57 protein-coding genes and 1 other RNA gene (2 of these 58 running past the window's edge) are annotated in these 57,671 nt (G+C 37.8%); 12 read left to right on the forward strand and 46 right to left on the reverse strand.

Going from position 1 to position 57,671, the window contains the following annotated elements; translation table 11 throughout:
* Positions 1-1,519, reverse strand: partial view of an NADP-dependent isocitrate dehydrogenase gene (locus G6W45_RS03780; RefSeq protein ID WP_194167565.1) — the 5' portion only. 656 nt of this gene lie to the left of the window's left edge; only the first 1,519 of its 2,175 coding nucleotides appear in the window; the start codon lies at positions 1,517-1,519; its stop codon lies off the left edge, out of view.
* Between the two features lie 83 nt (positions 1,520-1,602).
* Positions 1,603-2,547, reverse strand: a complete 945-nt coding sequence (gene mltG, locus G6W45_RS03785) for an endolytic transglycosylase MltG (RefSeq protein WP_194167566.1) — start codon at positions 2,545-2,547, stop codon at positions 1,603-1,605.
* A gap of 73 nt (positions 2,548-2,620) precedes the next feature.
* Between mltG and G6W45_RS03790 the strand changes: the two genes are divergently transcribed.
* On the forward strand, positions 2,621-5,086 hold the full coding sequence (locus G6W45_RS03790) for a YhdP family protein (RefSeq protein WP_242039040.1): 2,466 nt from the start codon (positions 2,621-2,623) through the stop codon (positions 5,084-5,086).
* A gap of 242 nt (positions 5,087-5,328) precedes the next feature.
* Here G6W45_RS03790 and hypA read toward each other — a convergent pair whose 3' ends face one another.
* The 15 genes from hypA to flgH all read right to left on the reverse strand — a co-directional run bounded on the left by hypA (position 5,329) and on the right by flgH (position 20,536).
* A complete protein-coding gene (gene hypA, locus G6W45_RS03795; RefSeq protein WP_194167567.1) occupies positions 5,329-5,670 on the reverse strand; it encodes a hydrogenase maturation nickel metallochaperone HypA in 342 nt (113 codons plus the stop codon).
* The gene (gene hypE / locus G6W45_RS03800; protein ID WP_194167568.1) at positions 5,670-6,662 is read right to left on the reverse strand and encodes a hydrogenase expression/formation protein HypE; all 993 of its coding nucleotides are present in this window, start codon (positions 6,660-6,662) and stop codon (positions 5,670-5,672) included. Before hypE ends, hypA begins: the two co-directional genes overlap by 1 nt.
* Positions 6,663-6,670: 8 nt before the next feature.
* Positions 6,671-7,759: a hydrogenase formation protein HypD gene (gene hypD, locus G6W45_RS03805; RefSeq protein ID WP_194167569.1), complete on the reverse strand. Its 1,089-nt coding sequence runs from the start codon at positions 7,757-7,759 to the stop codon at positions 6,671-6,673.
* Positions 7,759-7,998, reverse strand: a complete 240-nt coding sequence (locus G6W45_RS03810; protein WP_107792962.1) for a HypC/HybG/HupF family hydrogenase formation chaperone — start codon at positions 7,996-7,998, stop codon at positions 7,759-7,761. Before G6W45_RS03810 ends, hypD begins: the two co-directional genes overlap by 1 nt.
* Entirely contained in the window at positions 7,998-8,810 is an 813-nt protein-coding gene (gene hypB, locus G6W45_RS03815) for a hydrogenase nickel incorporation protein HypB (protein ID WP_103582833.1), read from the reverse strand. Before hypB ends, G6W45_RS03810 begins: the two co-directional genes overlap by 1 nt.
* 168 nt (positions 8,811-8,978) lie before the next feature.
* Positions 8,979-9,584, reverse strand: coding sequence for a GDYXXLXY domain-containing protein (locus G6W45_RS03820; RefSeq protein ID WP_194167570.1), 606 nt, complete (start codon positions 9,582-9,584; stop codon positions 8,979-8,981).
* Positions 9,581-10,840, reverse strand: coding sequence for a DUF2157 domain-containing protein (locus tag G6W45_RS03825; RefSeq protein ID WP_194167571.1), 1,260 nt, complete (start codon positions 10,838-10,840; stop codon positions 9,581-9,583). The genes G6W45_RS03820 and G6W45_RS03825 overlap by 4 nt, the downstream gene beginning before the upstream one ends.
* A 399-nt stretch (positions 10,841-11,239) precedes the next feature.
* Entirely contained in the window at positions 11,240-11,653 is a 414-nt protein-coding gene (gene nikR / locus G6W45_RS03830; protein WP_103577425.1) for a nickel-responsive transcriptional regulator NikR, read from the reverse strand.
* A 45-nt stretch (positions 11,654-11,698) separates the two neighbouring features.
* Positions 11,699-13,924, reverse strand: coding sequence for a carbamoyltransferase HypF (gene hypF, locus G6W45_RS03835; protein ID WP_194167572.1), 2,226 nt, complete (start codon positions 13,922-13,924; stop codon positions 11,699-11,701).
* Entirely contained in the window at positions 13,908-15,380 is a 1,473-nt protein-coding gene (locus tag G6W45_RS03840; RefSeq protein ID WP_194167573.1) for a hypothetical protein, read from the reverse strand. The genes hypF and G6W45_RS03840 overlap by 17 nt, the downstream gene beginning before the upstream one ends.
* On the reverse strand, positions 15,377-15,919 hold the full coding sequence (locus tag G6W45_RS03845) for a hydrogenase maturation protease (protein ID WP_194167574.1): 543 nt from the start codon (positions 15,917-15,919) through the stop codon (positions 15,377-15,379). Before G6W45_RS03845 ends, G6W45_RS03840 begins: the two co-directional genes overlap by 4 nt.
* On the reverse strand, positions 15,919-16,599 hold the full coding sequence (gene cybH / locus G6W45_RS03850) for a Ni/Fe-hydrogenase, b-type cytochrome subunit (protein ID WP_194167575.1): 681 nt from the start codon (positions 16,597-16,599) through the stop codon (positions 15,919-15,921). Before cybH ends, G6W45_RS03845 begins: the two co-directional genes overlap by 1 nt.
* A 9-nt stretch (positions 16,600-16,608) precedes the next feature.
* Positions 16,609-18,327, reverse strand: a complete 1,719-nt coding sequence (locus G6W45_RS03855) for a nickel-dependent hydrogenase large subunit (protein WP_194167576.1) — start codon at positions 18,325-18,327, stop codon at positions 16,609-16,611.
* Between the two features lie 9 nt (positions 18,328-18,336).
* Positions 18,337-19,482: a hydrogenase small subunit gene (locus tag G6W45_RS03860; RefSeq protein ID WP_021091342.1), complete on the reverse strand. Its 1,146-nt coding sequence runs from the start codon at positions 19,480-19,482 to the stop codon at positions 18,337-18,339.
* A 346-nt stretch (positions 19,483-19,828) separates the two neighbouring features.
* The gene (gene flgH, locus G6W45_RS03865) at positions 19,829-20,536 is read right to left on the reverse strand and encodes a flagellar basal body L-ring protein FlgH (protein ID WP_072594280.1); all 708 of its coding nucleotides are present in this window, start codon (positions 20,534-20,536) and stop codon (positions 19,829-19,831) included.
* A 68-nt stretch (positions 20,537-20,604) separates the two neighbouring features.
* Here flgH and pta point away from each other — a divergent pair, with 68 nt between their 5' ends.
* Both pta and G6W45_RS03875 read left to right on the forward strand, forming a co-directional pair.
* Positions 20,605-21,972 (forward strand): phosphate acetyltransferase, encoded by a 1,368-nt coding sequence (gene pta / locus G6W45_RS03870; RefSeq protein ID WP_194167577.1) that lies wholly within the window; start codon positions 20,605-20,607, stop codon positions 21,970-21,972.
* A gap of 1 nt (position 21,973) precedes the next feature.
* Complete coding sequence (locus G6W45_RS03875) at positions 21,974-23,170, forward strand: acetate kinase (protein ID WP_194167578.1); 1,197 nt, start codon at positions 21,974-21,976, stop codon at positions 23,168-23,170.
* Between the two features lie 146 nt (positions 23,171-23,316).
* Here G6W45_RS03875 and lpxD read toward each other — a convergent pair whose 3' ends face one another.
* The 12 genes from lpxD to G6W45_RS03935 form a co-directional block, all read right to left on the reverse strand.
* Positions 23,317-24,270: a UDP-3-O-(3-hydroxymyristoyl)glucosamine N-acyltransferase gene (lpxD, locus tag G6W45_RS03880; RefSeq protein WP_194167579.1), complete on the reverse strand. Its 954-nt coding sequence runs from the start codon at positions 24,268-24,270 to the stop codon at positions 23,317-23,319.
* Positions 24,270-24,731 (reverse strand): acetolactate synthase small subunit, encoded by a 462-nt coding sequence (gene ilvN / locus G6W45_RS03885; RefSeq protein WP_346265357.1) that lies wholly within the window; start codon positions 24,729-24,731, stop codon positions 24,270-24,272. The genes lpxD and ilvN overlap by 1 nt, the downstream gene beginning before the upstream one ends.
* Before the next feature lie 2 nt (positions 24,732-24,733).
* Positions 24,734-26,428, reverse strand: coding sequence for an acetolactate synthase large subunit (locus G6W45_RS03890; RefSeq protein WP_346265358.1), 1,695 nt, complete (start codon positions 26,426-26,428; stop codon positions 24,734-24,736).
* A 270-nt stretch (positions 26,429-26,698) separates the two neighbouring features.
* Positions 26,699-27,706 (reverse strand): tRNA 2-selenouridine(34) synthase MnmH, encoded by a 1,008-nt coding sequence (gene mnmH / locus G6W45_RS03895; protein ID WP_194167582.1) that lies wholly within the window; start codon positions 27,704-27,706, stop codon positions 26,699-26,701.
* Positions 27,693-28,175 (reverse strand): HIT family protein, encoded by a 483-nt coding sequence (locus G6W45_RS03900; RefSeq protein ID WP_021091390.1) that lies wholly within the window; start codon positions 28,173-28,175, stop codon positions 27,693-27,695. The genes mnmH and G6W45_RS03900 overlap by 14 nt, the downstream gene beginning before the upstream one ends.
* Positions 28,175-28,960, reverse strand: a complete 786-nt coding sequence (gene trpC / locus G6W45_RS03905) for an indole-3-glycerol phosphate synthase TrpC (RefSeq protein WP_194167583.1) — start codon at positions 28,958-28,960, stop codon at positions 28,175-28,177. The genes G6W45_RS03900 and trpC overlap by 1 nt, the downstream gene beginning before the upstream one ends.
* On the reverse strand, positions 28,957-30,222 hold the full coding sequence (locus G6W45_RS03910) for a tetratricopeptide repeat protein (protein WP_194167584.1): 1,266 nt from the start codon (positions 30,220-30,222) through the stop codon (positions 28,957-28,959). The genes trpC and G6W45_RS03910 overlap by 4 nt, the downstream gene beginning before the upstream one ends.
* The gene (locus G6W45_RS03915; protein ID WP_084107877.1) at positions 30,201-30,566 is read right to left on the reverse strand and encodes a YkgJ family cysteine cluster protein; all 366 of its coding nucleotides are present in this window, start codon (positions 30,564-30,566) and stop codon (positions 30,201-30,203) included. The genes G6W45_RS03910 and G6W45_RS03915 overlap by 22 nt, the downstream gene beginning before the upstream one ends.
* Complete coding sequence (locus G6W45_RS03920) at positions 30,563-31,270, reverse strand: tRNA1(Val) (adenine(37)-N6)-methyltransferase (protein WP_194167585.1); 708 nt, start codon at positions 31,268-31,270, stop codon at positions 30,563-30,565. Before G6W45_RS03920 ends, G6W45_RS03915 begins: the two co-directional genes overlap by 4 nt.
* Positions 31,267-33,519: a coiled-coil domain-containing protein gene (locus tag G6W45_RS03925; RefSeq protein WP_194167586.1), complete on the reverse strand. Its 2,253-nt coding sequence runs from the start codon at positions 33,517-33,519 to the stop codon at positions 31,267-31,269. The genes G6W45_RS03920 and G6W45_RS03925 overlap by 4 nt, the downstream gene beginning before the upstream one ends.
* Positions 33,516-34,478, reverse strand: coding sequence for an NAD(P)/FAD-dependent oxidoreductase (locus G6W45_RS03930; protein WP_194167587.1), 963 nt, complete (start codon positions 34,476-34,478; stop codon positions 33,516-33,518). Before G6W45_RS03930 ends, G6W45_RS03925 begins: the two co-directional genes overlap by 4 nt.
* A 24-nt stretch (positions 34,479-34,502) precedes the next feature.
* On the reverse strand, positions 34,503-35,843 hold the full coding sequence (locus G6W45_RS03935; RefSeq protein WP_194167588.1) for a class II 3-deoxy-7-phosphoheptulonate synthase: 1,341 nt from the start codon (positions 35,841-35,843) through the stop codon (positions 34,503-34,505).
* A 144-nt stretch (positions 35,844-35,987) separates the two neighbouring features.
* On the opposite strand from G6W45_RS03935, the gene rarD (G6W45_RS03940) reads away from it, so the two are divergent.
* From rarD (G6W45_RS03940) to G6W45_RS03960, 5 genes are read left to right on the forward strand one after another with little or no spacing between them, the layout of a single operon-like run.
* Positions 35,988-36,875 carry an EamA family transporter RarD gene (rarD, locus tag G6W45_RS03940; protein ID WP_194167589.1) on the forward strand — a complete coding sequence of 296 codons (888 nt, stop codon included), beginning with the start codon at positions 35,988-35,990 and terminating at the stop codon, positions 36,873-36,875.
* Between the two features lie 16 nt (positions 36,876-36,891).
* Complete coding sequence (gene rarD / locus G6W45_RS03945; protein WP_257639855.1) at positions 36,892-37,746, forward strand: EamA family transporter RarD; 855 nt, start codon at positions 36,892-36,894, stop codon at positions 37,744-37,746.
* On the forward strand, positions 37,739-38,191 hold the full coding sequence (locus G6W45_RS03950; RefSeq protein ID WP_194167590.1) for a hypothetical protein: 453 nt from the start codon (positions 37,739-37,741) through the stop codon (positions 38,189-38,191). Before rarD (G6W45_RS03945) ends, G6W45_RS03950 begins: the two co-directional genes overlap by 8 nt.
* Positions 38,192-38,245: 54 nt before the next feature.
* Positions 38,246-39,892, forward strand: coding sequence for an McrB family protein (locus G6W45_RS03955; protein ID WP_194167591.1), 1,647 nt, complete (start codon positions 38,246-38,248; stop codon positions 39,890-39,892).
* Positions 39,893-39,908: 16 nt separating this feature from the next.
* Positions 39,909-41,114 carry an McrC family protein gene (locus G6W45_RS03960; protein WP_194167592.1) on the forward strand — a complete coding sequence of 402 codons (1,206 nt, stop codon included), beginning with the start codon at positions 39,909-39,911 and terminating at the stop codon, positions 41,112-41,114.
* An 80-nt stretch (positions 41,115-41,194) separates the two neighbouring features.
* On the opposite strand, the gene G6W45_RS03965 is transcribed toward G6W45_RS03960, so the two are convergent.
* From G6W45_RS03965 to G6W45_RS04030, 14 genes are all read right to left on the reverse strand, one after another.
* Complete coding sequence (locus tag G6W45_RS03965; protein WP_194167593.1) at positions 41,195-42,250, reverse strand: glycoside hydrolase family 3 N-terminal domain-containing protein; 1,056 nt, start codon at positions 42,248-42,250, stop codon at positions 41,195-41,197.
* Positions 42,247-43,137, reverse strand: coding sequence for an NAD(P)H-dependent glycerol-3-phosphate dehydrogenase (locus tag G6W45_RS03970; protein ID WP_194167594.1), 891 nt, complete (start codon positions 43,135-43,137; stop codon positions 42,247-42,249). Before G6W45_RS03970 ends, G6W45_RS03965 begins: the two co-directional genes overlap by 4 nt.
* 12 nt (positions 43,138-43,149) lie before the next feature.
* Positions 43,150-44,571 carry an Asp-tRNA(Asn)/Glu-tRNA(Gln) amidotransferase subunit GatB gene (gene gatB, locus G6W45_RS03975; protein ID WP_194167595.1) on the reverse strand — a complete coding sequence of 474 codons (1,422 nt, stop codon included), beginning with the start codon at positions 44,569-44,571 and terminating at the stop codon, positions 43,150-43,152.
* Between the two features lie 164 nt (positions 44,572-44,735).
* On the reverse strand, positions 44,736-45,419 hold the full coding sequence (locus G6W45_RS03980; protein WP_194167596.1) for a F0F1 ATP synthase subunit A: 684 nt from the start codon (positions 45,417-45,419) through the stop codon (positions 44,736-44,738).
* Between the two features lie 65 nt (positions 45,420-45,484).
* On the reverse strand, positions 45,485-46,246 hold the full coding sequence (locus G6W45_RS03985; protein ID WP_194167597.1) for a TSUP family transporter: 762 nt from the start codon (positions 46,244-46,246) through the stop codon (positions 45,485-45,487).
* A gap of 155 nt (positions 46,247-46,401) precedes the next feature.
* The gene (locus tag G6W45_RS03990; protein ID WP_103582861.1) at positions 46,402-46,938 is read right to left on the reverse strand and encodes a superoxide dismutase family protein; all 537 of its coding nucleotides are present in this window, start codon (positions 46,936-46,938) and stop codon (positions 46,402-46,404) included.
* Positions 46,939-47,004: 66 nt separating this feature from the next.
* Positions 47,005-47,772, reverse strand: a complete 768-nt coding sequence (locus tag G6W45_RS03995; RefSeq protein ID WP_194167598.1) for a TIGR02757 family protein — start codon at positions 47,770-47,772, stop codon at positions 47,005-47,007.
* Positions 47,769-49,640, reverse strand: a complete 1,872-nt coding sequence (gene flgK, locus G6W45_RS04000; protein ID WP_087580149.1) for a flagellar hook-associated protein FlgK — start codon at positions 49,638-49,640, stop codon at positions 47,769-47,771. Before flgK ends, G6W45_RS03995 begins: the two co-directional genes overlap by 4 nt.
* 3 nt (positions 49,641-49,643) lie before the next feature.
* A complete protein-coding gene (flgN, locus tag G6W45_RS04005) occupies positions 49,644-50,075 on the reverse strand; it encodes a flagellar export chaperone FlgN (RefSeq protein WP_194167599.1) in 432 nt (143 codons plus the stop codon).
* A gap of 13 nt (positions 50,076-50,088) precedes the next feature.
* Positions 50,089-50,292: a flagellar biosynthesis anti-sigma factor FlgM gene (locus tag G6W45_RS04010; protein WP_187424106.1), complete on the reverse strand. Its 204-nt coding sequence runs from the start codon at positions 50,290-50,292 to the stop codon at positions 50,089-50,091.
* Positions 50,293-50,350: 58 nt separating this feature from the next.
* Positions 50,351-50,650 (reverse strand): rod-binding protein, encoded by a 300-nt coding sequence (locus G6W45_RS04015; protein ID WP_054196705.1) that lies wholly within the window; start codon positions 50,648-50,650, stop codon positions 50,351-50,353.
* Positions 50,650-51,702, reverse strand: a complete 1,053-nt coding sequence (locus G6W45_RS04020) for a flagellar basal body P-ring protein FlgI (RefSeq protein WP_194167600.1) — start codon at positions 51,700-51,702, stop codon at positions 50,650-50,652. Before G6W45_RS04020 ends, G6W45_RS04015 begins: the two co-directional genes overlap by 1 nt.
* Before the next feature lie 64 nt (positions 51,703-51,766).
* Positions 51,767-52,333, reverse strand: coding sequence for a 16S rRNA (guanine(966)-N(2))-methyltransferase RsmD (gene rsmD, locus G6W45_RS04025; protein ID WP_194167601.1), 567 nt, complete (start codon positions 52,331-52,333; stop codon positions 51,767-51,769).
* Complete coding sequence (locus tag G6W45_RS04030) at positions 52,330-52,674, reverse strand: ornithine carbamoyltransferase (protein ID WP_194167602.1); 345 nt, start codon at positions 52,672-52,674, stop codon at positions 52,330-52,332. The genes rsmD and G6W45_RS04030 overlap by 4 nt, the downstream gene beginning before the upstream one ends.
* Before the next feature lie 120 nt (positions 52,675-52,794).
* Here G6W45_RS04030 and flaG point away from each other — a divergent pair, with 120 nt between their 5' ends.
* Genes flaG through G6W45_RS04050 form a run of 4 tightly spaced genes read left to right on the forward strand, consistent with a single transcriptional unit; the run spans position 52,795 to position 55,554 of the window.
* Entirely contained in the window at positions 52,795-53,190 is a 396-nt protein-coding gene (gene flaG / locus G6W45_RS04035) for a flagella length regulator FlaG (protein WP_194167603.1), read from the forward strand.
* A 2-nt stretch (positions 53,191-53,192) separates the two neighbouring features.
* Positions 53,193-54,953, forward strand: a complete 1,761-nt coding sequence (gene fliD, locus G6W45_RS04040; RefSeq protein WP_085657268.1) for a flagellar filament capping protein FliD — start codon at positions 53,193-53,195, stop codon at positions 54,951-54,953.
* A 9-nt stretch (positions 54,954-54,962) separates the two neighbouring features.
* Positions 54,963-55,334, forward strand: a complete 372-nt coding sequence (gene fliS / locus G6W45_RS04045) for a flagellar export chaperone FliS (protein ID WP_072594313.1) — start codon at positions 54,963-54,965, stop codon at positions 55,332-55,334.
* A complete protein-coding gene (locus G6W45_RS04050) occupies positions 55,327-55,554 on the forward strand; it encodes a hypothetical protein (RefSeq protein WP_087585975.1) in 228 nt (75 codons plus the stop codon). The genes fliS and G6W45_RS04050 overlap by 8 nt, the downstream gene beginning before the upstream one ends.
* Positions 55,555-55,568: 14 nt before the next feature.
* Here the strand turns inward: G6W45_RS04050 and rnpB are convergent.
* The 3 genes from rnpB to truD form a co-directional block, all read right to left on the reverse strand.
* An RNA gene (gene rnpB / locus G6W45_RS04055) (RNase P RNA component class A) lies at positions 55,569-55,895 on the reverse strand.
* Between the two features lie 146 nt (positions 55,896-56,041).
* On the reverse strand, positions 56,042-56,659 hold the full coding sequence (locus tag G6W45_RS04060) for a Type 1 glutamine amidotransferase-like domain-containing protein (protein WP_194167604.1): 618 nt from the start codon (positions 56,657-56,659) through the stop codon (positions 56,042-56,044).
* A 457-nt stretch (positions 56,660-57,116) separates the two neighbouring features.
* Positions 57,117-57,671 carry the 3' end of a tRNA pseudouridine(13) synthase TruD gene (gene truD / locus G6W45_RS04065; RefSeq protein ID WP_194167605.1) on the reverse strand. 570 nt of this gene lie beyond the right edge of the window, so 555 of the gene's 1,125 nt are visible here — the last part of the coding sequence; the start codon falls outside the window, past its right edge; its stop codon occupies positions 57,117-57,119.

Raw genomic sequence — 57,671 nt, forward strand, 5'->3', positions numbered from 1 at the left:
ATTTTACGCCAGCGTTAGCAAATTTCTCTTTAAATCTTTCAAATTTAGCTATCAAATTTCTATCATGTGCACGGCTGCTATCTAGCCAAAATATAAGCTCATCTTTTGAGATTTCGCCTCTTTTTAAAGCAAGCTCAAACCACGCATTTATCGCATCGTCTTTTGCCTGCGTCATCCTAAAAATATCGCCACTTTTGACGCTAAATTTAAAGACATTCTCGCCAGCCTCATCAAAAACTACAAATTCTCCATCCTCTTTTGCAATAAAGGTCTTATCGTGGCTGCCGTACTCCTCGGCCTTTTTAGCCATTAGTCCCACGTTTGCTACGCTGCCGATCTTGCTCACATCAAGCGCGCCATGCTCCTTAAAGTCCGCCACGCAGGCCTCATAAGCCCTAGCATAGGTCCTATCTGGGATCATGCAAAGCGAGAAATTTAGCTCGCCGCTTCTATCTTTTACTTTCCCTGAGTTTCTAATAAGCGCTGGCACAGAGGCATCGATGATGACGTCATTTGGCACGTCGAAGTTGCTAGCATTTTCATTTAGTGCCCAAATTTTTGCCTTTTTGCTCAAAATTTCATCAAATTTAGCCAAAATTTCATCTTTATTTTTAAGCTGTGAAATTTTAGAAAACATATCTTTTAAGCCATTTTTTGCCTCAACGCCGTGAGTTTTAAACTCATTGCCAAACAGCTCAAAAACATCTTTAAAATAGCTCTTTATCGCATGAGCAAAGATGACTGGATCGCTAACCTTCATCATCGTGCATTTTAGGTGCAGGCTCAAGGTCAAATTCTCTTTTTTTGCCTCTTCAAAACAGCTTTCATAAAATTTATCTAGCTCATCTACGCTTAAATATGTTGCATCTACAATCTCACCGCTTTGAACGGTAAGCTCTTTTAAAAGCTCTTTTTTACCCTCTTTACTTATGAAATTTACATAAAATTTCTCATCTTTGCTAGCGATTATTGAGCGCTCATTCTCATAAAAATCACCCTTTTGCATGTAGCAAATTTTTGTCTTATTTGCCTTGTCCCAGTCACCGTTGCTATGCGGATGTTTTTTGGCAAATTCTTTAACAGGTGATAAGACTCTTCTATCTGAGTTTCCTTGTCTTAGCACTGGATTTACTGCACTTCCTAGCACTTTTTGGTATTTTTTAGCAACCTCTTCGTCGTAGTCTGTGATGATTTCATCTGGATAAAAAGGCACATTTATGCCCTTACTTCTTAGCTCCTCTATCGCTGCTTTTAGCTGAACGAGCGTAGCTGAGATGTTTGGCAGTTTTATGATATTTGCTTCTTTATGACTGGTAAGCTCGCCTAAAAGTTCTAGCTCATCGGCCTTATTTAGTCCAAGCTCTTTGCTAAAAAGAGATAAAATTCTCCCAGCTAGGCTAATATCGGCCCTAGTTATGCTAATGTCAGCACGTGACAAAAAGCTCTTTACGATAGGAAAGAGAGAGTAGCTTGCAAAAAGCGGTGCCTCGTCAGTTTTTGTCCAGATAATGTCACTCATTTTAGCCCTTTTAATTTTTTAAAATTTATCACTTTCTTTATTAAATCTCGTTGTATTTTAGGCATTTGCCGCAAATTCTAGCTCTATTTTCCTATATTTTGGTTGTGCTCGCTTAAGGTTTTTGAAAAAATGTGTTTTTTCGCCTTTTTGTCAAGCACAAAGTATAAATAATCGCTCTTTGCAGGGTTTATCGCCGCCTTGATCGCACTTATCGAGACCGAGCAGACTGGACTTGGCGGAATACCGTCGTTTAGATAGGTATTAAACTCGCTCATATCACTTCTTATGCGCTCAGCCGTGATCACATCGTGTGAATAAATTCCATAGTTTAATGTGCCGTCCATTTGCAGCCTCATGCCTTTATTTAGGCGGTTATATATAACTGAAGCAACTAGTGGCATCTCAGCTTCATTTGCCGCTTCTTTTTGGATGATCGAAGCGATCGTTAAAATTTTAAACCATTTTTTCTCGTTGTATTCGCCAAAAATTTTATTGCTGATCTCGCTTTGAGCCTTTTTTGATGAATTTACAAGATAAAAAGCAAGGTGCCTTTCGCTGATGCCTATTGGAATTTTATATGTATTTGGCATCAAAAAGCCATCACTCACTGGAGCAAGAGCGTTATATTCGCTATTTAGCTTAATGGGATCAAGTCCTAGCTGGGCGGCGATCTGGTTTAAAAAAACGATAGTCGTTTCGCCTGGTATTAGCGTTATCTCAGTTAAAGCTGCTTTTGATTTTGCAAGTTTTTTTAAAAAATCAACCCTTGAAATTTTATCTTGGCCAATCTCTATCCAGCCAGATTGTGGAGAGCCGATAAAAAGTATGGCGTATTTGTCTATCACGCTTAAGTTAAAGTTGCGATTAGCTAAATAAGATATAATCTCGCCCACACTTCCCTTTGGTATAAAAACGACCTTGCTTGTGTTTATAGGGCGTGCCAAATAGACAAAAATACTTAGGAAAATGATGGCTACGATATCAAAAAAAATGTCTAAATATGGCTTTTTCATAAAATTTTTTATCATCTTGATTCTTTCATTTATCTTACTTTTAAAATACGGCATAAAAATTAACGATTTCGAGTTTTACGGCGTAAAATTGGAGCAATTATATATAAAATTAGATAAAAAAATAATTGCAAGAGCAAAGCAGATAAGGCTCCCAAATTTTAAGAAAGAAAGCAAGCAAAAAAGCAGCGATGAGCGCCTTTTAAATCTCAGTAAAAGCGTAGATTTTATAGATACGATTTTTCAAGAAATTTCACTTGAAAATGTGCAAATAGGCGATGATTTTAAACTAAAAATTCTATTTTTAGATGATATATTTTTTGTTGATAGCCCTTATTTAAATGTGGATATTAAATTCCAAAACGAACAGCAAGATGGAATAGATCTTTTTAGTGTTAGAAATTTAAGCTTTAAGGATTTTAACGTCAGCATTAGCGGCGAAGGAAGTGCAGATTTTGATAAAAATGACTATAAATTTGAGGGAAATTTCACCTCTCATGAGCTGCATGGTAAGCTAAATTTTGCCCTAAAAGATACATTTTTAACCTACAAAGCTTACGATGTCGAGGCTGGAAGCATTAAAAACTTCATTGATGAGCTTGATAGACGCATAGAGCTAAATAGTGAAGTTAAAAACTGGATATATGGATACATCGTTGCTGATGATTACGAGCTAAAAGAGATAAATGGCAAGGCTGATCTAGCTAAAAATGACTTTTATCTAAATGATCTAAATGCCACCGCAAATACTAAAAATTTGCTCGTTAAATTTGAAAAAGGCTTGCCAGCCGTAAATGTAGGCGAGGCAAATATCACGCTTAAAAACTCAAAGCTTAAATTTGATCTTTTCTCGCCTATTTACAAGGGTAAAAAACTTGATGGCTCAAGCGTTGTGATAAATAATATCTTTGATGAAAAAAGCGCAAATTTAGAGCTTTTTATAAAGACAAAATCGATCTATGATGAAGCTATAAATGAGATATTAAAAGCCTATAAGATCATCGTGCCAGTAAGGCAGCTTAGCGGAAAAATGGATGCTAGCTTAAAAATTTTGATAAAGCTTGATGAGAAAAGCTTAGAAAATTTTGACGAAAAAAGCGTCATTGCAAATGGAGAATTTAAGCTAAGTGATGCGGTTTTAGAGATCGCTGGAAGTAAATTTAACGCTAAAGGCGCCCTTGTAAAGCTCATAAATACGACAAATTTAAGCATCGATGCTACTGGCTTTGGGCTTGAGTTTTTTAAAGCAAATGCTAAGGCTGATATAAATTTACAAAAAAGTACTGGCGAGATAAAAGGCATGATAGAAAGCTTTGATCTAAAAGAAAAAAATGATGAAATTTTAGCCTTTAAAAATGAGCCATTTAGCGCATTTTTGGACTTTGGCAAGGCTGATGAAACTTTGCTTAAGATAGAGCCATTTGGAATTGATATGAGCTTTGGCGGTGAAAGTAAAATATCAACAAAAAATAGTAAATTTTTCATAGAGAGCTCGCCTGTTTTAAAGCAAAACGGCGTGCATGGTTTTGATGAACTTAGTATAAAAAGTAAGGATTTTACTGATCTTGAAATTTTTGCCAAAGAGGCAAACTTTGACTTGCCGTTTTTAGATAAAAATGGCTCAAAATATGAAAACGATGATCTTAAAATTTTAGTCTCAAAAGCTGGTGTGAAGGTAGATAGCGCAAGCAAAAAGCTAAGCCTAGACATAAAAGAAAAAGCCATAAACGTAAAAACCAAAGATCTAAATTTGCTAGTGCTTGATGATAACAAAACCAGCGAGCAAAGCACGCCGCTTGAGCTTTTAGCAAAAAATGGCGATATCGTTTTAAGGGATCTAAACAAGACCTTGCCATTTGCTAGCTTTAGTGCCGAGAAAAAGGGCAAAAGCACCTCGCTAAATGGGCTGGCGCAGCAAGGAAGAGTTGGCTATTTTAACGATGAAAAGAGTATAAATTTAGACGCAACCGACATAAGCGGAGAATTTATCAACGACCTTTTTGGCATCAAGAGCTTTGAGGGTGGTAAATTTCGCCTGAAACTACTTGGAGAAAACTCTAAGAATTTCAAGGCAGAGGTGAGATTTTTTGATACTTTTTTAAAGGATTATATCTTTTATCAAAGGCTACTTAGCTTTTTAAACTCCGTTCCATCGCTTCTTAGCTTTAAAACGCCTGACTTTAATGACAAAGGCTTTACTGTTAAAAATGGTAAAATTTTACTCACTAGAAATGGCGATATGATTGAGTTTTTGGCGATTGAAATGATAGGCACAAGCGCTGATATCGGCGGACGTGGTACGATCGATCTAAAGAGTAAAAAGATAAACATCGACCTTGAGCTAAAGCTACTAAAAGATGCCAGCAGTATCATCGATAAAATTCCACTGGTAAATCAAATAATCCTTGGCAAGGACCGCTCGCTCTCAACCGTCATCGCCATACGTGGCACTACCGATAAGCCTGAGTACTCGACGAAGATCCTGCAAGACGCCCTGCTCTCACCACTAAAGATAATAAGAAACGTGATTCAGGCTCCGTTTTTGATATTTGAGTAGTTTAAATCTGCAACGCACAGAAATTATAGAAAAATTATTGACTACTTCTAAAACTAAAAGTGGGCACTCATTTTTGATTATATATATTATCCTCGGCTCATAAAGTGCGTAATGCTTAAATTTTACTAGTCAAAAGATATCAAAAGCTAAAGATCAAGGTTTTGATAGCTATTTTTTGATACTAGTGCTATTAAAATATTTAAATAAAAACATAAAATTTTACATATAAAAATATGTAAAATTTACTTCATCTCAAGGCGCATCAGATACATATCCTCGCCGTCAGTCACCTTTAAATTTTGGCTTTTGCACTTTGGGCAAGTAAAGTCATTTTCATTAAGCTCTCCGCCAAATCCGCAATCCAAACACTCAATAACAATGCCTTGTAAATTTATGACAAGCTCAGCGTTTTCACAGATCGTGCCAGTCTTATAAACGTCAAAAGCGCTCTGTAAATAATGAGGCTCCACTCCGCTTAAACGGCCAACCTTTATCTTGATCTTGTTTATCTCTTTGGCGTTTTCTTTGGCGGCGTTTTTCTCGCAAAGGCTAACTAAATTTTGAACGATACTAAGCTCGTGCATTAGCAAATCCTTGGTAGTAGTTCGCCCTTTGGCGGCTCGAGAAATCTTCTTGATTTATAGGCATTTTCGATGATGACACGCTCGTTTTTAGCTTCCAAGACCTCGCCTATTATCATCGCGTTTTTGTCAAATTCTCTTAAAATTTTAAGTGCGTCCTCAGCCTGGCTCTCATCGACAGCCATCACAAAAGTGCCCTCATTTGCAAGCTCATAAGGCTCAAATCCAAAAAGCTCACAAATGCCCATCACTTCGTCTGCGACCTTGATATTTTCTTCAAAAACCAAGATGTCAAATTTAGCAAATTTAGTCCATTCATTTAGCACTGCACTTAGTCCGCCTCTTGTCGCATCACGCATGCATTGCGGTTTTATGCCAGCCTCAAATAGCCTCAAAGCAACCTCTTTTAAGCTCTTGCAGTCACTTTTTAGATCAAGCCCAAGCTCAAATTCTTCTCTTGCTGCTAGCACCACGCCTCCGTGTCTGCCAACATCTCCAGAGATGAGAATTTTTGCCCCTGCTTTTAAATTTTTAAGCTCCACACCCTCGCAAACTATCTCGCCAATGCCTGCTGTGTTTATGAAAATTTTATCGCATTTGCCCTTTGGCACGACCTTTGTATCGCCACAAACTACACTCACTCCACTCTCTTTACAAGTTTTTGCAAGCGAGCCAAGCACACGCTCAAGCTCCTCTATGCTAAGTCCCTCTTCGATGATTAGCGAGCAGCTTAGGTATTTTGCGCTTGCTCCAACCATCGCTAGGTCGTTTATCGTGCCGCAAGCTGCGATCTTACCGATGTCGCCACCATTAAAAAAAATGGGAGTTACCACAAAGCTATCAGAGCTAAATGCGATCTTGCCGTTTAAATTTAGTATCGCTGAGTCGTTGCTCTGCCTTAAAATTTCGTTATCAAAAATTTTAAATATCGTCTCGTTTATAAGCGAGTTCATCTCCTCGCCGCCACCGCCGTGGCTTAGCATTATCTTTTTCATTAAATTCCTTAACCAACTCTTGCATATTTAAAATATGCCGCACAAGCGCCCTCGCTTGAGACCATGCACGATCCTATCGGATTTTGCGGGTTGCAAACCTTGCCAAAGACTTTGCACTCTGTTGGCTTTGCTAACCCTCTTAAAATTTGCCCACAAATGCAAGCCTTGCTCTCGCCGGCACTCTCTACACTGCAGTCAAACTGCACTCTGGCGTCAAGATAGGCAAACTCATCTTTTAGTTTCATGCCACTTTGCGCTATCTCGCCAAGGCCTCTCCAGACAAAGTCGCACGGCTCAAAGTACTTAGCGATGAGCTCTTTTGCCTTGACGTTGCCCTCTTCTTTAACCGCCCTTGCATACTCGTTATAGACTTCATAAGTGCCTGCGTTTTGCTGACGGACTAAATTTAGCACACTTGCCATGATGTCAAGTGGCTCAAAACCGCTAATGGCGATCGGTCTTTTAAACTCGCTCGCTAGCTCTTTGTAAATTTTACTTCCAGTGATAACGCTCACGTGGCTTGGGCCTAGAAATGCATCTATCCTCACGTTTTCATCACTCATTATAGCTCTAACTGGAGCTGGAACGGTTACATGATTTATGTGAAAGTATAAATTTTTAATGTCCTCTTGCACCACTTTTTCAACCAAATTTGCGCTCATTGGCGTTGTCGTCTCAAAGCCTATGGCAAAAAATATGACCTTTTTATCTGGGTTTTGCTTAGCTATATTTAGCGCATCAAGTGGCGTGTAAAGTGCCCTTATATCATGCCCCTCGCCACGAAGCTTTTGCAAGCTTGTCTTTGAGCCAAGCACTCTTAGCATGTCAGCTAGCGTGCAAAAGATCACATTATCCATGCTAGCTAGCTTACAGGCCTCATCTATGCGGCTCTTTGGCATCACGCAGACCGGACAGCCTGGGCCGTGGATGAAATTTATATGCTCTCCAGCTAAGCTTGGCAGTGCAAATTTCATAATGCTATGCGTATGACCGCCACAAATTTCCATGATATTTAGGGGCTTTGTGCTCTCTTTTTGGATGAGCTTTGAAAGGGCTAGGATTAAATTTTTATCGCGAAAGTCATTGATAAGATCCATCAAATTTTCCCCGCGTTCATATCATCAGCGATCTTTTGATAGACCTCTAAGCTCTCAAGCGCAAACTGCGTATCGATCTTTTGCATAGCGTATCCAACGTGGATTAGCACGTATTCGCCAACTTTTACCTCGTCAGAGATAAGATCCAAGCTTACCTTTCTAGTAACGCCCAAGGTCTCAACGGTAGCAACGTTATTTTCATCTATTTCTATTACTTTTGAAGGGATCGAGAGGCACATTATCTTAGCTCTTTTTTAAATTCCAAATAACTTATCCATTTGTCGATTCCTTCGCCTGTTTTGCTATCTATCACAAAGATATCGACCTTTGGATTTAGCTTTCTAGCGTCGTTTTTCACTCGCTCGATATCAAAGTCAAAGTGCGGTGCAAGCGAAGCTTTTGTGATAAGAAGCACATCAGCAGCCCTAAACATCACTGGATATTTGCTCACCTTATCATCGCCCTCTGGTACTGAAAGAAGCACAGCGTTAAAATGTGAGCCAACGTCGTAGCTTGCAGGGCAGACTAAATTTCCAACATTTTCTATAAAGACTAGATCAAGCTCGTTTAGTGGCAGATGATGAAGCCCTTCATGTACCATAAACGCGTCTAAGTGACAGGTCTGACCTGTGCTTATCTGATGAGCCTTTGCGCCAGCTTTTACTATGCGATCAGCATCTTGATTTGTCTCAAGATCGCCCTCAACAACGCCTATTTTAAACTTACCAGCCTTTATCGTAGCTTCTAAAAGCGTCGTCTTACCAGCACCTGGGCTACTCATTAAATTTACGCAAAGTATCTTTTTCTCATCAAGATGGGCTCTGTTGTGAGCGGCCTCTTTGTCGTTTTCGGAGAGAATTTTCTCTATCACGTCTATAGTTTTGCTCTCGTTTAGCACAGGGTGTGCGTGAGCCTCGTGGCTATGTTCGTGCGCGTCATGAGCGTGATCTGTATGTCCATCATGAGTGTGTGGGTGCGAGTGAGTGGTGCCATCAGCGTGAGTGTGGGCGTGGGCGTGATTACCCATTGAACAACCGCAATCTTTACACATTTTTTCATCCTTTTTTATTAATTTATGGAGATTTTAACTCTTAAATTTAAAAATAAAATTAAAATTTAGGAGTTTTTGCAAATAGATCAAAATTAATTAATTTATTTAAATTTCTATTTAAATTTAAAAATATAAATGAAATTTTCAAGCATTTTGACTAAATTTACTTTACTCTTTTTGCCTAATCTCATCCAACTTATCAAAAATTTCATCACCAAATAATTTTTTACTATTCTTTCCAGCACTCTTTTGAATTATTAGATCCTTTAATCTAGCCTTGCCATTATCCATCACCATCAAAATCGCATACGCATGAACATCCTCTTCTCTCATTTCATCTTCGGTATTAGCTGCACTATCAGGCGACATATAAAAGTGCTCTATGCCGTATTTTACGAGCGAGTAGCCATCATATCTACCAGCTAAAAACACTCCATTCTCTGGTTTGCTTATACTAAATTTAGCAAAGCTGTAGGTGCCATTAACATCTGGTTTTAAAACAGCATAAACTCTAGCTCCATCTCTTACTCTCTCATCGTATTTATCGATATAGCGGTCATCTTTATCATTTTCGTCAAAATTTCTTGAATGAAAATTTGAAAAATCATAGTTCAAATCAACATAATTTCCGCGAAAAAGATCCCTTGGATCATAAAGATTGACCCTTACTCTTACCTCTTGCCCAAAATAAAGTGGCATAAGTGCGTAGCCAAGCATAATGCCAATAAGCGAAATTTGAAAAACTACAGCTACTATTAATACTTTTATCTTCATTTTTTACGTCCTTTTCTAGCGACAACTAGCACTATGAAAGCAAACACCATAAATAGCGCCGTAGCACCAATATAATCACCTATGAGTTGGAAATACCTCACGGCTGCAACCAAAAATATCATACAAAGACCGAGTTTTAACTCACCCTTTTTGATAAGAACCGCAGCCGTTATGATATTTGCGAGCGAAAAAAATATATTTGCGTAGCCAGGACCGTAGCTAAAGACAAATGGCAACGACACGAGCAGTGCCCCAAGCAGCAAACCGCTCTTGTTTTTTTCTTTAAAAAACAGTGCAAAATAAGCAACACTAAATATTATAAAGACAAAGCCAAAATTGCTTTTAAAAAACGACTTCACAAACCAAAGCTTTTCATCGTAAAGCTCAAATAAATTTCTTTCTTCAAATAAAAATAGACAAAATAACAACACAAAAACGCCAAAATTTTTACCAAATTCTTTCGTAAATACGCCAAGCCCTACTCTAAATTTATCTAGTAGCGGCGAAATACTAATAAGTAAAAGTGCATAAGATAGAGATACGATCGCAACCATCGGAAGTCCAAACAAAAATCCATAATCAAATATCGCCCTAAAACCACTAATGTAGCCGCAAAATGAAATGATGTATATAAAAATATCTATAAAAAGCACAAAAGCAAGCCATTTTGAGTCGTCTTTGTAAAGCGTATATGCGCCAAGCACTATAAAAATGATAAAGCCAAAGCTAAAGTCGCCCTGATAAGCTATCATAAAAAACCAAACTGTCGCAAAGATAAGGCTTTGGGCTACCAATACACCTTTCTTACTAGCAAAAGAAACCGCAAACGCTCCGATACTCCAAAGCAAGATACCGCCGCTTGGCTCATCACTAATGTTATAAATTTGCGCAATAAGAGCAATCGCCGCACCAAAGCAGAAATTTCCAAGAAAAAACATCGCCGTTGATAGATTTTCCTTTCCCTTTGTGAGATAGTAAATTCCACCAAAATTTACAAGTCCGAGTACAAATAACACAAGTGCTAAACGTCCTAATCTTGGTATCTCTTCCCAGTTTGCACCAACGAGCGTAAAAAAGGCTAGTGCAAAAAATAGATATGCTACGAGCTTTAGGACAAAACTTATCTTGTCGCTATGAGCATCAGGGTCGATGTCGTATAAATTTGCTATTTTTATAGCAGTCTCTTTATCAACTATGCCGTCACTTTGCCACCGATCCAGCTCTTTTGTTAGAAAAATTCTATTTAAAAAGTTCAACAACAACTCCTTTGCAAGCTCATTAAAACATAAGAAGCCTATTAACCAGCGTAAAAATGTGGCAATAAGGATCAAATTTTTGTTGTTATTATATAAAAATATAGCGTAAATGCTAAGAATAGATATTTGGATGAGTTTAAAAAATTTTTAGAAATTTCAATTTTAGTCAAAGCCAAATAAAAAGAGTAAATGACCATCAAATTATCATTGATCGAAAAGATATAGAGTTTGCACGAGCAAATCGGCAAAAACTCCATATCAATTTAAAAAACTACAAAAACCACTTAAAAACTATTTTAAAAGACAAATGTGATAAGCACCGCTGTTATAATAGATCAGCTACTTGCTATACTTGTTAAAAACTCCTAAATTTCCTACCACCGCAAAGACTTTAGAACGCTAAAATTTAGGAACAGCAGCCTTTGTAAGTTTAGAAAATTTAACACCTTTTAAACCAGCGATCCTTTCAGCAAAGCGTTCAATTTTGCCCGCCTCGCCTCTTATTGAAATCGTTTCTAAGCAGTTATGGTGATCGACATGAACATGGTTTGTGCAGATGATTTTCACATCAGAGCTATGCTCTATATCCATCTTTTTATTCACCAAATCGTTGTGATGATGCATATAAATGAGCGTCAAAACCCCGATCAACTCCTCACTAGCGTCCTTCCAGCTATCGCTTACGATCTTTTCGCGTATCAAATCCCTCGTAAATTCGCTCCTAGAAGCATAGCCTTGTTCGCTAACCTTTTTATCTAGTTCGTCTAGTAACTGACTAGGTAAAGAAACACTAAAACGTATAACACTATCCATTTTCTGCTCCTTTCTCGTTTGATTACCGTTTATAATCATTATACATCACTTATTAGAAAATGTGGATAAATAATAATAAATTTGCCCTAAATTTACGTTAGAATCGTTGCTACAGAATTTTTTATTGATATAAAATTTTAAATTTACTTTAGTAAATTTTTTGTAAATAAGTTCGAGTAAAGTCTTATTTTGAAAAACTCCGCCGCTTAGTAAAATTTCCATTTTTTCTTTTTTTGAAATTTCAAAAATAATATCAGCTAAGCCATTTATAAATGCTGTTGCAGCCACTCTTGGCTCATCTTTTAAAGCACTTTTAAAAGCTTCTTTAAAGCCAATCACTCCATTATCTTGGCTAAATTTATAACACACATCTAAATTTTTATCATAAAGTGCTTCAAGCCTCATACCACTCTCGCCCTCAAAACTCGAGTGAAAAAGCCCACAAATAATCGCCCCAAATGCGTCAAATATCCTACCAACCGAGCTAGTCTTTACTAAGTTTAATCCTTTTTGCTCCATTTTTTTAAAATTTGCAAACATTTTTTCATCAAAATTTACTAAAAATTTACTAGCTTCGTCCTCAAGAGAGTATTTTAAAATAATAGAATATGCGATTAGATAAATATTTTTGATGCTGTTTTCGCCCCCAAATAGGCTAAATTCATCAAAGTGATAAACTCTATTGTAACTTTTTTTATCCAGCCTAAAGACCTCGCCACCCCAAATTTTGCCATCTTCCCCGTATCCAGTGCCGTCAAAACAAAAGCCAAGATACTCTTTATCTGGCAAATCATTTTCAAAGATCACACTTAACAAATGTGCATAGTGGTGCTGCAAATGAATGAGCTCAAAGCCCTGATCCTTTGCCCATTTTGTATTTAAAAAATTTGGATGCAGATCGGCTACAACTTTATCGATTTTTAGGTTGTAAGTCTTTTCAAAAAGGGTAAAAATATCTTTAAATCTATCAAAAGTCGCCACGTTTTTTAGATCACCGATATACGGGCTAATCATCAAAAGTCCGTCTTTGTAGATACAAAATGAGCTTTTTAGCTCCGCTCCAAGGGCTAAAAATGTCCCTTTTTGCTTGAAATTTGTATGGATGAAATTTGGATTTAAGCCACGGCTCGTTCTTGTGAAAACAACTTCATCTCCAATGCAAAATGCGATACTATCGTCACTTGGCGAGTAAATTTCTCGGTCGTGATCAAGGTAAAAGTCTATGACATCACCTAGTTTTTCTCTTAGCTCATTCTCATCTTTTATCACAACTTCGCCTGAGATATTCGCGCTAGTTGCGATGATGTCGTGTTCTAAATAATCAAATAGCAAAAGATGTATGCCACTAAATGCGAGCATGACGCCAAGCTTGTTTAAATTTGGTGCGACGCTTTTTGCGATATTTGAGCCATTTTTTGCTTCAAGCAAGACGATAGGCTTTAAATTTGAGCTAAGTAGCTTTGCCTCTGCCTCTGAAATTTGCGCTATTTTTCTAGCATTCTCTAAATTTTTACTCATCAGAGCAAAGGGCTTGCTTGGGCGATGTTTTCTAGCTCTTAGCTCGCAAACTGCGGCTTCATTTGTCGCGTCGCAGACTAGATGAAAGCCACCAAGCCCTTTAATGGCTAAAATTTTACCCTCGTTTATGAGCTTAGCTGCCTCTTTGGCTGCTTCGTTTTTACTAGCCAAGACTTTGCCAAATTTATCTTTTAGATAGAGTTTTGGTCCGCAGTTTGGGCAAGAGATCGGCTCTGCGTGGTAGCGGCGGTTAAGCGGGTCTTTATATTCGCTCTCGCAAAATTTACACATTTTAAACTCGTTCATCGTCGTATTTACTCTGTCATAGGGCAATGCTTTGATGATGGAAAATCTAGGTCCACAGTTGGTGCAGTTTATAAATGGATATTTGTAGCGTGGATTTGTGGGGTCATAAAACTCGCGCAAGCAGTCGTCACAAAGTGCGTAATCAGGCAAGATAGGCGCTTGTTTGGTTGCCGACTTTGAGGCGATGATCTCAAGTTTTTCGTAAATTTTATCTATCTTAAATTTATGCAGTTCATCGATCCTAGCAAGGGCTGGTAGCTTCTCATAAAGCTCTTTTTCAAAAGCCAAAAAGCTAGCCTCTTCACCGCTAAAATTTAGCTTCACACCCTCATCATCGTTGTAAATTTCACCAACTAGCTTGAATTTATGCGCTAAAGTATAGACAAATGGTCTAAAACCAACGCCTTGAACTAAGCCTTTGATCTCATATCTAAAGCTTGATCTCAACGCCAAATCCGGGGTCAAAATTTGTTTTTATATTTGGGTTTAGGTGCTTTTTTATCAAGTTGCTAACTACCTTATTATAAAATAAATCCCCGCTTAAAGTAACATTTTTGATATTAAATTTATCTCGTTTTTCATAGCTAAAATCGCTTAAAAAATGCGCTAAAGATTCGGTGCAACCAAAGCTGATGTTTTTCTCTCCAGCGCCAGCAAGGACAAACGAAATGATACTTTTTACAAACTTAACCCCGTCTAAACCAAAGTCATCTTTCATTTTATAATCGATCCTAACACCCTTTTGACCGCTAAAATCAGCTGCCATAAGGAGCAAATTCTCCCCTGCTTTTTTAAAGTCATCGCTTAAGCCAAGCAAGCGTCCAGCTATGCAAAATAGCGAGAAAAAGCTAGCATTTGAGCTAAAATTTCCACTTGGCAAAGTATGCTCTTTACTGAAGTTTTCAAGTAGCCTTTCGCCACCCTCATCGGCTCTTACGAGCTCATAAATTTCTTCAAAGCTACTAAATTTTGGTAAAAATAGAAGCTGCGTTTTGCTTGATTTTGAAAGCAGGCAAATTTCATCATCGCTAAATTTGCTAAATTTTAGCCCCAAAGCTATATCGCTAAAATTACTAAGCTCAAATTCCTCGTTTTTTGCATAGAAAAATGGGCTTAAAACTGCGCTACTTTCAAGCAAAGTAAGCCTTGAAAGAGCATTTTTTTGATCCTTTACTTTAACGCTTAAAAAGCTAAAGCCCTCTTTATTTAGCTGTTCGCAAACGGCGTAAAGAAAAAGGTCATTTGGTGCCATCACGTCAAAAAATAGCGGCGCATTCTCGTGATTTTGTCTATAAATGGCTGTCGTCTTTAGTGCTAAAAGTGGCTTTTCAAAGCTAGCTAGAAATGTCAAAACTCTATCATCGGCGATAAAAATTTTTGGTAGCTGCTTTAAATTTACAGGCATCAAGAAATTTGCGTCAAAATTTACGCCAAGAGAAATTTCATATAAATTTTTATCTTGCTCTATGCAAACGCCCTTGCCGTTTTTTAATAAATTTAGGCAAGTTTTGAGCTTTTCATTAAAATTATCAAGCGTTATCTCGCCCTCAAATTTACTCTCACATAGCACGCCACTTTCATTTAAGATAGCCTTTTCGCTAGCCAAAAATGTGCTCGCTTGAGTCGGAGTTAGACCACCAAATTTTATCTTATTTATCTTGCTATCTTCATCAAGCTCACTTGCAGCCAAGACCTCACTGTGCTTTATAAAAAGACTAAATGGCAAGAGCACACTTGCTTTATTTGCCACGCTCTCAAGCTCGCTGGTATTGCCACTTACCTTTAGACAAATTTCATCATCTTTGCACTTTAGACTATGAAATAGATCACCAGCAAGCAAGCGTAAAAATGGCACCAGAAACGAAGCGTCCTTGTGGCAAGTAAATTTAAAAGCAAGTATCATTTTAAACCTTTTTTAGCGTATTCATCAACGATATCATTTAGGGTAAAATTTGCCACCTTTTCACACTTAAAATCAAGCTCTTTTAAGTGATTAAGCAGCGTTTTTTCTAAAATATTAGAAGCGTTTATAACCTCATCTGAGAGGCTAAAATTTGATGATTCTATGCGGCTAGGCACGATGCCTAAAATTTTAGTCGTAGGTCTATCGCCTGCAAGCTCCATTAGATGAAGGGTCTGGAGCATCTCTATCTCGTGAGCCGAGCCGTCCCAGCTGATAAAATTTGGTACGTTTAGAAAGTCGAAAAAATAAACATCGCCTACGCTTGCGCCATTCGCGCTAATGCAATCAACGACGATAAGATAGTCAAATTCGCTTATGATGTGAGTTAGAGCGAGGGCTAAAGTGCCCCCGTCCATTAATGTAAGCTCGTTTTTAGAGCTTGTAAATTTATAGTTTTTAGCCATCAAATTTACAAAATGAGCACCTATGCCCTCATCGGCAAACATCACGTTGCCGATGCCTAAAACCAGCACTCTCATCAGTGTTCTTTTACAAATTTATAGCCGCTAACGATAGCGTCCATCGCTCCATTTTTGCCTTTAACAGCGTTAAATACTGCCATATAAACATGAATCGGCACAAATATCATAATGACCCACATACAAATTCTATGTATCGTTCTGACATTTGCTAGTCCACCCATAAGCTCTTCAAAAAACCTCGCTGGCTCATAAAGCGCTCCGCCAAGTCCCTCATGATAAACATGAACATAAAGCACAAGACCACTTAGGCAAATAAGAGTCAAAATAAGATAAAAGAAAAAGTATGAGGCAAACTGCAAAGGATTATAAACGCCCCTTAAATGCGGATGTGGCCCCATAAAAAGATAGTATTTGATCTGTGCGATCCAAATTTTTGGATTTAGAAAATCAACCACACTCATCCACTCTTTTTTGCTATGTTTATCAAAGACAAATAGATAAAATTTAAAGATAAACGCCGCTATTAGCACAAAACCAGCGATCTGGTGAGCCATACGCCACTTTGCTTGCATAAAATTTGTAGGCTCGCTCGTGATCTCTGGACTCACAAAAACGTATGAGATATAGTAGCCACTCACAACTAAAAGTGTGATCGCTGCAAATCTAATCCAGTGTGTCAGCCTAACGCCGATGGAGAATTCGTATTCGCTGATCCTGTCAGCATTTTTATGTACCATATTCTCTCCTTACAAATTTGGATTTATCTTATAAGTACTCAAATCATTTCCCTTTGTATCCATAACATGCACAGCGCATGCGATGCAAGGATCATAAGAGTGAATTTTTCGTATTATCTCAAGTGGCTTTGAAAGATCAGCGATCTTTAAACCAACTAAGCACGCTTCGTAGCTTCCCATTTGATTTTGTGAGTCTTTTGGAGAGGCGTTCCATGTGCTTGGCACGACTGCTTGCCAGTTTGTGATAACACCATCTTTTATGCGGCACCAGTGGCTAAGCGCACCTCTTGGAGCATTGCCTTGAAAATTTCCTTTGTACTCTTTTTTGTTATCGATTACATATTTTGCGCAAGTCTCTTGATCTGATTTTAAATTTTCTACCAAGGCATTAAATGCGTCCATTGTGTGCTCTGCTACTACTTTTGCCTCAAGCATACGAGTAGCGGTTCTGCCTAGAGTTGAGAAAACTGCGCTTAGCGGTAAGCCGCTCTTTGCTAAAAATTCATCAACTACTTTTTTAACTCTCTCGTTGCCTCTAGCGTAGTTTATAACGATGCTTGCTATTGGACCCACTTGCATAGGCAAGCCATCATATCTTGGTGCTTTGATCCAGCTATATTTACCCTTTGTGTCAAAAAGCTTGCTGTGAGCTAGTTTGCCCTCGGCGTCTATGCTCTCGCCGTCAATAAGACCTGTGTAGTTTGCCTCTGTCTCGCCGTCGTATGGGTGGAGCGCTTTGTCGTTTTTATACCAAGACCTAGTAGCCTCTTCAGTGATTTTATTTTCATCGATATCATAAACCTTGTTAAGATCGCCATTTAAGATATAGCCACCTTTAAATAGATGATCATTTTTACCAATCAAAAACTCATCGTAGCAGAGTAAATTTGCCACACCAACGTCGTTTAGAACGCTTGGCTCATTACCATAAGCTTTAGCTGCCATCAAGATATCTGGATAGTAAGCTCTATCAACAAATTCTTTGATCTCAGCAAATTTGCTCATATATTCGCCCATTCTAGCTGGATCCATAAGGTCCATTACGCAGGTCACACCACCTACTGTTAAACTTTGTGGATGTGGGTTTTTCGCGCCAAAGATCGCCATCATCTGAGCTGCAGTTCTTTGGATTCTTAAACACTCTAAGTAGTGAGAAAGGACGATCAAATTTTGCTCTGGCGTAAATTTATATGTGCTATGTCCCCAGTATGCGTTGGCAAATGGTCCAAGGTTGCCCTTTTTAACAAATGCTTCAACCCTCTCTTTTACCTCTTTTAGCTTGTCAGCTCCCGTGGCAAATGGCAAATCAGTGTATTTAAACGCCTCTTCGCTAGCTTTATGTACATCTGCACTTAGTGCAGAGACGACGTCCGCCCAATCCATGCCATGAAGCTGATAAAAATGCACGATGTGATCGTGAAGATATAAAGCTGCGTTCATAAGCGTTCTAGTTAGCTCGGCATTTAACGGAGGCTTGATGCCAAGGGCATTTTCAACTGCGATGATGCCTGCTCGGTAGTGTGAGTATGTACAAACGCCACAAATTCTTTGCATAAAAAAGCCAGCATCTCTTGGGTCTCTGCCTTTTACGATCTGCTCTAAGCCACGCCAAAGAGTTGAGCCAGAATACGCCTCTTTTACAACATTATTTTCATCTACAACAACTTCTATTCTTAAGTGTCCCTCGATACGTGTTATAGGGTCTATTACTATTCTTTTTTCACTCATTTTTTCGCCTTATTCTTTATCTTTACTCATAGAAGCTATAACAGCGTGAGCTGCTATACCAATGCCTGTAAGAGCTAAAATTCCGATGCCAACTTTATCGCTGACATTATCAGCTCCAAGACCCAAAACAGTATCAAAGAGTCTATCTGCCATAGGCTCTTCAAATGGTCCCATCGTATCCCAGAAGTCTGGTTCTGAGCAGCCTATACAGCCGTGTCCCGCTTGAACTGGCCATGATGTGTGCTGGTTAAATCTCTCGCGTGAGCAGTTATTAAATGTATATGGACCTTTGCAACCTACTTTGTATAAGCAGTAGCCATTTTTTGCACCTTCATCGCCGAAATTTTGGACAAACTCGCCAGCGTCAAAGTGACCACGTCTTTCGCAAAGATCGTGAATTCTTAAGCCATAAGCCCATTTTGGTCTATTATAAACGTCAAGTGCTGGAAGTGTGCCAAAAAGCAAGAAGTGAAGCACGTTACCAACGATGTTTTTCTCACTTGGTGGACAGCCCGCAACATTAATAACTGGCTTATCAGTGACCTTTGAAAGTCCCACTGAATTTGATGGATTTGGCCTTGCAGCTTGAATGCCACCAAAGCTAGAACAGGTGCCGATCGCAAAGATAGCAGCTGCGTCTTTTGAAGCATTTACAGCATGAGTTTTACCTGTTGTGCCATGAGGTCCAACAGTTAGAAAATTTTCAGTCGCACCAGTTGGGATACCGCCCTCAACTAGCAAAATGTATCTGCCTTTGTATTTTTCGATCGCACTCTCTAAATTTTCTTCAGCCTGCCAACCAGAAGCTGCCATGATAGTTTCGTGGTATTCAAGGCTTATGTAGTCAAATATAAGACTATCTATACTTGGAGCATCGGTTCTTAGTAAGCTCTCGCTACAGCCTGTGCATTCTGCCATATGAAGCCATATCACAGGAAGCCTATCGCTAAGCTCAGCAGCACGAGCAACCATCGGTGTCATCGCACTTGGTAGAGCCATAAAAGCTGTCATCGCACCAGCCCACTTCATAAAATCACGCCTCGTAAAGCCCTTATCTTTTAAAAGCTGCGCAATACTCGAGTCGCTTTTCATCTTAGGCAACGCACTAAGCTCACTTAAGCGTCTATCTATCTTTTGACGCAAGTCATTATTCATATAAGCTCCTTTGCTTGAAAATTTTACTTTTGTTAATAATATCTTTGTTTAAAGAAGTAAAAAATTATTTTATAAAATTAATATTTGTAATTAAATAAATTTTAACTAAAAAATTTAAAATCCCTTTTTTTGCGATATATTTTCAAAATATAAAAAATAATATTTTGAGAAATTTTATTTTATTTTGATGAATCTTCAATATTTTAAGCATATTATTCTGAAAGTAAATATCAACTATAATTTTTAATAATTTCTAAAAATTTAGCATATTTAAGGCGAGAGAAATTTTTGAGATATAAATTTTTAAAAGCCCAAATTGATTAAATTTTAGGCTTTTAAAGTTGCATTAAAATGGCCAGATAGCTTCCATAAGTCTTGTGCCCCAAGGTTTTTTGGTAGATTTGTCTAGCTCACCCTCTGTTTTATATAAAATTTTAGCGTCAGCTATATATTTTGAGTCGATTTCGTTGTTTTGTGAGATGTCATAAGGCCTAATGACGCCGCTTACTTGCATGATCTGTTTTTCGCCGTTTATAAGTAGCTCGCGGCTACCCTCGATAAAGTAATTGCCGTTATTTAGTATTTTTATGATCCTAGCTGAAATGGTTGCGGTAAATTTCTCGCTTCTGTTGCTCGTGCCACTACCTGTAAATTTATTGCCGCCACCTGCTTTAAAGCCGATATCGCCGTATTTATTTAGATTATCAGCTATATTTGAAAGTGGAGCAGCTCCAGCCGTAAATACACCGCCACCAAGTGAGATGGTGCTATCTTTATTTGTGCTTTTGCTACCAGTTGAAGTTTGGCTTGCATTTTCTGAGATAACGATAGTCACGATATCATTTACATTCATCGCTTTTCTATCTGAAAAAAGAGGATTTTCGCCCTTTCCAAAGAGGCTACCAGCGTTGCTTTGTCCGGTTCCACTATCTTTTGAAGGGAGTTGCTCGACATAAACTGGGGGTTTCATATTGATATGAGGATCAGCGCTTGGTGTGCAGCCAGTGCAAATAATGCCCGCAGATAAGACGAGCCAAATCGTTTTATGGTTCATAAAAAATGCCTTAAAATAAGTATCTTTGTGCTAAAATTAAGCAATTTAAGTTCCTAAAAAGGTCGCAAATGAAAAGTTGTTACGTTTTTACAGACAAAAATTTAGCACATCTGCAAGAAATTATAGCTACAAAATTCAAAAAAGTTGAGATTTTTAAGATAATCCCAGACGAAAACGATAAAAATAACTTAATAAATTCAAATGAAAAAGAGTTTTTTCTAAAATTTATAGATAAATTTGAAGAGCTAAAAGCCAAAAGCGACTTTGTCATAGTTCTTGGCTGTGAGAGCTTTAGTGTCTTTGGCAAAAGCGAGCTAAATTTAAAGCTAGCAAGAAATTTAAACGCACCAGTTTTTGATGAAAACGCAAGCGAGCTAAAAGCGCTAAATCCAAACTCAAAGCTTCTAATTACCGATAAGATAGATGAAATTTTAAACTATAAAGCAGATATCATCACACAATTTAAATTTCAAAGTTTGCTTCTAAAAAGAGCTAAAGCGACAAACAAGACCGTCGTTTTACCAGAGAGCGACGATGAGAGAATTTTAAAAGCGGCTCATATCGTACTAGAAAAAGACGCGGCAAATATCATCTTGCTAGGACTTAAAGATGAAATTTCAAAAAAAGCGGCCGCTTTGGGGCTAAATTTAAGCAAAGCCAAAGTGATCAATCCAGAACAAAACGAGCTAACAGATGAATTTGCAAAGAAAATTTATGAACTTAGAAAGCATAAAGGCGTAGACGAAGTCAAGGCAAACGCACTTGCAAAAGATAAAATTTACTTTGCTACGATGCTAATTCATGAAGGAATAGCTGATGCCTTGGTAAGTGGCGCTACGATGAGCACGGCTGATACGATCCGCCCAGCCTTGCAGATAATAAAAACAAAGCCAAATGTAAGCGTGGTAAGTGGGGCATTTTTCATGGCACTTGAAGAAGAAATTTTGCTTTTTGCCGACTGCGCCGTCACGCCAAATCCAAGCTCAGATGAGCTAGCTAGTATCACGCTAAGTGGTGCTCAAACAGCAAGCACCTTTGGTCTTAACCCAAAGATCGCTATGCTGAGCTACTCTACGGCTGATAGTGGAAGTGGGCCTGATGTGGAGTTTGTAAAAGAAGCTGCTAAAAAAGCTAGCGAGCTTGATGCAAATTTAAAAATCGCAGCGCCAATTCAGTTTGATGCAGCGGTTGATCTAAGTGTCGCTGGCAAAAAAATGCCAAACTCAGAGGTTGCTGGGCATGCAAATGTCTTTATCTTTCCAAATTTAAACTGCGGAAATATCTGTTATAAAGCAGTTCAGCGAAGCGCAAACGCTCTAGCTGTGGGTCCAATACTTCAAGGATTAAAAAAGCCAGTTAATGACCTAAGCCGCGGTTGTCTTGTTGAAGACGTGGTAAATACCATCTTAATCAGCGCCATACAAGCAGGAGAATAATATGAGAATTTTGGTTTTAAACTCTGGTAGTAGCTCAATAAAATTTCAACTTTTTGCAATGGATACCAAAACCAGTTTAGCAAGCGGTCTAGTCGAGCAAATCGGCAGCTCCAGCTCAAGAGCGGTGTTAAAAGCAAATGGCAAAACCTACGAGATAAAACGCTTTATAAAAGACCACCATGACGGACTTGAGGCGATGAACGAGCTCTTTGTAACCTCGCATACATTGCACGATCTAAGCGAGCTTGACGGCATCGGACACAGGATAGTACATGGCGGAGAGAGCTTTTTTAGCTCGATGATCGTTGATGAGAGCGTTATTAAAAAGATCGAGGAGATAAGCCCACTTGCCCCTCTTCATAACCCGGGGCACCTTGCTGGCATCAAAAATGCGATGAAGGAGAGCAAAAACGTACCTCACGTGGTCGTTTTTGACACGGTATTTCATCAAAGTATGCCAGAGTATGCCTACCGCTACGCCCTGCCCTACGACGTTTGCAAGACTCATCACATCAGAAAATACGGCTTTCATGGCACATCACATAGATATGTTTGCAAACAAGCGGCCAAAATGCTTGGCATAGAATTTGATAAATTTAACGCTATCTCACTTCATCTAGGAAATGGCGCCTCAGCCTGTGCAGTACAAAATGGCAAAAGTATCGATACCTCGATGGGGCTTAGCCCACTTGAAGGGCTCATAATGGGCACAAGAAGCGGCGATATGGACCCAGCTGTGGTCATTTACTTGCTAAATATCGGCGTTTTAAAGTGGAACGAGATCGATAACTTTTTAAATAAAAAGAGCGGACTTTTTGGAATTTGTGGCTCAAGCGATATGAGAGAGGTCGTAGCCAAGATGCAAAATGACGAGCGCGCAAGACTTGCTTTTGAGATGTTTTGTTACCGAGTGAAAAAATATATTGGCTCATATTACGCCATTTTAGGACGCGTTGATGCACTTATATTTACTGGCGGTATCGGCGAAAACGCGCCAAATACAAGGCAAAAAATTTGTGATGAATTAAAACATCTTGGCATTCACATAAATCACGATCTAAATTTCCAAGACATGCGAGGCGAGAGATGCATAGACGGGGATGACGCTAAGATAAAAACGCTCATCATACCAACAAACGAAGAGCTAGAAATCGCAATAGAAACGGCTAGAGTAATAAAAGAGAACAAAGCCAAATAAATAGAAATTTAAAATAAAATAGCTAATTTGTATTTTGCCAAACTCAACATATAAATTTTAAGTCTAGCTCGTTTTAAAATAGAATTAGCATTTTTAGGCTACGAGATAAAAAGCTTTTGCGATTTTAAGCTCGCAAAAGCTTGCAATCAATTTTTCTTAAAAAATCTCAAAATTTTTGCTTGGAGTTTAAACTGATCTGAAAGCTCCATTATCGGATAAGCTCCAGCGTATTTTTTGCCGCCAGGCAGGTCTTTGCTAACGCCTCCACGTGCAGCGATCTGCGCGAAGTCACCCACTTTTACATGACCAGCTGAGCCGCTTTGTCCGCCCATTACAACGTTTCTGCCTAGCACTGTTGAGCCAGCAAGGCCAGTTTGTGAGACGATTAGGCAGCCATTTCCAAGCTCGCAGTTATGGCCTATTTGAACGAGATTATCTATCTTTGTGTAGTTTGCGATCACTGTGCTTTCAAAAACACCACGATCTATCGTCGTGCAAGCACCGATCTCGACATAATCGCCTAAAACAACATTGCCATTATGATAAATTTTTACATGCTCGCCAGTTTTTGTATGTGCATAACCAAAGCCATCGCTTCCGATCACACAGTTTGCCAGCAGATGACACTCGTTACCGATGACGCAGTCGTTATAAATGGCTACGTTTGGGTGGATGATGCAGTTTTTGCCGATAGTCACATTATCGCCCAAAAATGCTCCAGCCATGACTATCGTATTTTCACCAATGCTCACATTTGAGCCTATGTAGACATTTGGCATTATCTTTGCACTCTTGGCGATATTTGATGGCTTTGGCTCACAAAAAAGCGGCTTAGCATAATCTTTACTAAGCAAGGCAAATGCAAGGTGCGGGTTGTCACACACAAGTGCGACCATACCAGCTGGCACCAAGTCTAAAAGCGATTTTGTCACCAAGATGGCTCCAGCGTTTGACGTGCTTATAAATTTTGCATTCTTCTCGCCATCGCAGTATGTTAGCTCAGCTTTATTTGCATTTTTTAAAGAATTTAGAGCAAAAATTTCAAGATCTTCTCCACTAAAAGTAGCATTTACTTTTGAGGCTATTTCACTTAGTTTCATCATATATCCATTATCACAGATCCGCCACGTACGACGTCAACTGGGTTAAATTTCTTTATCGATTTTAAAAAGTTCTCTATCCTACTCGCATCGTCAGCCACCATGACAACGATGTAGTTTTCATTTGTATTTGTCACGATACCGTTGTATGCCTTTAGTATCGCTTCAAGGCCAGCAAAATTTTCACCAAGAGGAATTTTCACAAGAGCCATCTCTTTTTCGACAAATTCGCCACTTTCTATGACTTTATAAGTTGGGATAAGCTTGTGAAGCTGTTTTACGATCTGCTCTAAAACTCTCTCGTCGCCACTAGTTACGATGCTCAGTCTTGAGAAGTTGCTCTCAGGTATCGGAGCAACGGTGAGCGTATCGATGTTGTAGCCCCTGCCCGCAAAAAGCCCAGAAATTCTAGCCAAAACGCCGTGTTCATTTAAAACTATAACCGAAATCGTTCTTCTGATACTCATTTTTCTTCCTTGCTCTTTAATATCATATTATAAATCGCAGCTCCAGCTGGAACCATAGGAAGTACATCCTCAAAGCGGTCGATCCTAACGTCGATCATCGCTGATTTCTTACTATCGATCGCTTCTTTTAAAGCCTTTCTAAACTCGTCCTTGCTCTTGCAAACAAAGCCAATACCGCCAAATCCCTCAGCGATCTTTACAAAATCAGGCTGCAAGCTAAGATCAGTCGATGAGTAGCGTTTTTCATAAAAAAATGTCTGCCACTGACGAACCATGCCTAAGAAGTTGTTGTTTAAAATGATGTTTATAACAGGCATATTTATCTCATGAGCAGTCATTAATTCTTGGATATTCATAAGTATTGAGCCATCGCCTGTAAAATTTATAACAAGATTGTCTGGTTTTGCGCATTTTGCGCCTATCGCTGCAGGGAGGCCAAATCCCATTGTGCCAAGTCCGCCACTTGTGACAAGCTGTCTTGCTCGGTTAAACGGATAAAACTGCGCCACCCACATTTGGTGCTGTCCGACGTCTGTTGAGATTATTGCATCAGCTCCTGCTATCTTTGCTGTCTCTTCGATAACCCATTGTGGTTTTAAGACCTTGTCGCTATCTGTGTAGCCAAGTGGATTTAGTTTAGAATATCTATCTAAAATTTCTCTCCAAGGTGCGTAGTTTTCAGGCTTTGAATTGACTTCGTCATAAAGCTCAGTTAGCACGTTTGTAAGATCACCAACTATTGGATAGTGAGCATTTATGATCTTTGAGATAGAGCTTGGATCGATATCGATGTGAATTATCTTTGCATGTTTGGCAAACTCGTCCGTCCTGCCAGTGATCCTATCGCAAAATCTAGCTCCAAGCGAGATGAGAAGGTCGCACTCACTAAGTGCCATATTTGAAGCGTAGCTACCATGCATGCCTGCCATGCCTAAATTTAGCTCATCTTTTGCATCAAGCACGCCAAGAGCCATAAGCGTCTCAACCGCTGGGATGCCAGTTTTTTTCATAAATTTACGGATAATATCACTAGCTCCAGATGCGATCGCACCGCCACCGATGTATAGAAGCGGCCTTTTAGCTTCATTTATCGCAACTGCTGCTTTTTTTATCTGTTTTGAGTTGCCCTTATAGGTTGGTTTGTAACTTGGAATAGAAATTTCTTTTGGATAGACAAAGTCACCAAGTCTTGATGTGATATTTTTTGGGATATCGATATGAACCGGTCCTGGACGGCCTGATCTTGCGATGTAAAACGCCTCTTTTATGATGCGAGGTAGCTCTTCAACGCTATTAACTAAAAAGTTATGCTTAACACAGGGGCGTGAAATGCCGACCGCATCGATCTCTTGAAAAGCATCTGTACCGATCATAAATGTTGGTACTTGACCGCTTATAAGCACGATTGGAATACTATCACTATAAGCTGTTGCAAGGCCTGTGACAGCATTTGTAAAGCCAGGACCACTTGTCACAAAAGCAACGCCGACTTTACCGCTAACTCTAGCGTATCCATCGGCTGCGTGAACGGCTGCTTGCTCGTGGCGAACCAAAACGTGTTTAAAATAAGTCTGCTTGTATGTTTCGTCGTAGATATTTAAAGCTGCACCGCCAGGATAGCCAAAAACTATCTCAACGCCCTCTTCGTGCAAGGCCTCGCTTATCATCTGTGAACCAGAAATCTGTTTTATCATCACTTTAGCCTTTTGATAAATTTATCGCAGATTATATCCCAAAGCATTTTAAATCCATTTTAACTTTCTAGCGAATTTTAGGTATTGCCTTGATTTTCTTGAAAAATTTTTAACTAATTTAAAAGAATAATACAAAATATTTTACATAAAACTAAACATATTATTTTTAGTAAAATTGATAAATTTAAGTGAGCAAAGACTATAAAATTTTAAGAGCTAAAACTAATTTGTATAAATTTTAGGCTTAATTTTTTAATTAAACTAAATCTAAAATTTTGCTTCATTTTTTATATCATTTAGCTTTTTAACAGCCTCGTCAAAGTCGTCAGAATTTATGAAAATATTAATATTTTCATTTTTCTTATAGACTTTATCGTAGTATTTTGTGAGTAAAATTTCAGCTACTTTAGCAATGTCATTTTCATTAAATTTAGCCACAGCTTCATCTCTAGCTTTTTTATCGATAAATGGCGAAATTTTCTTCATACACTCTTCAAAAAAGGCTTTATCCACACTTTTATAGTCATCTACTATACAAGAAATTCTTTTTTCTAAACTTGCACTTACTTCGACATTTATACCATTTCGCATCGCCTCATAAAGACTTTTTGGCAAACTTAACGAGCCTATCCTTCTGCTCTCACCCTCAATAAAGCAAATTTTATCTTTTAGCGTGATGAGCTTTTCAAACAACGCATCTTCAAAGCTTTTTTGGCTCGGCTGCACGCCATTTATCGCCCCAAAGACAGATCCTAAATGATTTGCCATAGCTTCAAGGTCTATTGACGGACTTAAAGCCCTTATGAGCTTACTTTTGTAGCAGCCAGTATTTCCAAAAAGAGTGATAAATTTTGTGCTCAAAGGTCGATTTAGAAATTCTAAAACGTGATTTCTATAAGCCTTATAACCGCCACTAAGTCTAAAAACTCTATATCCTATCATGCTTAGCACATAGCCAACAGAATTTGATCTAAGCCCGCCTTTAGCGCAGTAGATGCCAATAGCTGAACCAACCTTGGCTCTTTTATAAACCTCATCAATGATATTTTGTAAATTTTTGCAGATATATTTTGCGCCAAGGCTCTTTGCTAGGGATCTATCGCTTTTATAGATCGTGCCTACCTCTTTATGTTCCGCATCATTTAAAGCGTATAAATTTATAGCATCTTTTATGTGCGAATATAAAAATTCATGTGGCGATCTTGCGTCTATTAAAATTTCAAAAGAGCTTCTTTTCTCTAGCCACTGCTCTGCATCAAGCTCAAATAACGGCACTAAATGCCTTTTTTAGTTTCTCAAAAAGTGGATGAAATGGCGTGCCATTTACTCTCACATCAGAGATGGTGGTTATAAAATTTGTATCCCCGCTCCACCTTGGCACAAGGTGATAATGCACGTGCTCAGCTATGCCAGCTCCTGCTGCTTTGCCTAAATTCATACCTATATTTACGCCATTAGCATAAAGCTCTTTTTTTAAAATTTCAACTCCAAGCCTTACAAATTTACTCATCTCAAACCAAGTCTGCTCATCAAGCTCTTCGATCTTGTCGGTATGCTGATTTGGTATTATCATAAAATGACCTGGAGAATACGGATATAAATTCATAATCCCAAAACAATGTTTAGCTCGAAAAAGTACGCCATTTTTATCATCATCATCTGAGTTTATAACGTCACAAAAAACACAGCTATCTTTTTTAGCGCTAAAGTATTCGCTTCTCCAAGGGGCACAAAGGTGCTGCATTACTCGCCCTCCTTTATCTTTTTGACGGCATTTTTTATATCATCTTGCCTCATAAAATGCTCTCCTATTAAGAAAGCATCTACGCCTATTTTACTTAGCTCTCTAAGCTGTTCATGCTCGTAAAGACCGCTTTCAGCAACTATTATCTTGCCATTTGGCAAAAGTGGTATGAGCTTCTCACAAAGGCTCATATCCATCGTAAAATCATCTAAATTTCGGTGATTTATACCTATTATATTTGCTCCTGCAAAGATAGCTTTTTTCACATCACTCGCATCGTGAGTTTCAACCAAAACTTCAAGACCTAAATGATGAGCGTAGTCTAAAAGCTCTTTTAGCTCGTTTTGAGTTAATGCTTTTGCGATGAGCAAGATAAAGTCTGCCCCATAAACAAGAGCTTCAAGAATTTGATACTTATCAATAATAAAATCTTTTCTAAGGATCGGCCTTGATGCGTAGCGCCTAACTTGAGTGATATACTCGATGTTGCCTTTAAACCAATGTGGTTCAGTCAAGATACTAAAAGCATTTGCGTATGGCTCGTATTCCTGAGCGATTTTTATAGGCTCAAAGTCTTCTCTTATCACACCCTTACTTGGGCTTGCTTTTTTGATCTCTGCTATGATTTTTATAGGCTCGTTTTGACTTGCTCTAAGCGCACTTAAAACATCTCTTGGCACGTATGGATTGTACGCGAGCGAGCGACCAAGCCACTCCTCAGGGAAGTCTGCTTTTCTTTTTTCAAGATCATCTTTAGTTTTTTTAATTATCTCATCAAGTATCATTTTTTAAGCCTTTTATTTAGATTTATTATACAGCGCTCTATTAGGTGCAAATGCTCTTTTGCCTCTTTTGAAGCTCTAAAATCAATATCTTTCATCGCGTGCTGCATGATGCTTTTTGCCTTTTTGCATTCACCAAGCTTAAAATATCCCCACGCTAGCGAATCCTCATAATAAGGCGACTCGGGTGAGATGGTAAGTGCCCTTTGCACAAGCTCTATACCCTTTCTAGGATCAATATCATGATCTATCAGCAAGTAGCCATAATAGTTAAAAAACATATCATTTTCTAGCTTTGGCACGCTAGCTTCAAATTTATCTAAAATTTCAGCCATTTTTTGTTCGTTCAAGGTATCTTTATTCATCTCATATTCGTAAATGGCAGCCTTTGCTAAAAAATTTAAATCCCTGCTATCGTTATAAATTTTAACAGCAAGTATGTATGCGTCACCAAAATTACTAGTCGCCGCATAAAGATCCATAAGAGCTATATCGTTGTAGCTATATTTTTTTAAAATTTCAATTGCTGCTTTGTAATTTTTATCATAGATAAAAAACTGCACGATCTTATCAATATACGAAGTATCGTGATTTAGCTCATAAAGCTCTTCAAAGAGTTCGATCACTTTTGGAAAATTTCTTTGCTGGGAGTAAATTTCAGCCAAAAGCTCGCAAGTCTTTAGCGTGCAACCTTGTTCATCTCTAAATTTCTCAAGATATTTCGTAGCGTCTTTTATCTTATCCATACGATTTATCAAAATATCAACGATGCGGAGCAAATTTTCTTCTTCTTGCTTTAGCGAGTATGCCTCTTCAAAGTATTTTAGTGCAGTCGTTGTTTCATTTTGCATCATACAAATAGTGCCAAGCATGAGTAAATTTTGAGCATTTGGTTCTTTTGTAGCAAGCTCTTGCATTAAGCTTTTAGCCTCATTTAGCTTTGAAAGATTTACTAAATTTGCCACCTTTATACGGATAAAATCGCTATCGTCTTTTAAGCTTTTTTCGCCTTCATTTATCAAAGCATCTAAATTTTCATTTTTTGTAGCAAAGGCGAGTTTGATCGCCTCTTTTAAATAAGCTTTTTGATTTGTATCTTTAAAAATGTTTGAGTAAGCTTGAATGCTAGCATTCACATCTCCGCTATCTTGAAACAATAAAGCCTGCATTAGACGTAAATTTATACTTTTATTATCGTCAGCCAAAAGTAGCTGCGAGTTAAAAAATACGCTCATAAAAAATACTAAAATTTTACGCCAATACATTCTGCTTTTAGCTCCTTTAAATTTTTTTTAAAATAATTCCAAAATGGAAAAGTCCTACACTGCTGTGGCCTTAGCTCATAAACTGAACAGTTTTTATTTTTTTCATCAAAAAATACACAAGCAAAGCCATCTTCATAAGGCTTCTCTTTTATGCTACACCTTAGCCCAACTCTTATTAAAAACTGCTTTTCAAACTCATCTTTACTCATATGAAATGCGGTGCAAAATTTTGAAATTTCTTCTTCGTTTATCCAAATGTAGCCGCTCTCTCCCGTGCAACACTTACCACCACAGCTCTCGCAAAAGCTCGCATCAAACTCATAGTTAAAGCCTTGCACTCTCATGCTAGCCCCTGATAATCGACGCTCTTTGTATCAGCTTTTTTAAAAATTTCAATCGCCTCTTTTGTATGCGAGCCATTTTCGCTCATCACTAAAGGTGGCAAAATTTTTAGCTTTGAGTTTGAATTATTTCTTACCTCAAATAAGGCTAAATTTGCTGATTTACCAGCCTTTGTATGAATAAATTTTAGGCTTACTAAATTTAGCTTAAACTCTTTTAGGCACATTACGATCTGGCTAAGATCATCAGGTGCATAGCAAAAAAATGCCCTTTTGTGAGGTTTTAAATTTACACTTATACCTTTTATAAAGTCTTTTAAACTTAAAGAGCTTGTGTATCTACTAGCCTTTATATGTTCATCTTCGCTCTGCTTTGCACCCTCGTGATAAAATGGCGGATTTGATACGATGAGGTCAAATTTCTCACTATCTTTAAAATTTGCAAAATTAGCATTTATAATTTCTGCCTCCAAGCCATTCTTACTGGCATTAAATTTAGAAATTTCACCATTTATCTGCAAGATATCAAGTAAGCTTAGGTTGGAATTTTTAAAGTCGCGTTTAAGCAAAAGCCCAAGTATCCCACATCCTGCGCCAACGTCTAAAATCCTGCCTGAAAAATTTTTCAAACTTGAGCTTATAAAATCATAAAGTACCAGCGTATCGCTGTTGTAGCGATAGCCACTTTTTAGCTGAGCCAAGATCATCTATAAACCTTGATGATAAAGCCACGCGTGACATCTTTTACGATCACTTCAGAGCTAAAGCTGATCCTTGCAAAATCGCCAAATTCTTCTTTTATAAGTTCGGCTGCTGCCTTTGCGCGCTCTTTACCAACGCCATAATTTACATAGTTATTTAGCCTGCCAAGATCGTCTTTTTTGATGCTTTGAGCCACATTTGATGGGATGACAAAATTTTTCTTATCTACGATCGGAATTATCTCATAAAGGTAGTTTGAGTTAAATCTTTGCAAAAATTCGCTCACCCTATTCTTACACATCACGCTAATCTTATCTTTTGCGTCCATGTCATCACACTCAAGGCTAGAGATCAAAACTAGCTTTGTTGGAGTTTCAGGTTTTGTCGTAGCTTGCAAAATATTTTTTAAATTTACATTTTCATTTTCAAGCTCATCTTGCCTATTTAAATTTTGCTCGATATCTTTTTGAAGTTCGATGATCTTGGCATTTACTGGACTTCCTTTTACGCTAGATGAGCTAAGTTCGTTTATTTTAGAATTTAACCTTTCAATCGTCTTATTACTCTCGTTTAACTTATGTTTTGCGCTTTCAAGCTCATTTTGTAAGCTTAGTAAATTTTTACCGCCACTTTTATTGCTATCAGCAAAAAGAGCCGACGTATCAGCTATCTTCTTTTGCAAAATATTTATTTGCTGACGCAAAATTTCATAGTTTTGCATATCGATCTTTAGTGTTCTTTTTTGAGCTTCTAGCTCACTTTGCTTTGCTGCTAGCATTTGACTTGTTTGTGTAAGATTATTTTCTAGCTCTTTTATCTTTTCATCTTTTAAATTTATCTTTGCACTTAAATTTTTTAACTCACTGTCATTTAAACCAAGCTTTTGGGTCTGCAAAGAGATAGTTTGATTTTGCTCAAACAAAGTTTTTAAAAATTTATTCGTCTTTGTATCAAGCGTCTTTAGCTCATCTCTTGTATTTTTAAGGCTCTCTTCACTTAAATTTAGCTTTTTATTTAGCTCACTTAAACTTGTATTTGCATCTAAATTTTGCTTCTCTAGCTTTTTGTTTATCAAATTTACCCGTTCAAGCTCTTTTTTAAGCGAATTTATATTTTCATTTGCGAGTTTATTTTCCTGCTCGCTTTTAAGATTTTTTTCTTTTAAATCATTAAAACTTTTATGAAGTGCCGCAAGGGAGGCGTTTAGCTCCAAATTTTTACCATTATAGTTTTCAACTGCCAAATCTTTTGAGTTTAAATTTTTCTTTATCTCATCAAGCTCATAAATTCTATCTTTTAAGGCAGTTTGATTTGATTCAAGTGCCTCCTGCAGATCAATTATCTTATTTGTCTTTTTAGAAAGCTCATCCTCCATAACGCTCTTTTGCGTCTCAAAGCCATCATTTAGCGCATTTATCTCTTTTTCGTAGCTAAATTTTTGAGTGTTAGCGTCGTTTTTAACTCGCTCGATCTCCTCTTTTAAAAGCAAAATTTCTTTTTTCTCGCCTCTATCTTTTTCGCTTTGAGCTTTTTCATACTCTTTTATAAGAGCTTCTTTTTGCGCAAGTGTCGCGTTTAGCTCGTTATTTTGCTCTTTTAAAGCAGTGTAGTTTGCCTCAAAGCTCTCTTTAAATTTATTAAAGCTGGCCTCGGCATCTTTTAGTTTACTCTCATCGCCATTTCTAGCATCATTTATCGCATTTTCAAGGTCGATTATCTTTTTCTCGTAGGCCTTTGAGCTCTCTATCATATCAGCTTGCGCTTCATTTAGGCGCTTTGTCAGAGCTTGGATATTTTCAAAGTGTTGCGCCTCAAGCTCGCCAAGAGCCTTTTGGTTTTTTTCAACTATCTCGTTTTTTTCATTTTCGATATTTCTTTTCATCTCTGAAATTTTGCTTATGAAGTCTAAATTTTTCTCGCTCATATCGACATTATCAGCGGCCAAAATTTCATTTTTTTTGCTTAGCTCGCGCACTTGCTCTTGAAGCTCTTTGACATTGTCTGATAAATTTAGATCCTTGTCATCAACAAAATTTTGCATGTAGCTCTTTGGCGTGATGTAGCCGCCATACTCGTAAAGATCGTCTTTGCTTACATATCTTTGCTTCTCTTCTTCAGGGAGATCATCAAAATTTATAGAGTAAATCGTTTGATTAGTATCTTTTGGCGCTTCGTCCTCTTTTTGAAATTTCAAAAACGAGAGAGAAAAGCCAGCTATCAGACAAACAATAGCTAGTGCGATTTTATTTATCAAGCTTGTGCCTTGCCTTTTAAGATATCTTTGATGACGCTATGAGCGTGATTTAGTCCGACCACGATAGAGCCACCATTTTTTAAAACGATATCTCCTCCCACATATAGTCCTGGCACGCTACTTTGGTAATTGCTATCAACTATCGGAGTGCCTTTTTCATCAGTTTTTATCTGACATTTTTGTAGAAAATCAACCGGACTTGAACCACCGATCGCATAGACAACCCTGTCATAGACACGGATCTTGCCATTTTCGTAATGCACTCTTACCTTGCCTGATTCATTATCGATCTCGGTTATATCGTGATTTAGCCTTACTTTTATTTTATTGTGCTTCTCAAGCTCCCAAAGTGCGCTTAAATTTGTCTCATTCACACGGCTAAATTTATCTTTTCTGTAAGCGATCGTCGTTTTATTATACTGACAAAGCTCGATAGCATACTCAACTGCAGAGTTGCCACCGCCCACAACTAGCACTTTTTCGCCATTTGTGCAGTTATCTAGGTTAAAATTTACAACTGAATTTAGTGATGGCGGGATCTTATAGTCAGGTTTGTTTGGTCGCCCCATTTTGCCGATAGAAACCATCACGTTTTTGGCTTCATAGACAGCTTTTGAGGTAGTTACTTTAAAAATTTCGCCCTCTTTTTTTACGCTTTCGACCTCAGAGTTAAAAAAAGCCTCGATATTCTCAGAGTCAAGTAGCTTGTCAAAATAATCAAGCGTGCTCTCTTTTGTGCCATCTTCAAACGAAACTAGCCCATGTATCGTGCTATCTTGCCCTTTATACTCTTTATCAACGCGTTTATTGTCTTTATAAAATTTTCTGATCGTTTGGCTGTGATTGTCGCCTTTTTCAAGGAGCAAAACATTACTTAAGCCATTTCTTTTAGCCTCTACTACGCTAGCTATGCCACAAGGTCCGCCACCAACAACGATTAGATCATAAACATTCACCATCTTTTTCTCCAAATTTTATAAATTTTAAGCTTTTTTGACTAGATCAGCCATCAAAAATGCAAGCTCAAGCGCCTGATCAGCATTTAGCCTTGGGTCACATTGTGTTTCATATCTTTGCTCAAGCGAACTTTCAGTGATATTTAATGCCCCACCCGTGCACTCAGTCACGTCTTGACCTGTCATCTCAAGATGTACGCCACCAGCTCTTGTACCCTCAGCTTTGTGAATTTCAAAAAAGCTTCTAACTTCGCTTATTATCTTGTCAAATTCTCTGGTTTTGTAGTTATTTGATGTTTTTACAGTGTTGCCATGCATCGGATCGATACTATAAACGATATTTAGCCCTTCTCGCTTTAGCTCTCTTAAAATTTTTGGTAAATTTTCGCATATCTTATCAGCGCCCATTCTGATTATCACATTTAGTCTGCCAGCTTCATTTTCTGGATTTAGCTTATTTGCAAGCGCGATGACATCCTCAGCCTTTGCACTTGGTCCGATCTTTACACCGATAGGATTTTTTACACCGCTTAAAAAATGTACGTGAGCGTCGTTTATGCCACGCGTTCTTTCGCCTATCCAAAGCATATGAGCCGAACAGTCGTACCACTCACCGCTAAGGCTATCAACCCTAGTCAATGCCTCTTCATAAGGTAGCAAAAGCGCCTCGTGAGATGTATAAACCGCGGTTTGATTTATGACTGGCGTATTTGCTGAAGTGATGCCACAAGCTGCCATGAAAGATAGAGTTTTTGTTAGATCGTCAGCTAGTTTTGCGTATTTCTCGCCGATCTCTGGCTTTTTGACAAAGCCTAAATTCCACTTATGCACCTGATGAAGATCAGCCAAACCTCCTCTTGAAAAGGCTCTTAAGAGGTTCATCGTAGAAGCACTTTGATAGTAAGCTTCTATCATGCGTTTTGGATCAGGGATCCTTGCCTGCTCGTCAAATTCAAAGCCATTTATGATGTCGCCTCTATAGCTTGGAAGCTTAACGCCATTTACCTCTTCATAATCGCTACTTCTAGGCTTTGCAAACTGCCCTGCCACGCGGCCCACTTTGACCACTGGATAGCCACCTGCAAAGGTTAAAACTATTGCCATTTGAAGTAAAACCTTAAACATATCTCTGATGTTGTTTGCATTAAAATTTGTAAAGCTCTCAGCGCAGTCGCCACCTTGAAGCAAAAATGCTTCGCCATTGCAAACTTTTGCAAGCTCCTCTTTTAAACTTCTAGCCTCGCCAGCAAAGACCAAAGGAGGAAGCGATTTTAATTTTTCTTCGACCTCTTTAAGCTCTTTTAAATCTGGGTAATTTGGTTGTTGCAAGATATTAAATTCTCTCCAGCTATCGCGGTTCCAAGTCATTTATTTTCCTATCTTTTTTGCCTTAAATTAGACGCTGATTATATCACGGCAAACTTAAAAAATAAAAGCCATTAATGGGCTATTAAAGATATTTTGCCTACAATCGCTACTTTAAATTTACCCAAAAAGGAGCAGAATTTTTTCATGATAAAAGGCATATTTTATTCGCTTTTGGCATCTGTTTTGTTTAACTGCATCTACTACATGTCAGTGCTCATGAACCCCATCAGCACGCAAGCTCTTGTTGGATACCGCATGATCTTTGCCATGCCTTTTGTCATCGCAGCCATTTTTTTGTTAAAACAGCAGCGAAATTTCAAATTTTTACTTCTAAAAATAAAGCTAAAACCTAAAATTTTACTAGTTTTACTAGCTACCTCGCTCATTGTCTCATTTCAGATGTGGCTCTATCTCTGGGCTCCAAGCAACGGATCAGCGCTAAAAGTCTCTATCGGCTACCTCATCATGCCAATAGTCATGGTCCTTTTTGGACGGATATTTTTTAAAGAGCACCTCTCTAAAACAAAGCTAGCCTCGATATTTTTTGCAGCCCTTGGCGTCTTTAGCACAGCAGTCATTAGCGGTGGCATCTCGTGGGAGAGCGCTGTAGTTTTTTGCCTTTATCCAGTCTATTTTTCCATTAGAAAGTACTACAACCTAGCAAATTTCTCAAGCTTTGTTATAGAGATAATTTTTATGTTTTTATTCTCATTTTATTTTGCGCTCACAGCCGATATGAACTACGTGATGAGCCAAAATCCAAACATCTACTATCTGCTCATCTTGCTTGGTGCTATCAGCGGCATAGCCCTCATCGCCCAGATCCTCTCAAGCACGCTCGTGCCGATAAATGTACTAGGTTTGCTTACATATTTTGAGCCTATAATGATGCTTTTTGTCTCATTTGCTATCGGCGAGAGACTGGAGAAAAGCTCATACTTTTTAATGATCTGCCTAGCCATCTCGGTCACACTTTTGATGATAGATAGTATAAATTCTATAAAAGGCGACAAAAATACCAAGACTAAATGAGAGCCAAAAAGGCGTTATTCTCGCGCTTAGCGCCTTTTTTATGTGGGGGTTTTTGGCGGTTTATTTCAACCTCTTTAGCAAAGATGTCGATGCTTATGAAATTTTAGCCCACAGAGTCATTTGGTCATTTTTCTTAATGGCTGGAGTGCTTTATTTTAGTGGCAGAATGGGAGAAATTTTTACTTTACTTAAAGATATTCGTTCGCTAAAAACCTTATTTTTGAGTGGCATATTTATCACCACAAACTGGGGCGTTTATGTCTATGCGGTTAGCAATGGAAAAATTCTTGACACAAGCTTGGGCTATTTTATAAATCCACTAATAAGCATGCTCCTTGGCGTTATCATCTTTAAAGAAAGGCTAAATAAAAGCGGGATTTTAGCCATTTGTATAGTCGTTTTAGCCATTAGTGTACAAATTTATGCCCAAGGTGGATTGCCATTAGTTTCCATTATTTTGCCACTTTCATTTGGATTTTACGCAGCAGTTAGAAAGATGGCAAAGATTAGCGCATTTAACGGGCTTTTTATAGAGACATTTTTTATGTTCCCATTTGCACTTGCTTACGTCCTTTACATAGCATTTTTAGATAAAAGCCACTTTGGACTAAATGAAGACTCACTTTTAATGATTGCTTCAAGCATCGTAACCATCGTGCCACTTGTCGCTTTTAACGCAGCGGCAACAAGGATAAATTTAACAACGATTGGCTACTTGCAATACATCTCACCAACCATCGCGATCCTTTGTGCGGTCTTCATTTACGGCGAAAATTTAGACGGCTACAAGGTCATCTCGTTTTGCATGATCTGGCTGGCACTTGCGATAATTAGCATAGATAAATTTAGAAAAAGGAGTAAAAATGAATAATGTGACGATTTATCTACTACTTGCGTTTTTTGCAGCGCTTATTTTATATTTTCAGATACAAAAACTAACCAGAAAGCTCGACGAAGAGGGAGCGGTGCCAGCTTATCAAAAGGCTACGCAAGAGGTTTTAGAAAATTTAAGCAATGCTGAGAAATATCCAAAATTTTGCAACGTAATATTTAAAAAAATAAACGCCTTAAGGCAAGATATTTTATTTGAAGATGCGCTAAATAGTGAGTCTGAAAAAGATAAAGCATTAGATGCCTTAGAGCAAATAAGAGAAAAATTAGAAACTTTATCAAAGCAAGATAATTTAAGCTGGGAGAGCGAACTCTTTACGATCTTGGACGAGCTCGATGGCTTTGTAAGGGCAAATTTCAAAAACGGCGAAGATAGAGCCGAAGAGCTAAGAGAGGAGCTAAAGAGAGAGTTTGATGGGTTATAAAAAGACGACCAAAAGACTAAAAGATATAAAATAACAAAAACTAAGGATAGAAGCATGATAAGCGATAATTTAAAAAATGAAATTTTAGATGAGTTTAAGTATTTTACAAATAGATACAAACAAGGTACAAAATATAGCAAAAACGACAAAACAACACGTTATAAGCTAAGTAACTTTCGTAAAAATTTAATAACTTTTTCTAAAGATATATTTAATGGATTTGAGACTGTAGATTATGGGATGTGGCAAAATAGTGGAAATATTTCAGAATATATATGGAATAGATATAAGCCCTTTAAGAACGAATCACATTTAGTTATTTATTTTGCCGTTTTAGCAAAACCAAGTAATTTTTATGTATCCATAGGACTAATCGATACAAAACTAAGCGAAACAGAAGAAAAACTAAAAGATGAAATATATAACTTCTTGGAGTCAGAATGCAAAAAGATACATATCGATGGTTTTAAACTTGATAAATTTGAATTTGAATTTGAAAAAAATATATTTTTTGCCATAGAAAATATAGAGACATTTACAACTCTAGACTACACAAGCTTACTTAATGCACTAACAAATGTATATAGGCTGGCATATGACAAATTTTATAAAAATATAGAAAACAACAGACAAAATAATAGCGACAATAAAGGATATAAAATGACAAATGACGATAAAATACCAACCTATCCACTTAATCAAATTTTATACGGCCCTCCAGGAACTGGAAAGACATATAGCGTTGTTCGTAAAGCACTAGAAATCATAGAAGGCAATGCTTCCGATAATAGATCTAAATTTAAAGAGTATGTAGAAAAGGGGCAGATAAAATTTATCACATTTCATCAAAGCTATGGATATGAAGAATTTGTTGAGGGTATAAAACCTGTATTTGATAGAGAAAACGGTAACGAAGACAACGAGATATCTTATAAGATAGAAAAAGGTATTTTTTATCAGTGTTGCGAGGACGCTTTACACTTGGCTGGATACAAGGATGGACTCGACAAATTTTGCACTTTGTCAAAAGAGGAACAACAAGAGTTTTTAAATGAAAAAACACCAAAATATACAATCATAATAGACGAGATCAACCGCGGAAATATATCGAAAATTTTTGGCGAGCTCATAACTCTTATAGAGCCATCAAAAAGGCTCGGAGCGACTGATGAGATAATGGTGGAGCTACCATACTCAAAAGAAAAATTTGGAGTGCCGTCAAATTTATACATAATAGGCACGATGAATACGGCGGATCGCAGCATAGCCCTTATGGATACGGCACTTAGAAGAAGGTTTGAATTTGTGGAGATGATGCCAGAATACAATAATCTAAAAGAAGTTGCTGGCATAGATATCGGACAAATGCTAAAAACGATAAACGAACGCATAGAGTATCTTTATGACAGAGACCACACGATAGGACATGCCTATTTTATGTCACTAAAAGATGGTGCGGATATATCAGAGCTAGCCTCAATCTTTAAAAATAAAATTTTACCGCTACTACAAGAGTATTTTTATGACGATTGGGAAAAGATAAGGCTAGTACTAGGAGATAATGGGTTTATAAAAGAAAAAGAGAAAGATAGAAAATTGCTTGTGTTGGATGGCAAAGAATACGAAACTGATAAAATTTTATATGAGATAAAATTTGAAGCCTTTAAAGAGCCAGAAAACTATATAAAAATTTACGAATGAAACAAAACGCAAAGCAATGACCAAATACTTAATAGAGTTTGAAAAATTTCGCCCAGAAGACGACCAAGACCTATTTAACGCCGTAGATGCCTTTACTAGAGAAAATTTTGCTGCAGTAGAGTTTTTAAAGCTCGGCAGAGATAAAAAGGGCGATTTTTTACAAGCTCAAAACTACGTCGGTATCATTCAGACAAAAAGTGGCGATAGCCTTGAAATACTTCCCAAGATCCATGATAATGACAATGGCAACAATAAAGAAGCAGTAGAAAATTCTAAAAGAATTTTACTGAGAATGTTAAAAACTTTAAAAAACCATCCATTTAAAAATATAAACATAGCGAATTTAAAAAGCTTGAATCTACCGCTTCTTGAAATTTTTATATCAATGTTCCTCGACGAAGTATCAAAACTCATAAAAATAGGCATAAAAAGCGACTACGTAGAGCTAGAAGATAATCTAAAATTTTTAAAAGGAAAGCTAAAAATCTCGGAGCAAATACGTAAAAATATCGTCCATAAAGAGAGATTTTGCGTTTGCTATCAGGAATTTTCCATAGATAGAGCCGAAAATCGCCTCATAAAAAGTACGCTTGAGTTTTTATACAGACGCTCAAAATCAAGCAAAAATCAACGGCTTATTAGGGAATATTTATTTATCTTTGACGAAATTTCATCTAGCTCCGATATAAACGCGGACTTTAGCCGATTAAAACTAAATCGCCAAACAAAACACTATGAACAAGCGCTTTTATGGAGCAAGATATTTTTACAAAATAAGTCGTTTAGTCCATATAGAGGTAGCGATGTGGCTTTTGCCCTGCTTTTTGATATGAATAGACTTTTTGAAAGCTATGTCGAAAATTTTATAAAGAAAAAGCTTCCGGATGCTATATTGCAGCATTCAGGAAAATATCTTATTGAAGAACCAAAAAGAGACTTCGGGTTAAAACCAGATATATTTTTAAGATATAAAAATCAAAATTATATAGCCGACACAAAGTGGAAGATAGTTAAGTCAAGAGATGACATCTCACAAGCCGACTTATATCAGCTATATGCTTATGGTAAAAAATATAATTGCGGCAGGCTCTATCTAATATATCCAAAAATAGATGGGGTAAAACAAGAGTCTATGGGTTTTAAATACGACGATGAAATGCGGCTTGAAATTTTATACTTTGATTTAGAAAAAGATGAGATTTCTAGAAATTTACTAGTCTAAAGTACTTTTTAAAGTCTCTTAAAATTCCACTCTAATTTTCTACTTCTTTGTAAGTGGATTGCAACTCATCAGAGCAACCATTAAAGTTTCGCCTTTAGGGCCATTATCCTCTTATATGAAGCGTCGATTCGCTCTTTACTGATCTTTTTCTCATTTACAGCATTGATTATAATCTGAGCCACTAGATCAGCTGTTCTTTGGTTGTTTATCTTAAACTCGCTAAAAAGCAAGATATCTCCACCAGCATTTATAAATTTCAACACTTTTTGCGCCAAAGCTTCGTCGCCAACGCCTTTCATCAGCATATCATCACTGATAACTACGCCATTAAATTTAAGCTCATTTCGCAAGAGATCAGTTATTATTTTTTTAGAAAGCGTGGCTGGATTGTCCTCGTCGATGCCTTTTACAAAAAGGTGCCCGACCATGATGATCTGCGCTCTACCAGTACTTATGGCGTCTTTATATGGTAGCAGCGCATCTTTACTTAGCGTGACTTCGCTCTTATTTTTATGCGAGTCCTCTTTTGAGCTGCCATGTCCTGGGAAGTGCTTAAGCGTCGTTAGGATGCCCTGCTCTTTAAATGCGTCCATAAAAGCATCAGCATAGATCACCACCTTACTTGCATACTCGCTAAACGCCCTTTGCTTAGCAGCGATGATCGGCGAGTTTTCATCGTGCAGATCAACCACTGGGGCGAAATTTAAATTTATGCCACACTCCTTTAAATTTATAGCCATTTTTGAGTAGAGATCGTATGCGCTTTTGATATCAAGCGTGCTTGCGACCTCATATGCACTAGGATATGGGCCATCAAAGCTCTTATCCTTCATGCGGCTAACATTGCCGCCCTCTTCGTCGATAGCGATAAAAATTTTAGGACTTTTTTCTTTGATTGCTTTTATACTAGATTTTAGCTGGGCTTTGTTGGTGACATTTCTACCAAGTAGCATCACACCACCAAATCTCTCATATCCAGCGTCGCTTAGCATAGCGCGAAACGCAGCGTCTTTTGTGCTAGCTCCGTTAAAGCCAACCATTATCATCTGCGAGATTTTGGCCCTTAGGCTCACCTCAGCGCCATTTAGCCCCAGAGCAAAGATGGCTACAAAAAGTATAAATTTAAAAGCTCTCATCTTCTTCCCAAAAGCGATTTTACGCTCTCAAAAACGTCTTTGCCATTTAGCATATTTTCAACCTCACTAGCGATAGGCACATATATGCCCTTTTCTTTGGCGATCTTGCTAATAGCCCTTGCAGTATCGACGCCCTCGGCCACCTCGCCAAGCTCATTTAAAATTTTCTCTAATCTCTCGTGCCTTGCGATGCCAAGGCCTACGCGGTAGTTGCGTGAAAGTATCGATGAAGCGGTCAAGAAAAGATCTCCTGCACCGCTTAGCCCCATAAATGTCTCATCTTTTGCACCAAAAAATTTACCAAATCTAGCCATCTCTACAAGCCCACGCGAAATGAGGCTCGCCCTTGCGTTATTACCAAGACCAAGGCCGTCACAGATGCCGCCAGCTATGGCGATCACGTTTTTATACGCCCCGCACACTTCAGCACCGATCACGTCATCAGAGGTGTATGCTTTCATGTAGCTTGGGAAAAATGAGGCAAATTTTGAAGCTAAATTTTGGTTTTTAGAATTTACCACCAAGGCGCAAGGCAGCTTTTGCATGATCTCTTTTGCAAAGGTCGGCCCTGAAAGAAAGGCTAAATTTTCTCTATCAACAAAGTCTTCATAAATTTCATTTAAAAATTTAAGATTTGCCGTGTCTATGCCCTTGCTGGCAACTAGGATCTTTTGACTTTTGTTTTTGTAGTTTTGTTTTAGCCATAAATTTGTAGCTTGCGTTGGGATCGTGCAGACTAGGTATTCACACTCCAAAGCTTCATCCAAGCTTACAAAATTTGGCATCTCTCTTGGCGTTCTTGAGCTGATGACACACTCGTTATTCTCACTAAATGCGTGAAACAGCGCACTGCCCCACTTGCCAGCTCCGATGACTGCTATGCTCATTTTAGCCCTTTTTTAGCCTATTTTGGCCTTTAAAAGCTCATTGACCTTGCCTGGGTTAAAGGCACCCTTGCCCTCTTTCATCACCTGACCAACAAAGAAGCCAAACATCTTATCTTTGCCGTTTTTATACTCTTCTACTTTGTCGGCGTTTGCAGCCAAAATTTGATCTATGATCGCGATGATAGCTGAGTCGTCGCTCACTTGTTTTAAGCCAAGCTTTTCGATGACACTATCGACGTCCGCGTCATTTTCCATTAGGTAGTCTAGAACCTCTTTTGCAGCCTTGCCGCTTATCGTTCCATCTTCTATGCGCTTTAGTAAATTTATCATTTTAGCACTATTAACTGGGCTTGTCTCGATCGTTACGCCGTTATTTAAACGACCAAGAAGCTCAACTATGAGCCACGTAGTAGCAAGTTTAGGCTGAATTCCAGCGACGATCAGCTCTTCAAAATATCTAGCCATCTCAACGCTTTGAGTTAAATTTAGAGCATCACTCTCTTTTACGCCTAGCTCACTCACGTACCTTGCGACCTTTTGCTCGGCAAGCTCTGGAATTTTTATCGCTTCGTTATACATCTCTTCTGGGATCTCAACTGGCAGCAAGTCAGGGTCAGGGAAATACCTATACTCCGCGCTATCCTCTTTGCCACGCATCGATCTTGTCACTAAATTTGTCGTGTCAAACAGCCTTGTCTCTTGATAGACCTCTTCGTCATATTTGCCATCCTCCCACGCTACACTTTGGCGCTCTACCTCGTAGTCGATCGCCTTTTGGATAAATTTAAATGAGTTTAAATTTTTTATCTCAACTCTTGTGTAAAGCTTGGTGTCGCCTTTTGGACGGATAGAGACGTTTGCGTCGCAGCGGAAGCTTCCCTCTTGCATATTTGCGTCGCTGATGTTTAAAAATCGAAGGATCGAGTGCAATTTTTTAAGATAAGCCACCGCCTCGTCGCTACTTCTAAGGTCTGGTTCGCTAACTATCTCAAGAAGCGGCGTGCCAGCTCTGTTTAGATCAACCAGACTCTCGGTTTCTTCATGGATGTTCTTTCCAGCGTCCTCTTCAAGATGCGCTCTAGTTACACCTATGCGTTTTTTAGTGCCATTTACGTCGATTATTAGCTCGCCACCTTCTACGATAGGTATCTCAAACTGAGAAATTTGATATGCCTTTGGAAGGTCTGGATAGAAGTAGTTTTTTCTATTAAAGACTGATTTTTTATTTATCTTAGCATTTATCGCTGTGCCAAAACTGATAGCCTTTTTTACAGCCTCTTTGTTTAGCACAGGTAGTGCTCCAGGAAGTGCTAGGCAAGTTGGGCAAACATGAGTGTTTGCCTCATCACCGAAGCTAGTTGAACAAGAGCAGAAAATTTTAGTTTTTGTATTAAGCTGAGTGTGAACTTCTAAACCAATAACGACTTCAAACATATTTTTACCTTTAAATTTATACAAATTTTTAAGGCGTATTTTAGCGATACTTTCTTTTAAAATATCTAAAAATGAGCGTTTTGACTGGAAAAATAAAGAATGTGATTTAGGAATTTAAAGAATTTTAAAAAGGAAAAAGCCATATAAAAATATGGCTTTAAATTTTAATGCTCGTGCTCACTAATAGCAATGGCACCAGCTAGATAAACGTAAGTTAGCATCATAAAGATAAATGTTTGCAAAACAGCCATAAGCGTTAGAAGCGCAAAAGCTGGAAGCGGAGCAAACCAAGGTGCAAGTGTAAGCATCGCAAGCAAGAATAGATCATCTCCCTTGATATTACCAAAAAGACGAAATGATAGCGAAACTACACGTGAAAGATGCGAGATGACTTCAACTGGAAACATAATAGGAGCTAGAAATTTATTCGGCCCCATAAAGTGTCCAAAGTATTTAAAAAATCCATTTTCTCTAATGCCCTCAAAGTTGTAATAAATAAATACAACTAAAGCCAAAACTAGAGTTAAATTTAGACTTGATGTTGGTGACTCAAATCCAGGAATAATACCTACAACATTTGAAAAAAATACAATAAAACCGATAGTTGCAACAAGTGGAAGATATTTCCTAGCTAGTTTTTCACTGCCTAAAGTATCTCTTCCCATCGATATAACGCCCTCCAAATAAGCTTCAACTATATTTTGAAGACCTCTTGGCACAAGTTGCATCTTACTCCTTGCTATATAAGCAACTATGATAACAATCAAAGCCACAAGCAGAAAGTGAAACGCATAGATAAAGGCGTGGGAGCTATTTAGAAAATTTGAAAATAGAAACAAATCTTTCATTAATTTACCTTGGATTTAGAATTTTGCGTGATTGTAACAAAATTATTGTTAAAACATTTTTAATTTTAAACTCTGAAATAATCGAAAATCAATTTACAAATAGTCACTGCAACTACCACTAGAAACATTGTTCTAATAAATTTAACCTCTTTTTTAATGACAAGATTTGATCCAAAATATGCGCCTAAAATTTGACCAACTGCCATCAAAAGTCCAACAGCCCAAAGCATCTGTCCGCCAGCTATAAAAATGCCAAGAGCAACGATATTGCTAGTAAAATTTAAGAGTTTTGTATGAGCGACGGCCTTTTTTAAATTTAGCCCAATTAATGCCACTATCGCAAATGTCCAAAAAGAGCCTGTTCCTGGACCAAAAAAACCATCATAAAAGCCAAGTATCAGCCCAAAAACTACATAAAATAGCTTTTCATTCATCTTTGCGGCTCTATCATTTTCGCCGACTTTTGGCATAAAAAGCGTGTAGATGAAAATAGCAATCAGCAAAAATGGGATAATTATCTTTAAAAAATTTGTATTTAAAAATAGAATAACCACTGCTCCAATGATAGCTCCAATGAAAGTAAAAACGATACCTACAAAGCACTCTTTATAATTAATTAATCCCCGTTTTGTGAAATTTAGAGTCGCTGTAAAGCTGCCAAAGACACCTTGAAGCTTATTTGTACCAAGCGCAAGATGTGGTGGTACGCCCATCGCCATAATAGCTGGAAGCGTTATAAGGCCGCCTCCACCAGCGATAGAATCGATAAAACCACCTAAAAACGCGGCTACAAAAAAAACAACATAACTAAGTAGATTAAATTCCATTTTTTTACTCTTTTGATAATTGAAATAAAAGCAGATTGTAATTTATTTGTACTTATCTTTTTGTAAAATTTTTATATTTGAAATGAGAGATTTTTAAAATTTATAAATTTTAACGAGCCTTTAGATCTAGCCCAAAGACTCGCTTACTAAAGTGATTACTTAATAACGCCACAAAGCATTCTAGCGCCACCACCGCCAAGGGCTTTTGGGTTGTCGCTGTGATTGTCGCCACCAACATGAACCATTAGTGAGTGACCTTTTAGCTCATCAAGACTTTTTATCTTTGGAGCTAGTACTGGATAGTTCGCATTGCCCTCAGCATCTACATAAAGTGCTGGCAAATCACCTTTGTGACCTTTGTCATCCCAAGCAAAAGAGTGCATCTTTGTGCCAGCTGGATCCCAGTGACCGCCTGCTTTCATGCCAAGACCTTTTTCAGTCGCACCACAGTCAGCATTTTCATGGATGTGAAAGCCGTGTAGTCCTGCAGTAAGTCCTTTTAAATTTGGAAAAAATGCAACGCCGTAATTTGTCTTAACAGCTACTACTTCGCCGACACTCTTGTCGCCCTTCTCGCTTAGCTCATTAACAGGTATAACTAGATGTTCGCCAGCCTTTGGATCAAAGTGATGACCTTCGTGAGCAAAAAGCAAAGTTCCTAAAACTGCACTTAGTAAAACGATTTTTTTCATACAAGCTCCTTATGGATAAAATTGTATGGCAAGTCTACCCTAAATTTAAAAATTTAGCAATAATTTTTATTGATTGAGATTTTTTACGATAGTTTCTAGCTCTTTGCTCTGCCCTATTCTATAAAGTGCAAAGTCGTATTTTATCGGGTCTAGCTCATCAAATTCTCTAAGTTTTTTTGTAAGATCCATGACTGCTTTGAAATCGTAGCTCTTTCTATTTATAAGTCCTAAATTTAAAGAAACCCTATGCGTGTGCACGTCAAGTGGCATCAAAAGCCTATCTTTTGGTAAATTTTTAAATAGCCCAAGGTCAATGTCGCTATCTCTAACCATCCAGCGAAGATACATATTGTATCGTTTATATGGGCTTTGTGGCTCTTTACTAAAGCTCTTGCCAAAGAAAAACTCATATCCGTCCGAGCGGTAAGAATTTAGCCCATAAATAAATTTAATAAGCTCATTTACTGCTTCTATCATCTCGCCGTTTTTTGCAAGACCTTGGCGCAAAATTTGCTCAATATCAGCCTCTTTTTTTAGGCGTGAAAGTGTGATAAAAATTTCTTTTACGTCGTTTTCATTTTGAAAGCGGTATTTAAAATTTGATAATTTTTTCTTGATATTTTGCTCGCTCTCATCAAGCAGGCTAAATTCAAGCGAATTTAGAAATTTCACTATCATTTTTGCGTTGCCGTAAGCAAATAACGCGCAAATGAGTGCTATGTTTGGCTCTTTAAATTTAGTAGCTACTTGAAGAGGATCCGGGGCGTCAAATAGCCCCGAATTTGTATTTTTACTAATTACGTGTGAGTCTAAAAGGCTCTTTAGCTCGCTCATTGTTTTAGTGAAAGAAGCGTGTCAAGCATTTGATCAACGGTTGTGATGATCTTTGCCGCTGCGCCGTAACTTGCTTGAAAGCGGATCAAATTTGTAAGCTCTTCATTGGTATCTACGCCACTTGTTGATTGAAATTCCTCTTCAGCTGTCTTTTGCAAAGACGTATTTGTGTCGTGGATAGTATTATTTGCCTCTGTATCACTCGCCATGTCAGTCGTAAGATAGCGGTAATATCCCTCGATCGTCTCATCTCTATCAAGTGCTATGCCACTTGAGTAAAAGGTCTGCTTTTGATACTGAAGCTGGATCATTTTATTTGCAACCTCATTATTTCCGATAACTGGCTTTGAGTAGGCACGAAGCTTTGTGTGGTCTTGGGTAAAATTTTGATTTATGCCGATACTATTTGAGTCAGTACCTGAAAAAAATCTATTTATGCCAACAGCGCCTGGAAAATTTGTACCGTGATCGACTATTGATATGCTATAAAGCCCTTGAGCTTGTTTTGGAATGAGAGAAAATGTGCCTTTTTTAGTATTTTTATCATAAAAATATGACGCCTCAAAAAAGTCATCAACGTCATTTAGCATATTATTGTCTTTATTGTCATCTGAGTTTGAGTTAAAGTCTTTGACGATAGAGTTGCCATATCTTGTATCATTCATCGTCGTCGTACCATTTACATTTATAGTTTTTCTGGCCACGACATTGCCTTTGTTATCATAAACAATAGCTTCAAAACTTCCGTTTCTTATACTATTATCATGATTCATCAACGTCTTATCGCCTTCTAAATAACTTATCGGATCTGAGTTAGAAATTTCAACTGCGGATTCGGCATAGATATTATTTGTACTTGTTATCAATGTTTTACTAAATGTATTTAAATTATCAATGTATTTTTGGATCGTTCCGTCGCTAAATTTATCATTATCTGGCTCGTAGTTTCGGCCCCTAAGATCAAGTGCAGCTCCGATTTTACCGCCTGTGATCTTTTCTTCCATTGGGATTCTTCTGCCATCTTCTCTTTCATAATAAATTTTTGTATATCGTCCACTTTCAGTTGAACTCATAGAAATTTCGTGAAAATTTACACCATCAACGATACTTACGCCACCAATGTTTAGATTGTAGTATTTTCCTTGATCTGTTATTCCTGTATCTACCCTAGAATTGCTCTTTAGATCGCTTTTATAAACTGCTGTATTTACCAGCTTTGACATAGCAAGCTCAAGCTCATCACGTTTATCACGAAGATCATTTGCATTTATTTTTATACCAGCATCCGCGCCTGATTCTATTCTTTGGATTTGCTTATTAATGTTTGCTATTTGTCTGCCTAGCGAATTTATCTCTTTTATATTTATTTTTATCGTTTCATCAATCTTTTCATGCATATCGTAAAGCATCTTTGATGAGCGGTTGATACTTGCAGTCAATACACTTGCTTTATTTATCAAATTTACTTTCTGAGCACCTGCATTAGGGTTTGAAGCAAAGTTATTCCACGCGGAAAAATACTCCTGAATATCCTTTACCATTCCATTATCTTTTAGATCAGGAAAATATTTTGTAGCTTCTTGCAAAATTCTTTGTTTATAGGCTGTATTTTCTAAATTTGACGATGAGTATTTTAGTCTTGAGTAGGCAAACTCATCATGAAGCCTTGTTATAGTATCTACTTGCGTGCCTGTACCAACTCCGCCAGGTACTGTATTCATCGCTGGAGATGCGGATTGGACAACACGCTGCCTTGTATAGTAGTTGCTATCAGCGTTTGCGATATTATTTCCGGTTGTACTTATTTGAAGCTGGGCCGCATTTAGTCCTGAAACACCCGTGCCTAATGACATAAAAATATTAGCCATTTTTTAAACCCTTGATTTATAAAAATTATTATCTATGCTATTTCCATCTTGGCCGTATTCACTTGTTTTAGTTCCAAAAATTTTTTCATTAAGTGAGTCAAAAAATTCTTTAACAGCAACAACATGTCTTGCATATTCTTTATTAACTTTATGTAAATTTTCAAGCTTTGAACGCATAAGTACAAGCTTTGACTTCACTTCATCGTCTAAAACAGTAGCAAGTGTAGTCGTACCGCTCTCTTTTGATACCTTTAAAAGCTCTTTATCTAGTGCTCTTTTTGTATCTTCAAATGCACGAACTAAGGCATTTTTTTTCTTTACACTCTCATCAACGCTTGAGTGCTTAGCCTCTTTTATATTTGCGATATCTTGTATGGTTAAATTTATGAGCTCATCAAGCTCGCCTATAGCCTCGTCCAAAAGCTTTTTTATCATTTAAATTCCTTAATTACAGCAGCGCATCAGCCACAGCCCTAGCCGTTTTTGAGATATCAACCTGATAAGTGCCATTTGCTATGGCATCAGCTATCTCTTTTAGCTTTGCGTTTTCGTTTGTTCTTACTTCTTTACTCTGAGTTTCGACCTTGGCATCGCTATTTTTATTTAGCGTATTTGCCTGAAAATTTGGTCTTTGGTTCAAAGGTGTTATCATATTCATACCTCTTAAAATAAAATATTTATATCACTACATCGGCAGAATATAAATTTACTTAAGAGTCTCTCTTTAAAAAATCGTACAAAAGTTCTGAAAAACCAAGATTTCCACTCAATGCTTTACTCATTGCATCGTTATACATTGACCTATAGATATCGCTACCAGCAGCTTTTGGATATAGCGAGTTGTGCTCATCTTCTTTTAAAGCAATATCAAGTACAGCCTTTACCATATATGCCTCAAACGCATCGGTTTGCTCTTTTAAAAGTGCATCTTGTTTAGCATTTGCATTTTTTATCTTATTTGTTGAAATTTCATTGTATGAATTTAGCGCTAAGGTGTTATCTATTTGCATTATATTATCTCCAAATCAACCTGTATCGCACCAACTCGCTTTAAATTTTCAAGTATCGATATGATATCGCTTGGTGTTGCCCCAAGCTTATTTAAAGCTCTTGTTACGTTTGCAACGGTTGTTTTTTCGCCTGAAATTTTAAGTAAATTTTGACTAGGTGCGACAGACGTATCACTTCCTATATTTACATCATTTTGCGCTGCCTCATCGTAGCTATTTGGCTCTATTTTTATTGTGATTGCACCATGCGTTAAGACAACTGGACTAACCACAGCATTTATGCCACTTACTATCGTGCCAGTTCTTTCATCAACCACTATCTTCTCATCTGGCTTATACTCCACATCAAGATCAAGCACAGCGCTTGCAAGCTCGATAATACTAACATCATCTGGCTTTTTAACGATAACCGTTCTTGGATCGATCGCCTTTGCGGCATCATCAGAAATATTTGCATTTATAGCATTTTGGATATCAAGAGCAGTTTTAAAATTTGTATCTTTTAGGCTTAGTCTTATGTTATCTTGATTGTAAATATCATAAGTTACTTCTCGTTCAACCAAAGCTCCATTTAGAATAGAGCCAACGGTCGGGTGATTGCCACCTGATCTACCCACGCTTTTACCACCGATGCTTAAAGCACCCTGAGCCAAAGCGTAAATATCACCATCAACGCCTTTTAGTGGCGTCATTAGAAGAGTACCACCTTGCAAACTTTTTGCATCGCCAATAGATGAGATAACGACATCAAGCTTATTGCCATGCCTTGCAAATGCAGGAAGCTTAGCTGTTACCATAACAGCAGCTGCGTTTTTTGACTTGATATCATCTGGATTTATCTTTACGTTTACACCTTGAAGCATGTTTGATAAAGACTGGATCGTAAATTTTGACGTTGAGCCATCACCTGTGCCGTTTAGTCCGACAACTAGGCCGTAGCCTATTAGCTGGTTATCTCTTACGCCAACTATGCTTGCAAGCTCTTTTATCTGCGTAGCAAAGGCTGAAGTAGCTATCACTGAAGCTGCTACAAAAGATAAAAATTTTTTCATATTTTTTCCTAAAATTTAGCTATTTTAGGTTTTTAAAGCAAAAGATGTTCCAAATTTTTATAAATTATTGGAAGTAAGAGAGCGAAGTAGCTCCAAATTTTTTAAATTTTACAAGCTTATATGTAGAAATTTCATCGCTAAATTTAAAGTCGCTGTTGTGCTCAAAAACTATCATATAAATTTTCTCTTTTTTTAACTGCGAGATTAAATTTACAAGTTTTTCGTAGATATCATCAAAGCCAGCTCTTATGTCAAATGGCGGATCAAGGTAGAGCAAGACTTTACCACTTTGAGAATTTACAAGATCAGGCAAGACAGAAAAAGTATCGCCATTTATCGCTTTTAAATTTGAGCATTCTAGGCTTGCAAGGTTGCTTTGCGTGATCTTAAAAGCGGCTCTATCTTTTTCGATAGCGATAACCTCACGTGCTCCGTTGCTAACGGCCTCGCTTGCCATCACGCCACTTCCACCAAAACCCTCTATAAATGTAAGTGAGTAAATTTCATCTCTAATGACGTTAAAAAATGACTCTTTTACGATGCTTTTTGTGCTTCTAGTCGTGCTTAGACTTGGAAGTTCAAGCCTTTTGCCTTTAAATTTACCACTTGAAATTTTAGTGTAAAGCTTCACTGATTTGCCCTTAAAATTTCAAGTAAATCGGCTTTAAATTTATCTATCAAAAGTGAAATCTTCTCTTCTAAGCCCTTTTCATTTTTAGCTTCATTTAGCTCATTTGCTTTTGAAATTTGCATAGCTGAGTAAAATTCTTCAAGCGTATCAAGAAGTGTCGTCTTGTTAAAAGGATGAGAAAGATGAGCATTTTTCCCTATTATAAATAGTGGTTTTTTTGTCGCAATCTCGCGGTCACTCACTACAAAATCACAATCCTTATGATGAGCAGCCAAATTTCCACAAAAAAGCAACAGTGTCTTTTGAAGCAAAATACACTCGCACTCAAATGAAATTTTCATATCTCTTCCTATAAATTTTTGCTCGATTTTAGCCTAAATAATCAAAAATTTGTATAAACACTAAAGGATTTTAAAATTTTACCGATGTAGAAGCTAACGTAAGTTTTAAGGAGTAAAACTATGGAAATCTTTAAGGCAGCAGCAAATCAGGTACTAGATACGAGCATGAGCACATCTACTCAGCGTCAAATAGATAGCAGACCTATCGAGCATTCTGATGTTAAATTAAGTGCTGATAAAAACAATGAAACCAAAGATGTTAACGAGCTAGACGGACTTAGCAACGAAGAGCTTGCCAAAAGAACAAGAGAGGTCACTGACAGACTAAACTATCAAATGCAGCAGCTCGATACTAATGTAAGATTTGCTTACAACGAGAAGCTAAATTTAATGGTCGTGCAAGTAAAAGACGCTAAAACTGGCGAGGAGATAACACAACTTCCAAGCAAAGAAGCTATAAGAATAAGCGAGTATTTCAAGGAAAGTATCGGAATACTTTTTGACAAGGAGAGTTAAAAATGGCAGTAGGTAACGTAACAAATTTAGGAATCGGTACAAAAAATAGCGGACTAAATGACGATCTTATCAAGAAATTAAAAGAAGCAGATGAAGCAGGACAGATCAAGCCTTTAACAAAAAGGCTAGAGAGAAATGACCTAAAGCAAAAAGACCTTGCAGCGCTAAAAACTCTAGTTAGCAACGTAAACGTAAGTGGCAAAACACTTGGCGGAGAGGCACTTTATCTAAAAAGAACTACAAACAATGCTGGCAAAAGCGTAACAGCCTCAGCAGCAAATGGCGTTAGCGTGCAAAATTTTAGTATAGATGTGCAAAAACTTGCTCAAAAAGATACATTTCAAAGCTCAAATTTCAAAAACGCTTCAAGCTTAGTAGGTGCGACAAACAACGGCTCTTTTGATGTTGAAATCGATGGACAAAAATTTTCTATTAGCGTAACTAGATCAACCACATATCAAGATATTGTAGACAAGATAAATGATATCAGTGGTGGTAAATTACAAGCTAGAATTTTAAATGTTGGCGGAGATAAACCAAATCAAATCATGCTTCAATCAGGCAATACTGGCGCAACACAGACTATTAAATTTTCAAATGATACGGCTGGTGTTTTAGATAAGCTTGGCTGGGATAGTACGCAGTTTCAGGACAAAGATGCAAATGGTACTCTACTAACAAATCCTGATGGTACACCAAAGATGACATCAAATTTTGAAAAAAATAGAATTTTAAAGGCACAAGATGCGGAATTTACATATAACGGAGTAAATGTAAAAAGAAGCAAAAATACCTTCAACGACTTAAGGCCGGGAATTTCTATTACATTAAATGAAACTGGTAAAACAAACGTAAGCGTCTCTCAGGATACAAAAGAGGTAATAAAAGCGGTTGAAGAATTTATCAAAGACTACAACCTAATGACCATGAACCTTGGTATAGCCACAAAATATGACGAGGAAAAGGGAGCTGGCACTTTCCAAGGCGTTAGCGAAATTTCAAGCTTAAGATCAAACATTGGTCGTCTTGTAAATGGACAAGATAGCGAAGGCAAAGCATTAAGTAAATATGGCATAGTGCCTGATAAAGACGGACAACTTCAGCTTGATCTAAATAAACTAAATGCAGCTCTTAGCAAAGATCCTGAAGAGATTCAGAAATTTTTCATGGGATCAAGCAAGATCGAGCCAATAAGCTATATGGGAGCATCGACTGTTAGCGCTGGAGCACTAGACATAAAAGCTGGTGATCTTACGATAAATGGCAAGTCAGTTACGTTCTCAACTACAGCCACAGCCACAGCCGAAGAGAACGCACTAAAGCTTCAACAAGCTATAAATGACGCTGGCATAACTGGAGTTACAGCTAGTCTTGATAAAAGTGGTAAAAGAATCGTCTTAAAAAGAAGCGATGGCGAAAATATCGAGGTAAAAGGTAAAAATTCAGCCTTAACAGCTCTAGGTATGAATGAAGCTACCATAAATCCAGTAACCAAAAAGACAGATGGGCTATTTACAAAGCTAGCTAAAATGCTTGATGGTGTCGTTGGCAAAAGTGGTACGATGGTTGCTATGCAAAATCAGTTAAAAGACGAAAACGAGTCGATCACAAAAAACAAAGAGAGCACACAAAAGCTTTTAGATGAAAAGTACACAACAATGCAAGAGCGTTTTATCAAGTATAACGCTATCATCGCGAGCTTAGAAAATCAGTTCTCGACACTAAAATCAATGATCGATGCAGAGATAAATAGTAGAAAATAAGAGAGAAAGATGAATCAAAGTGCATATAGTGCATACGCACAGTCTAGTTTTGGGGGCATAGAGTCCCCAACTAAATTAATAGAAATGCTTTATGACGGAATTTTAAAATTTATATTTCGTACAAAAAAGGCGATAGAAGCTGGAGATATAGAGAAAAAAGTTTATTATATTAATAGGACAAACGCTATTTTTGTTGAGCTTTTAAATTCGCTTGATTATTCTCAAGGCGACGTAGCCCACTATCTTAGCGGCCTCTATACAAGACAGATGCAGCTTCTTGCTATGGCAAATATACAAAATGATGTCGCAGCCTTAAATGAAGTAACCAATGTCGTAAAGCAACTATCAGAAGCATGGAGAGAGGTAACATCAGGTGAATAGTTGGATTAATGAATTTAAATTAGCATTGATAAACGAAGATACAGGCAAGATAGCTGCTTTATCAGAAAATTTTAGTGAAGATATGTTTACGAGCCTAGCTTTGGCACAAGAAGCACAAGCACTAATTGGCGGTGCAATAGAGCTTTTAAAAAGCAAGTCTTCACACATCCAAAATGAGCTTATAAAACTACAAAAAGCTCAAAAATACGTAACAAACTAATCTGTTTTTATAAATTTAAAGGCACGGCGTTAAGCCGAGTTCTGTCTTGAGCGATCATTTATCTACGCTTGCTTTTACAAACAAGCTCTAGCGAAGGGTTTTAATATAAGACCAAAACCATCCCTTCTTGCTGCAGGTTGGGTTTATATGGCCACGCAAGTTACCAAGCGTGCCGGTGGGCTCTTACTCCGCCGTTTCACCTTTACCGCCGAAGCGGAAGTCTACTTTCTGTTACACTATCCCTTAGGTTTCCCTAGCCATCCGTTAGATGGAACCTTGTCTTATCGCAGCTCGGACTTTCCTCTTTTTCAAAAATCAAAAGCGATCGCTTACCGTGCCAGAGCGAAATTATAGCGGCTTTGGCTTAAATTTCTAGCTTTAAAAGCTTTAGACTTTTAACTTTATGTTTTTTATTTAAAAGGCAGATTTGCAAACAGATAGAGTGCTTTGAGTAAATATTTAGCGTATGTTTTGTTAAAAATTTATCTCAAAGCGCAATAAATTCAGCATTATTTATAGGACGCAAATCACAAGAATTGCCAAATTTTTTCATTGTCTCGCGTGCAGCTTCCACAAAAGGCTCACAACCAAAGTGCGGTACGATGTAAAAATCAACCAAATTTAACCCTGTAAAATCACTCGTTTTCGCGCTATTTTCATCCATCAGCGTAGCATATCTCGTATCTGGTGCGGCCACGATCGCTCCCGCCGACTCACCGATATAAATTTTGCCCGCTTTGACTGCATTTTTTATAGCTTGGGCGGCACACGATTTTCGCAGCTCGTTAAGCAGATAAAATGTATTTCCACCGCTAACGTAAATGATATCACACTGACTAATGGCAGATAAAATTTCATCTTCACAAGATGGCTCATCTTGGCTAGATACTAGTGCCGCCGAATTCTTGGCGCAAGAGACGTCAAGGCGTCTTAGCTTCGCACCAAAATTTTCTAAAATTTCCACCGCTTCGCCGACGTAGAAATTTACCTCTTCAAATTTGGCCGCAGTATCTATAAAAACAATATCTTTGCCTTGAAAATTTACCACTTCATTAATCTTGCTCGCAACCTCCGCAAAGTAAGAGCAAAGAAAAATATTTGCCATTTTTAATCCTTTTAAAATATAAATTTGCAAACCCATTATATCCAAACGAGCTTAGAAACACTTGTGTTTCGCGTCGCCAGCGCATCTTGCTTTACGGGTAAAATTTAGCGATTTTAGGATAAGGATCTTGGTGCAAAAATTTGATAAATTTAGCCACAAATTTAAATTTAAAACAATAAAGTAAAGTATTTTTGTACCGCTTGGCTCACAGCTTTTAAAGAGCGTCAGGCGAGGTGAATTTTGATTTGTGAAATTTAAACTTAAAAGTTAAGGCGAAGTTTTGCGAGATGGTTTTAAATGTTTTCTGTGTCACTATGCTCGTAGCTAAACAAAAGAAGTAAATTTCGTCCCAAGATAAGGTATGTAGCCTATCGCAGAGCGAAATTTATACTCTGCTTGCAGTTACCAGCATAGACGCAAAAATCATTTAAAAGCGCTCGCAAGACAAGCCGCCGCCCTACTCAAAGATATTTTTATGCAAGATTTCTTCTAGCACAACAGTCGCGTAGCTGCCTTTTTGCAGCGTGAAATTTATCATAAAGTGCGCTTTTTCCTCGTTGTATTTGTAGCTCGCATCCTCCAAGTAGCACCACGCAAAGCGCCTAGATCCCGTCATTTTAGCTTTGTATTCATTTGCCTGCGAGAAAATTTGATCCTCTACTGCCCTAGCTGCGCCCTGCGCCTCATACGCCTTCGCACCCGCGATCAGCCCGCAGCTAGTGATATCTCTAGCGTCAAAGCGCGCGCCCTCCGCATCCAAATCCTCGCACAAAAAGCACTTGCCGTGCGGGTAGTGCCCCAAAACTTCGCCCTCAATTAGCTTAAAAAATCTCTTTTGCGATTTTAAATTTTTCAAAATCGTGCCGTCAAGATACGGGTAAATTTGAGCTAGCTCACCTAGGCTAAAATCCTGCGCAAGCCTCGAAATCTCCACGCGTTTGCTAAGCCAGCGATTAAAAAGATCACTTTGATATGCCGAGATCAAAAAGTCGTTTAGCTTTACATTTTTGCT

The sequence above is a fragment of the Campylobacter concisus genome (assembly GCF_015229955.1).
GTDB classification, from domain to species: Bacteria; Campylobacterota; Campylobacteria; order Campylobacterales; family Campylobacteraceae; genus Campylobacter_A; species Campylobacter_A concisus_AT.

Coding starts and splice junctions, on each gene's coding strand:
- G6W45_RS03995 (WP_194167598.1), bottom strand. CDS start 47,772: ATGAGCGAGCTAAAGAGCCTTTTAGACTCACACGTAATTAGTAAAAAT.
- nikR (WP_103577425.1), bottom strand. CDS start 11,653: ATGGATAGTGTTATACGTTTTAGTGTTTCTTTACCTAGTCAGTTACTA.
- rarD (WP_194167589.1), top strand. CDS start 35,988: ATGATAAAAGGCATATTTTATTCGCTTTTGGCATCTGTTTTGTTTAAC.
- G6W45_RS03820 (WP_194167570.1), bottom strand. CDS start 9,584: ATGAAGATAAAAGTATTAATAGTAGCTGTAGTTTTTCAAATTTCGCTT.
- hypA (WP_194167567.1), bottom strand. CDS start 5,670: ATGCACGAGCTTAGTATCGTTCAAAATTTAGTTAGCCTTTGCGAGAAA.
- fliS (WP_072594313.1), top strand. CDS start 54,963: ATGAATCAAAGTGCATATAGTGCATACGCACAGTCTAGTTTTGGGGGC.
- G6W45_RS04060 (WP_194167604.1), bottom strand. CDS start 56,659: ATGGCAAATATTTTTCTTTGCTCTTACTTTGCGGAGGTTGCGAGCAAG.
- G6W45_RS03985 (WP_194167597.1), bottom strand. CDS start 46,246: ATGGAATTTAATCTACTTAGTTATGTTGTTTTTTTTGTAGCCGCGTTT.
- flaG (WP_194167603.1), top strand. CDS start 52,795: ATGGAAATCTTTAAGGCAGCAGCAAATCAGGTACTAGATACGAGCATG.
- G6W45_RS04015 (WP_054196705.1), bottom strand. CDS start 50,650: ATGCAAATAGATAACACCTTAGCGCTAAATTCATACAATGAAATTTCA.
- G6W45_RS03955 (WP_194167591.1), top strand. CDS start 38,246: ATGATAAGCGATAATTTAAAAAATGAAATTTTAGATGAGTTTAAGTAT.
- G6W45_RS03845 (WP_194167574.1), bottom strand. CDS start 15,919: ATGAGAGTGCTGGTTTTAGGCATCGGCAACGTGATGTTTGCCGATGAG.
- pta (WP_194167577.1), top strand. CDS start 20,605: ATGAAAAGTTGTTACGTTTTTACAGACAAAAATTTAGCACATCTGCAA.
- G6W45_RS04030 (WP_194167602.1), bottom strand. CDS start 52,674: ATGAAAATTTCATTTGAGTGCGAGTGTATTTTGCTTCAAAAGACACTG.
- flgH (WP_072594280.1), bottom strand. CDS start 20,536: ATGAACCATAAAACGATTTGGCTCGTCTTATCTGCGGGCATTATTTGC.
- G6W45_RS03965 (WP_194167593.1), bottom strand. CDS start 42,250: ATGAGAGCTTTTAAATTTATACTTTTTGTAGCCATCTTTGCTCTGGGG.
- G6W45_RS03960 (WP_194167592.1), top strand. CDS start 39,909: ATGACCAAATACTTAATAGAGTTTGAAAAATTTCGCCCAGAAGACGAC.
- G6W45_RS03970 (WP_194167594.1), bottom strand. CDS start 43,137: ATGAGCATAGCAGTCATCGGAGCTGGCAAGTGGGGCAGTGCGCTGTTT.
- gatB (WP_194167595.1), bottom strand. CDS start 44,571: ATGTTTGAAGTCGTTATTGGTTTAGAAGTTCACACTCAGCTTAATACA.
- G6W45_RS03915 (WP_084107877.1), bottom strand. CDS start 30,566: ATGAGAGTGCAAGGCTTTAACTATGAGTTTGATGCGAGCTTTTGCGAG.
- G6W45_RS03810 (WP_107792962.1), bottom strand. CDS start 7,998: ATGTGCCTCTCGATCCCTTCAAAAGTAATAGAAATAGATGAAAATAAC.
- G6W45_RS03875 (WP_194167578.1), top strand. CDS start 21,974: ATGAGAATTTTGGTTTTAAACTCTGGTAGTAGCTCAATAAAATTTCAA.
- mltG (WP_194167566.1), bottom strand. CDS start 2,547: ATGATAAAAAATTTTATGAAAAAGCCATATTTAGACATTTTTTTTGAT.
- cybH (WP_194167575.1), bottom strand. CDS start 16,599: ATGGTACATAAAAATGCTGACAGGATCAGCGAATACGAATTCTCCATC.
- lpxD (WP_194167579.1), bottom strand. CDS start 24,270: ATGAAACTAAGTGAAATAGCCTCAAAAGTAAATGCTACTTTTAGTGGA.
- G6W45_RS03840 (WP_194167573.1), bottom strand. CDS start 15,380: ATGATACTTGCTTTTAAATTTACTTGCCACAAGGACGCTTCGTTTCTG.
- G6W45_RS03935 (WP_194167588.1), bottom strand. CDS start 35,843: ATGACTTGGAACCGCGATAGCTGGAGAGAATTTAATATCTTGCAACAA.
- G6W45_RS03860 (WP_021091342.1), bottom strand. CDS start 19,482: ATGAATAATGACTTGCGTCAAAAGATAGATAGACGCTTAAGTGAGCTT.
- trpC (WP_194167583.1), bottom strand. CDS start 28,960: ATGATACTTGATGAGATAATTAAAAAAACTAAAGATGATCTTGAAAAA.
- G6W45_RS03990 (WP_103582861.1), bottom strand. CDS start 46,938: ATGAAAAAAATCGTTTTACTAAGTGCAGTTTTAGGAACTTTGCTTTTT.
- G6W45_RS03920 (WP_194167585.1), bottom strand. CDS start 31,270: ATGATCTTGGCTCAGCTAAAAAGTGGCTATCGCTACAACAGCGATACG.
- G6W45_RS03930 (WP_194167587.1), bottom strand. CDS start 34,478: ATGGTGAATGTTTATGATCTAATCGTTGTTGGTGGCGGACCTTGTGGC.
- G6W45_RS03900 (WP_021091390.1), bottom strand. CDS start 28,175: ATGCAGCACCTTTGTGCCCCTTGGAGAAGCGAATACTTTAGCGCTAAA.
- hypD (WP_194167569.1), bottom strand. CDS start 7,759: ATGGATCTTATCAATGACTTTCGCGATAAAAATTTAATCCTAGCCCTT.
- hypB (WP_103582833.1), bottom strand. CDS start 8,810: ATGTGTAAAGATTGCGGTTGTTCAATGGGTAATCACGCCCACGCCCAC.
- G6W45_RS04010 (WP_187424106.1), bottom strand. CDS start 50,292: ATGATAACACCTTTGAACCAAAGACCAAATTTTCAGGCAAATACGCTA.
- G6W45_RS04020 (WP_194167600.1), bottom strand. CDS start 51,702: ATGAAAAAATTTTTATCTTTTGTAGCAGCTTCAGTGATAGCTACTTCA.
- G6W45_RS03950 (WP_194167590.1), top strand. CDS start 37,739: ATGAATAATGTGACGATTTATCTACTACTTGCGTTTTTTGCAGCGCTT.
- G6W45_RS03855 (WP_194167576.1), bottom strand. CDS start 18,327: ATGAGTGAAAAAAGAATAGTAATAGACCCTATAACACGTATCGAGGGA.
- hypE (WP_194167568.1), bottom strand. CDS start 6,662: ATGAAAAAGATAATGCTAAGCCACGGCGGTGGCGGCGAGGAGATGAAC.
- flgN (WP_194167599.1), bottom strand. CDS start 50,075: ATGATAAAAAAGCTTTTGGACGAGGCTATAGGCGAGCTTGATGAGCTC.
- fliD (WP_085657268.1), top strand. CDS start 53,193: ATGGCAGTAGGTAACGTAACAAATTTAGGAATCGGTACAAAAAATAGC.
- G6W45_RS03910 (WP_194167584.1), bottom strand. CDS start 30,222: ATGTATTGGCGTAAAATTTTAGTATTTTTTATGAGCGTATTTTTTAAC.
- G6W45_RS03980 (WP_194167596.1), bottom strand. CDS start 45,419: ATGAAAGATTTGTTTCTATTTTCAAATTTTCTAAATAGCTCCCACGCC.
- flgK (WP_087580149.1), bottom strand. CDS start 49,640: ATGGCTAATATTTTTATGTCATTAGGCACGGGTGTTTCAGGACTAAAT.